This is a genomic window from Sediminibacterium sp., assembly GCF_019264485.1.
Taxonomy (GTDB): Bacteria; Bacteroidota; Bacteroidia; order Chitinophagales; family Chitinophagaceae; genus Sediminibacterium.
Genome location: NZ_JAHVAA010000013.1, coordinates 1 through 57671, shown reverse-complemented (window position 1 = coordinate 57671; position 57671 = coordinate 1). Strand labels below are relative to the sequence as shown.

Below are 57671 nucleotides of genomic sequence, written 5' to 3'. Positions count from 1 at the left end.
AGGAATCAAAAACGCTAAGCCGTGAACAACTGGAAGAAAAGATGGAATCTTTCCTGCGCGTAAAAGGAGAAGATTCTTTGAACCAGGTGCGGGATCGAGCCAGGGAGATTGCCCCGGTTTTGGGTATGGAAAAAGAGTGGGCAGCTTTGAATCAATTGGTTACTGATATGCTGGGAACCGGTCTATCCAAAAATCTCAAAAGCACCGTAGCAAAAGCAAGGGTGCTGGGAGAGCCTGTGGACCCGGACAGGATGCAGCTTTTTGAATCACTTTTCGAACAACTGGTGAGTAAGGATTACCCGGATTATCCAGACAGAAACAGTAACATTCAATCCTATCAGAATTTTGCATTTTTTGAAAGTTATTTCTCTAATTATATCGAAGGAACCGAATTTACAGTAGACGAAGCCAGACAAATCATCACTACTTCAACGCCGCTGCCTGCAAGAGATGAAGATTCACATGATGTATTGGGAACTTACCAGATTGTGTCTAACAGGAATGAAATGTCTTTGCAACCCCAGAACGCAGAAGATTTTTTACGATTGATTAAGGAACGACACGCTGTATTACTCAGCGCCTGGAAATCAAAGATGCCTGGCGAATTTAAGGACAGGAACAACAAGGCAGGTACGACTGAATTTGTGGACTGGCAACTCGTACCGGGAACTTTGAAAAAAGGATATGAATGGTACAGCCTATTGCAACATCCCTTTTCAAAAGCAGCTTATATAATGTTTATGATCAGTGAAGTTCACCCTTTCATAGACGGTAATGGAAGAATCGCGCGTATAATGATGAATGCAGAATTAGGTGCAAAGGGGTTATCGAAGATCATTATACCAACCGTGTACAGGGAAGATTACATGGGAACTCTAAAGAAACTGACCAAACAAAGGGATGGTGATGCCTACACCCGGATGCTTTTAAAAGCCTGGGAGTTCAGTAGTAATATTTATGATGAAAGCCTGGATAGAATGGAAGAATACCTTACAAAATGTAATGCTTTCCTGACGCATAAAGAAGGGTATTTAAAAATCATTCAGCGATAAAAGGGAAGTATGTTCGGTTATTGTTTTAAAATCAGCCTTTCTTCCGGGATATTAATTTCTTCTGGTTCTTCGCTATTGGCATATTTGAAATTAACTGTATACTGACCGGTATTCAGATTGAATATTTTTATAATGGCAGTCCCCGCAGGTTTATATTCTGTATCAAGTACAATTACTGGTTGGCCCGGTGTGAATTTCATAAAAAAATGTTTTTAATAAAACCCGGTTTTGGATTAGGATTCAGGAAAATCGGATTTTAATATTTCATCTGCACGTTTGGAAACATCGGCTCCGAATATCTCAGGATGTGAAATGATTTGCTTGAATTGAGGTTTTAATTGTCCTTTCTCTCCATCATTATTTTTCCCTTTTAAAACATGTTTGTACGAAAAATTTTTCAGCTTGGAAAGACGGCTGGACAGGTTGGTTGCCTGGAATGTTTGCTCCAGAAATTTTTTAAATGCTTGTGTATCCTGCATGAGGGTATAATACTGACTCTCATCATTATTGATTTCAAAATATAGATGTGTGGCGATAATATAGGTCCGGGTATGAAAAGATTCAACTTTGTTTTCACCAGCATCCGGGGTGGCTTCTTTTTTGCCTATTGTATGGGTTTGATCTGAGATCATAGTATTCAAAAAAACTTTTATGGCTTCATCTGAAACCTGAGCCGCTTCAAACAAGATGGTCATTTCTTTTTTGGTACCAGGGTTTTGCAGGATATTTTGTATGACCGAAAGGGTTAGGGATTTTTTATTGACCGATTTGTGTTTGGCCAATTCATTTTTTATTTCATCCAGAAGGCTGTTTAAATATAAGCCTGGGGAAATTGTCCTGTCCTCGTTCCTGCAAAAGACGAAATGATACCATTTGAATTTGATAAAGTTCTCAGGGGTGGGTTTGAGGTCGTATTTGATACTTTGCCAAAGCCAGTTCTTCATCGGTATTGTCAAATGGGGTTAAATTAAGACCAAAAAAATATTCAAATGTAAAATAAAAAAAAAGAATAAATAAAAAGGGGGAAAAATGGATGAAATGCAACACGAATGCAACACAAAAAAAGCAAAACCCGCGACCAGCGCGGGTTTCAGAGGTGCTAAAGTGATCCCGCTGGGACTCGAACCCAGGACCCATACATTAAAAGTGTATTGCTCTACCAACTGAGCTACGGAATCCTCCCTTTAATTCAACGATTTATATTGCTATATCTCGTTTTGGGAGTGCAAAAATAGGTGAAATAAAAAACCAGCCAAATTTTTATGCTTCTTTTTTATACGATTTACTCACATTCAATCCATTATACGTGTATCAAACTACTTATTTCCACCTGAATACAACCGTATTCCGTATTCCTCCCCAATAATTCATCTTTTTAAATTCAGCGAGTTTTTGCACTCGGGTGTCAGCTTCAAGGTCCTTTAACGGGATATGTCCCTCAACAACCGCAAACCAATCGTCCCAGATAATAAAATCACCCGGTCTGAATTCATTTTTTACAAAAGCATCCAGTAATCTTTTTCTTTTGTCTTTATTGAACCAGTCTATATCAAGCACTTCACTTATATAAACGGCTTCATAATAGAAAGTGTACTGATGATAGTCAGGATATGTTTTCTGGAGCCACTGCCCCAATTCCTGTTGTGCATACTGATCTGCTTTTAGCTGAAAATCGCGTTGCCAGCGATAGGCGAAAATATGTCCGCTGAATGGGTATAGAAAGATGAATATAGTGAGTACAGTAACTGTAACCCGTTTTATCTTTTCGTTCCCCATAAAATCTACTCCAAATAAAATACCCCGGTAAGCAATGATTGCCATCAATGGCATAATGGTAATCATTACCCGCAAAATGCCACCGCTGTTAAATATGCCTAATGCCCAAAATGCACTATGTGCAAGAAAGAATACTATACAACTGCCATATAGCAGAAAAAGTTCCGGTTCTTCTGTTTTTTCAGTTTGTTTACGGAAATAACGGATGAGCAAAACAAACCCATATAAAATACCCAGGGTTAAAAAAAGGGTAAGACAGGTACCTGTAATTTCTGGAAGGTTCCTCACAAAATGTAACCATTCACCACTTCCATATGCACTCGACCAGGTAGCATAGCTCAGTTTATTAAATACCCAGAAAACACTGTCGTTATAAAAAGATCCCAGTATACCATACACAATATGACCCGTTAACAACAATGGCAGGTATTTGTATTTCGATCTGATGAGCAGGTATAAAAATACCGTACCCAACATGAGCAGACCTTCTGATCTGACAAAGGGAAGAAAAGATAAAAGAATGGTTGAACTGATCCATTTTTCTTTCAGCATCAGGTAAAGTCCGGATATCAGCAAGCAGGCTCCCATGGGTTCTGTAAGACCGCTCAGACTAAGGTGATTAAACATGGGTATTGATACAAGGATAAGAGCAGGTATCCATGGACGCTTTATTTGCAGGTTTTCTGTGATCTTATAGGTATACCAGATGCTGATTGCATTTAATAATACATTCATGATCTTCACCCCTGTTAATCCAAATTGTGCAAAGGGAAAACTGATGAGCACATAAACAGGCTTAGCCCAATGATCAAAAAAATGCTGTTTGTATTGCCATGCCTGTTTCGCAAATAAATAATGCTGGATGCTGTCTCCTTCATCGCCGGTTCCTTTTGCAACAAAAGCGATGATAGTCATACAAATAACATATAAGATGATCCCAAACTTTATTTGCCTGTGGGTGATTTCACTCGAATAAAAATTGAACAATCTGTTTTTCAAAAGCAGCTTTTTTCGGGTTAAGCTAATTCAATATACAAACTATACGATTCTTATACCATCAGGAAATAATCATATGATAACCTTTAATACAGAGGCCGCATTTTCCCATCATCCCGTATCTTAGATTTAAATCATATCTGAGTAACTGCATTTTAATGAACCATCGCTATTTCATCCATATCCTCTTTTTACTCGTTTTATCCTGTTGTTCCATTTATACTGTTGCACAACAAACCATTCCTGTTAAACCCAATCAGCCTTTTAACCCGAATAATCCACCCTCTCCTATTCTTTGCAGCTTCGACCAACTGATGTCTGTACAACGTTCTTCCAGTACTTTCCGGGTACAGGAAATGAAGATGAATTATGATATACAGATCAAGAAATCGAATACGGTTGATACCATCATTATCCTTCCTGTTGTTTTTCATATCATCAACCAAAACCCCAACAGCATTACCAATACTACCATCCTGAATGCCATCAATGACCTGAATAATGCTTTTGGTAAAACAGGTGCTTATGCCGGCAGTACAGGCATTGACACCAAAATCCGATTCTGTCTGGCACAGAAAGCACCGGATGGCGGTATTACCAATGGCATTAACCGGGTAACTTCTACCTATGGCGACAACCTGAATATGTATACAGAGGATGATCGTTTGAAAAGACTGGCCCAGTGGGATCCCAAACGTTATATCAATGTATGGCTGGTGAATAATATTGTGGGAGAAATCAGCGCCGATTTTTCCTGCGACACCTGGACCCGTTTAAACGCCGGTGGTTATGCCACTTTGCCTCCCGGTGGCGGGTCATCAGATGGCATCGTAATCAGTGGATTTGGTTCTCTGTTTGCACATGAAATGGGACATTACCTGGGTCTATACCACACATTCGAAGGTTATTGCACCAATAATAATTGCGAAACCGATGGCGACAGGGTTTGCGATACCCCTCCAGATGGCTTTCCCAACTATACGCAGGCCTGTATCAATCCTATGGGCATGAACTCCTGCAGTACAGATACACTTTCCAGTTATTCCAATGGTTTCTTCCCAAGAGATACGGCTGATTTTTCACTGAACTTTATGGATTATGGAAATGGCAGTTGTGCCAACCAGTTTACACTCGGTCAGGCACTGCGTATGCGTGCGGCCATCAATACACAAAGAACAGGTTTACTGGAAAACAAATGCAGTAAACCCTGTGCAGACAATATTCTCGCCGGTTTTACCCGGAATATTTCCGTGCCTAAAACAGGCGATCTGGTTAGTTTTACCAATACTTCTTCAGGCACCAATACCTATCAGTGGTATGTAAATGATTCTCTCGTAGGTACCAGCACCGATCTTAGTTATACGTTTACCTCACAGGGGAAATTTGTTGTTACACTGCGCGCCTCTGCAGGAGGTACCTGTTTTGCTTCTTACCGCGATGAAGTAATCATTGGCTGTGGTGTGATTGCCCGTTTCTATACCGATAAAAAAACAGTTGCCTCAAAAGCCAATGTATTACTCGACAGCGTTTTGTATACCAACCAGTCTTTGAATGCTACCAGTTACAGGTGGCTTATGAGAAATGATAATAACCCCGCAGAACAGGAAGTATCCACCAACACCAACCTTCATTATGTATTCCAGGAATCGGTGCAACATTATACCAGACTGATTGCCACCAATGGCAGTTGTTCCGACACTACCAATGTACTTAGTGTAACAGTTTTTGATCCTACATCAGAAGCCTACCTCTTTGTGGCCAGGGCCAATTGTTTTCAGGAAACCAAAGTGCGGCTGGAACTCATTATTTGTAACAGTGGCTATAAACCCATTCCTCCCAAAACACCTGTAAGTTTTTACGACAGAAACCCTACACTGCCCGGTGCCAAAAAAATTGATACCACTTTCATTATCCCTGATGGCATCAGAGGACGTTGCTGTGGCGTGTATTACACACATATTATCGATATCGGTTATCGCCAGATTGATAGTCTATATGCAGTAGTGGGCGATTCAGGAACCACATTGCCCATCAGTTTACCCAATACTATTTTAAAAGAATTAAGTTATACCAACAATGTGTTGCGTGTAAATAATATTCGTTTCAGGGCTGTGGTATCTCCTGCCGATACCACACTGGAACCCGGCGACACATTAACCATCAATGGCGGCACTTTCCCCGACCCCAGTTTTACATCCACCTATACCTGGAGCGATGCAAAGCAATTGAGTTGCACCACCTGCCCCTCTCCTCTTTTTTATGCAGATTCTACCCGAACAAAAAGATTAGCCGTAAGAAGTCAGTACCAGTGTTTCGACACCACATTTGTGAGCATTAAAGTACCACCGGTAAATGATTATACTGTCATTATTAATAATGCAAACTGTTTGTCGAAAGATAGTCTATCAATCAACTTTACCATCAGCAATAGTTATGCAAAAGGTGTGTTGCCCAAAAATCTTACACTGACGTTCTACAAAGGCGATCCCAGAACGGATACAGCAGTTATACTCGGGCCATCATTTATTCTTGCTGATACTGTATTTGCATTATCGCAAACATTCACCCGGTCTATCAAACATATTGGTACGGGTATTATTTATGCGTCTGTCAACGATAATGGAAACAATATCAGGATCATCCCTTCCAACAGATCATTTTCAGAAAAAGATTCTTCCAATAATATTTCAACCTATAATTATCAGCCTCCGGCTACTACAGTAAATATTACCATCTGCGGCAATGAAAATTATATGGGGTATACCAGTACGGGTACCTACACAGATATTTTTACTGGTGCGAGCAGTTGCGACAGTGTACGCATACTGAACCTCACTGTTAACCCGGTGAAATTTTTAAACAGGAATCTTGCTATCTGTCGGGGCGATTCTGTTTTGCTCGGTGGTGCATGGCGTAGTACAAGAGGATTGTATACCGACTCATTAAAAACTTACCTGGGTTGCGATTCGGTAGTGGTTACCGATCTGTTTCTGATAGACACTCCTTATCAGTTTCTGCCCAATGATACCGTTATCTGCAGCACCGGCGTACTCATTATTGACCTGCCCAATTATATGAGTTATAACTGGAGCGATGGCAGTACACAAAATCCACATAGTCTTTCTCAACCAGGCACTTATAGTTTAGAAGTTCGCGATAGAAATGGTTGTTATGGAACTGACCTGATTACTATTTCAACAACATTCTGTGTAGAGATTATGGTACCCAATGCTTTTACACCCAATGCCGACGGTAAAAATGATGTCTTCAAACCACTCGTTCCCGTAACATTACCGGGGTACCGAATGCAGGTATGGAACCGTTGGGGTATGCTTGTTTTTGAAACAACTGTTTCTTCCAAGGGATGGGATGGCACTTTGGCGGGTCAGCCACAGCCCGCAGGAACCTATGTATACAAGATCACTTACAAAACACCGGCAGGTCAGGAAAAACAAAAAGCAGGAACCCTGGTGATGATAAGGTAATAGAGAACAGAGGAATATTGAATGTTGAATAATGAATTTCGAATTTCGAAGTTGGATATTCGATATTGTTTACTCGCTGCTTATTTTAAAATAGTAACAGGGCCAGAGAATACACCTTGTATTAATTTAGGGATAATGATATAATAATAAGTGGCCAATGGCAATGGCTTGCCTTCATATCTTCCATCCCATGGTGTTTTATATCCATTGGTGAAAAATACACGCCGGCCTGTACGGTCGAACACACTTACTTCTGCATCTGGATATTTATCCAGTTCGGGTATTACCCATGTATCATGTATACCATCTCCATTTGGCGAAAAAACATTGGGGATGGGAAAGGGTTTTAAAACAGTGATAAAGATTTCATCGGTCGACACACAGCCGTTGGTACTCACTACTGTTAATGTAAGTAACTGGTCTGCATTACCACGAAATACAGGATTACGCAGTAAAGCATTATTCAGGAAATTGGCAGGTGTCCACTGAAATGATTGAATGGCTCCGGTAATCAGTGGGTTAAGTGTATAGGGGGTATTTTCAAATACCAGTACATCTTTACCGGCATTCACAACCGGAACCAGCGCCAGGTTCACCACCATTTCATCTGTTACTGCAAGACATGAACCATTACCCGTTGTAGTAGCGCTGATCCTAAAACTGTTGGATGATTGATCCCTCGCTGAAAGCTGGTAACTGGTATTGGCTCCATTAATGCTCTGAAACGCACCTGTTCCTGTTGTGGACCATTGAATACCATTTGCATTCCTGAACTGTGCATTTACCGTCAGTAAAGAATCATTGGCACAAATGACAGGGTTATTACCTACATCCACAAAAGGCGCATCTGTAATCTGAACAAGCAATGAAGAAACAACAGCCCTGCATGCCCCATTATTGGTGGATGTAAGTGTAAGCTGAACCGAACCCGTCGCCGTATCCAGACTGCTGGGCAGATATGTATTGTTCAGACTCACCGTTCTTGTTCCAAAACGTCCGGTGCCACCGGTCGACCATACACCTGTTGATGTACCTCCATTGACAATACCTGCCAGGTTCACCAATGCATTATTGGCGCAAACAACCTGGTTATTTCCTGCATTAACCGTTGCCGGTCTGTCTACCGCAACCTGCACATAAGACGTATCACTTACACAACCATTCACAGTAACAGCAAGACCATATCTTCCTGTATCACTCAGGTTCGCAGCATTGATGACTGGCCCCTGAAGCGAAGAACTAAATCCATTCATTCCAGTCCATCTATAAGAAGCTCCTGTAATCGTATTCGATGTAAACCGCAACTGATCACTTACACAAACCGGACTATTACTACCTACTGTGGGTGCTGCCGGTTCTGGTACCACAGATATATTGACTGAACTGTTATTACTGATACAACCGTCTACAATAATATTTGCCGTATAAATTCCTGAACGGTTGAGCCGTACTGAATCAATCAACGGATTTTGTGCATTACTGGTAAATCCTAATGGCCCCGACCAATTATAGATAGCACCTGTTACAGTGTTTAAACGAAGTAATAAAGGTGCATTTTCACAAACAGGAGCAGTTGTATTAATCACAGGTGCAGCAGGTGTTGGCTTCAGCACCGTATTAATGGTATTTGCCGTACCCGGACATCCTGCCACAGCTACTGCAACCTGGTAAACACCTGCTGTTAGATTGTTCATCGATGCAAAAGCGACGGTACGTGTATTTGCGGTAAACCCATTTGGTCCAGACCAGCTATAAACACCTGCTGTTACGCTATCGGCAGTAAGTTGTAAGGGTCTTCCTTCACAAACCGCTCCACTGGTATTAATATTCACAGGACCGGGTAAAGGATTTACAATCGCGGTAACCGTACTTACCGGACCTGCACAACCATTTACACGAATAAAAGCAGTATAGGTTCCGGCATTTGTTAATGAGGTATTCGGTATCACAGGATTTTGAATGGCTGAACTAAATCCTGCCGGACCAGACCAATTATAACTTGCACCAGAAACTGTTGCTGCATTCAGTTGCAAAGTATTACCTACACATACAGCTCCCCCGCTACTCAGTACAGGTGCTGCAGGTAATGGATTTACCAGCACATTCACATTATTATTGGCACTTCTGCATCCATCTACAATAATATTCACCGCATAGGTTCCTGTCATAGCAGTAGTTACCGATGTGATGGCCGGACTTTGCGTATTACTTGTAAAGCCCAAGGGACCTGACCAGGAATAAGTAGCACCCGTTACCAATGCAGCATTCAGCACCAAAGTGCCGTTTTCACAAACCGGCGATACCGGATCAATAGCCGGAGCACTGGGTGTGGGTTTTAATGTGGCATTAACCAGATTGGGGGAACCACTGCATCCGGCAACAGAAACAATCAACTGATATGTTCCTACTGTGACACTGCTCATGGATGGAATAACAAACTCACGATTTGTTGATACAAATCCGTTTGGACCCGTCCATGCGTAAGAAGCTGAAGCAACCTGCGCTGCACTAACACTTAAGGGTTCTGCCACGCAAACAGGACCGCTGCTATTGATAGCAACAGGTCCGGGTAATGGATTCACCACTGCCGTAACCGTTGCCGTAGGGCCCGCACAACCGTTTACACTGACACTTGCTGTATATATACCTCCATTTGCCAAAGATACATTTGATACTACCGGATTTTGATTGGTTGAACTAAATCCGGAGGGGCCAAACCAATTGTAACTGGCACCTGAAACAGTGGCTGCGTTCAATTGGAGATTATTCCCTACACAGGCGGCCCCTCCTGTACTTAATACAGGTGCTGCAGGCAATGGATTTACCACCACATTCACATTATTATTGGCACTTCTGCATCCATCCACTACAATGTTCACAGCATAAGTTCCTGCCATGGCAGTGGTAATGGAAGTGATGGCCGGACTTTGTGTATTACTCACAAAACCTGATGGACCCGACCACGAATAGGAAGCACCTGTTACGAGTGCTGCATTGAGTATCAGCGTTCCGTTTTCACAAACAGGTGATACAGGATCAATATTGGGTGCACTCGGTGTGGGTTTTAATGTGGCGTCAACAGAATTTGCCAGACTCGGGCATCCTGCCACCGACACAACAACCTGATAGGTTCCTGTTGTTGTATTGGTCATGGATGGAATGATAAACTCCCGATCCGTAGATACAAATCCACCCGGACCTGTCCAATAATAAGTAGCTGAAGGAAGCGCATCTGCAGTAACCCTTAACTGATCCGATATACAAACAGGTCCTGTACTGCTGATGGCAACTGCCTGCGGTAAAGGATTCACCACAACAGCAGTACTGGCAGAAGGTCCGGTACAACCATCAACGGTGATGGCCAGCGAATAATTACCGGCATTTGCAAAACCGGCATTATTGATTAAGGGTTCTTGTGCTGTATTGGTAAAACCATTGGGGCCCGTCCATTGATAGCTGGCGCCTAAAACAATGGGGGTGTTTAACTGGATATTTTCTCCCACACAAACAGGAGAAGAATTCGATACAACCGGTGCCGCAGGTGTAGATTTAATAGTTTGTATTACAGAGCCTGTTGCACTCACACACGCATCTACTGTTATGCTTACTGAATAAGTGCCCCCATTGCCATTTGCTGCATTCGGTATCTGCGGTTCGCGCAAAGAGGAACTAAATGTTGACGGCCCCGACCAGTTATAAGATGCTCCCGATACCAATGGAGTTGATAGCTGAATAGTTCCGCCTTCGCATACCGGACCGGTTGTTGATGCAGTGGGTGTAGCAGGAATGGGTTTTACTGTAACGGTATAATTAAAAGGGGCACCCGCACAACCATTGGCTGTGGGTATAATCTGATAAACCACATCTACAGAACTGGTAACAATACTCTGTAGGGTTTCTGTAATCGATGTTCCTGCCTGACCGGATACAACAGAATTGGTAATATTTGCTACTGCAGCCCTGCTCCATGTAAAACTACTGCCGGTGATGGAGGAACTGAATGTATAATTTTGTGCAACACCAGAGCATACCATTCCTGTTGAAGCGCTGTTAACAGCAGGCAATGGATTTACGGTTGTCAATACCGCAGCCCGGGGGCCAACACAGTTATCTGCTGATGTTGCCGCTACATAATAAGTAGTCGATGAGGTTAATGTATTAGTAGTATAAGTGGGTCCTGTTTGTAAAGAAATTCCTCCAGATGATGATGCATACCAATTATAAGTTCCTCCGGGTGCAGATGCAATCAGCGTAGCAGTATTACCCGAACATATTGTTACTGCATTTACAGTTGGTGCAACGGGTGCAGATCTGATATCAATCACCATAATATCAGTTGCTACACCGCAAGGTGCCACAGGATTATTAGAAGTTAATTGTAAGCTTACTGTACTTTGTCCTGCTGTTGGGGTGAAACTGGTAGATAATTGTGTAGCATCCCCAAATGTTCCGGTACCGGCACCACTTACAATAGACCAGGAACCATTTGTAGCAGATCCACCAACTGATCCGTTGAGCGTTACCGGTTGACCATCGCAGGTAATAAGATTTGTTCCGGCATTAGCAGTTGTGTTTTGTCTGATGATCACATCTGAAGTTCTAATATCACCTGCACACCCAGCAGAGCCTGTAATGGTATTTGTAATTGTATATGTACCCGGCAAACTGGTTGCTAAATCTATTTCTCCTGAATTTTCATTCTTGAAAGACAAGCCTGCTGTGGAAGTAAAGACTCCACCACTTGATGAAGAAGTGAATACGGGGAATGGATTTGATTGCTGCACACAGAAGGGACCATTGTAAGAAAACGAAGCATCGGCATTTCCGGCAATAATGCGGATGTTTACGCTACTTGAATAAATACAGGAACCGCCAGTAGTAAATGTAATTGTATATAAACCAGGGGTACTGGTTGCCGCATTTATCTGCCCCGTTGATGCATCAATAAAAACAAGACCTGCCGGCGATGAATTAAATGTTCCGGTATTACCGCCCGGTATTGTTGGCGTAGGGTTTACACCACCCGTAGTGCAATAAGTTCCCGCAGAATATACAAATGCAGGATTTTGAATGGGTGTAACATTCACAGTGGCTGTGGTTCTTGTACCTGTGCAACCTGCAGCCGATGTTGCCGAAATATAGTAGCTGGTAGTTGCATTTAGCGCTGGAGTAGTGTAATTGGTACCAGTTGTCAAAAGATCACCCCCACTGGCTGCATTGTACCATCTGTAAGTATCTCCGGTTGAAGTGACCGACAATGAAGCTGTATTACCACCACAAATACTTGCCCCATTTACAACAGGCGCTGCAGGTGTTGGATTCACCGTAACGGTTACCGGAGTTCTTCCTGCACTCGCACAACCATTCACTGTTGTTTCTACATAATAAGTAGTAGTAGTGGTTAATGTTCCGGTATTATAAGCAATACCTGTATTAATACTTGTACCCAATGTTGGAGCATCCCACCACACATAAGTTCCACCTGGTGCGGTTGCAGTTAGCGTAGTACTGTTGCCACTACAAATAGCGGCCCCTGCAATAGTAGGATTGGCAGGTATTGGATTTACTGTAACAGTTACGGCTGTTCTGGGGCCCACACATCCGCTATTCAACGCCTGTACATAATAAGTGGTACTTGTGGTAAGCGCTGCTGTGGTATAAGCGGCGGTTGATACAAGTGGAGTACCTCCCGAAGCCACATCAAACCACTGAAAACTGCTGCCACCTGCACCGGTTGCCAATAAGGATGCTGTTTGTCCGGCACAGATAGTTGTACCCGACGCAGTAGGTGCTGTAGGTATGGCATTTACAGTAACTGTTACGGCTGTTCGCGTACTGGTGCAACCATTTACCGTTGTCTGAACATAATAAGTAGTATTCGCTGTTAGTGTACCAGTTGTATAACTATTGCCTGTTGCAATCGCTGTTCCTCCTGAAGCCACTGTAAACCATTCATGTACGCTTGATGGAGGTGGAGAAGATACTGTCAAAGTTGCCGGCGAACCCGAACAAACACTAACGGCCGGAACCGTTGGCACCGCTGGGGTGGCTGCAGCAATAACAGTAGCATTACCTACTTCATTCGGACAACCTACTGTATTATCAGCAACACTGACTGAATAATTACCAACAGTAGATACAGTGATTCCTGTAGCAGTTGATCCCGTGTTCCAGGTATATAAATAAGGTGGATTACCACCACTCACTGTTGCATTGAGTGTTACACTTGCACCATTACACAATGCTGGTGTGGCAGGGTTGATGGCAACAGTCATGGGTGAAACAGTATATACACGAATAGTATCTCTTCTTAATCCTGTACAGGCACCTGTTCCACTTACTTCATAATCAATAAATGAAGGCGCTCCTGTTAATGGCGTAACAGTTACTGTTGTAACATTTGAAGTGGCACTCAAATAACTATTGTACGCATTGGAAGCTCCCGGAAAAACTGACCGCCAGTTTACTGTTGAAGCAGTAACACCGGTAACACTCATCGTACCGGAACAATTTTGTCTTAGTACAAGATCAGCCGAACCTTTAATAATACTGGATGCAGTAACTGTATAATTTACTTTATTACCACCCGGCTTACAAAACGAAATACATACACTGGTTAAGCCCGTAATACATGCCGGTGTTCCAATCGGAATCAATGGGCCACAGTTAATGGAATAAAAACTCGCCCCTGTTAACTGATCGGCATCAAAATTCAGCAAGTCAGAACCTGGATTGAGTGATACATTAAAACGAATACACCTGTCGTCTTCACCTGATGTTCCTACACAGGCAGTTCCGTTTCTTGAAGCATTAAGCGTCCATGTTGTGTCTTTGGCAGCAGAAAAATCAATGGTGTAGATCGCAGAAGTACCTGTTCCGCATTGCCCTTTTACCTCCACTGAAAATAAAACCAGCAAAAAGAGAATACAAATCCCCAAGGCTTTTCTCAAAAAGCTTTTTTGACCAATGACCTTTACTGTGGGGTCATTTTTTTTTCGGGTATTGGAATTCAGCAAATTCAATACCCGAAAATACGGAAAATCAAGCTGACTGGATGTTTTAGCCCTCTTTGGCAGATTACCGCCCTTTCCGCAAATCGAGGTTTTGCAGGTAAGCCACCCTCAGCGCATTGATATTCCGGTACTGGTTACCGGCTGCCGTTTGAATAAAGGTATTCAGGTAGCCAAACTGAAGGTTATTACTGGCATCAAAAGCATAATTCAAGCCCAGAAACAAACGGTTCTGGTCGAAATAATTGTTAACGATTTGTTTACCGAAATTGATATGCAGTTCATCGTTGATGATGGCCGATAATTTTCCGGGTACAATGCCCTCCGGATGAAGTGGCACCTGGTAGAAAATATTATACCGCATCCTGAAATTGAAAGAATAGCTGTCGGCCAGCTCCGTATTACTCAGGTAACGTTTCCGGTATCTTTCTTCCAGACGTATATACTGCATCAGTCTGGTTCTTTTATTCCTGGTAAACCACTGCACCTGCTGCCAGGGTCTGTGTTCAGGCTGCGATACGGTAATATTATCATTGGCCGGGAAATTATTGATGAACCCATAACCCAGGGTCAGCCTTACATTATCATCCACCAAATAAGTAAGCCCCACCCTCGCAATACCGGTTGAAAAATCGCTCACCAGGTCTTCCCTGGTACGAATCTGGAAATCGCCCCACAATCCCCATTTATTACTCAGCCTGGTCTGGTTAAAATAAGCCAGCCATACCTGCGATGCATGCGATGTGTTCTTGGGTTGTGCCCATACACTTACGCTGCTCAACAATAAAAACATCCATACAAAACCATGCTTCCACTTCATGATCAGTTCTTTTAGTAAATTAATTTGCTGTAACTCGGGGTTGTTGCTGAAAAGGAAAATTATTTCAGCATCTCCAATGCCCTCAATACCGTTTTATCGGTTTTATTCTGCACTTCATAATAACCCTGTGTGCGCCAGATTTGACGGGCCATCATTAGTTGTACATGCTGCAATAAATAATTCCTGTCTTTAGCCGACGCTCCGGCTAAACGGATACTGTCTTTGGCAGCAAAAGCAACCAGTTGCTGCCACTCAGCTTCAGCAGGAATAAATTCCTTGTACAGAACATCCGGTGTTTTAAGGGCATTAAATTGCTGTTGCTGCCGGAGGTATAATCGATATACAAAATTGTTCATCGTATTCTTGTAATACATCGCTGTTAATGCAGAGTCGAGTTTGGTAGTGTCGTAAGCCACAAAAACATCGGGCGTAATACCACCACCTCCATACACCATTCTTCCACCAGGTGTTTTGTACGATTTACCTGCCGGTTTTACCGTATCGGCTTTTACCAGTTCGCCATTATGCCAGCGGCTCACCAGTTCCTCTTCATATTTGGATTTGCCATTGTTATAGGGCTTCTGAATATTACGACCCAACGGCGTAAAATAACGGGCAATGGTTAAACGAACCGCACTGCCATCAGACAACTGAAACTGTTGTTGTACCAACCCTTTACCAAAAGATCGACGGCCGATGATGGTGGCCCTGTCCCAATCCTGTAAAGCCCCACTCAATACCTCACTTGCAGAAGCAGAAGTTTCATCCACCAGTACCACTAATTTTCCTTTTTCAAATAAGCCATCACGTTTACAACGATATTCCATTTTAGGAACATGTTCTCCTTCAGTATAAACAATCAATTTATCGCCGTCCAGGAATTCATCGGCTATATCTGTGGCTTCTTTTAATAAACCTCCCCCATTCCCTCTCAGGTCAAGAATCAGTTGCTTCATACCCTGTGCCTGCAATTTTTCGAGTTGCTGCATAAACTCTTCATATGTAGGCTCACCAAAACGATTGATGCGGATGAAGCCGGTACCTGGCTCAATCATGTAAGAAACGTCTACCGTAGGAACAGGGATGGTGCCACGCTGAATGGTTATTTTCTTCTCAGCAGATCCCCTTAAAACCGTTACCTGTACTTTCGAATCGGCCGGGCCACGTAATACCGATCTTACTTTATCGGGTTTTATTTTCACCCCTGCTATCGCAATACTATCATCTACTTTTATAAACCTGTCGCCCACCTGTACACCTGCTTTTTCAGAAGGTCCGCCTTTCATCACCGTAACCACATGCACGGTATCACTGAATAATTGAAACTCCACACCAATACCCTGGAAATTACCCATCAGTTCTTCATTCACTTCCATCAGGTCTTTTGCAGGAATATAAACGGAATGGGGATCGAGCTTCGACAATAATTCATCTGCCGTTGCCTGCGTAATACTATCCGTTTTTACAGGATCAACATATTTGGTTCTGATGAGTTCAACCAGTTCCTGTAAGGAACTCTTTTTATTCAGGCTGAGAAAACGACCACCCTGTGTTTTATCCCTTAACTGGTAGCCAATCATCATACCCAATACCATCACTAAAGCAAAAAGAATAGGTAACCATACCTTTAACTTGTTATTTCCCATGTTGCAAATATCTGTATTTCGTAATGAAGTTCTTTTTTTGTTGAGGATGAATGGCTAACAGTCATTAGTAATGGAATGATTCGATAAAAGGGGCCGATTTCTCATTAAAATTTTCGTACTTCGTGGCTTCTCGTATTTTCCGGCTTTAAAATGATTCTATGCCTGTAAGATTAATCGCTGATAGTGGTGCCACCAAATGTGAATGGTGTGTACTCGACAATGGCAAAAAAGCCAAAACCATTATCACCCAGGGCATCAGTCCCTATTTTCTTACCGGCCCGCAGATCACCGAACTCCTGGAAAAAGAACTGATTCCCAAACTCAAAAAATTTCAGGTAAAAGAGGTTTTTTTTTATGGAACCGGTTTGGCCAATCCGAAAAATGTTACCATCGTAAAATCGGTACTCAAAAAATTATTTCCCACTGCCAAAACTGAGGTACAGAACGATTTACTGGCTGCCGCCCGTGCCCTCTGTGGCAAGAACAAAGGTGTTGCCTGCATATTGGGTACCGGTGCCAATTCCTGTTTTTATAACGGGAAAAAAATGGTGAAAAACAGTCCGGGATTGGGTTATGTACTGGGCGATGAAGGTAGTGGTGCCTATCTCGGCAAAAAAGTCATTCAATACTATCTCTATAATACCTATGATGAAGAACTGAGGGCCAGTTTCGAAAAAAAATTCCAGGTAACCACTATGGAAATACTGGAGAATGTATATAAAAAACCATTGGCCAACCGATACCTGGCCTCTTTTGCCATTTTTCTGGCAGAGAACCGGGGGCATTATATGATTGAGAACATTATTGAAGACGGATTAAACGATTTCTTTTTTACCCATCTGTACAAATACCGTGAAAGCTGGACCCACCCCATTCACTTTGTGGGCAGCATCGCATTTGGTTTCAAAGATGTATTAAAGGACCTTTGTAATACTTATGAACTGGAACTGGGTCGGGTACTGAAAGCACCCATGCAGGGACTTATTGAATATCACCGCTAAAAAAGCATTATGGCTGAGTTTATTAAAGTAACGGAACAACCTTCTACTTACAGACACCTGGAGAAAATGTCGATACAGGATCTGCTGATCAATATCAACAATGAAGATAAAATGGTGCCCAATGCTGTGGAAAAAGCCATTCCACAGATCGAAAAACTGGTAGCTGCCATCGCCGATAAAATGCTGGCTGGTGGCCGTTTGTTTTATATAGGCGCGGGTACCAGCGGCCGACTGGGTATAGTAGATGCCAGTGAATGTCCGCCAAGTTTTGGTGTGCCTTATGGATTGGTAATCGGTTTAATAGCCGGTGGCGATAAAGCCATTACTCAGGCTGTTGAATTTGCCGAAGACAGTACTGAACAGGGCTGGGCCGATTTACAAAGACATTTTGTAAGTGATAAAGATGTTGTGGTAGGTCTTGCGGCCAGCGGCACCACACCCTATGTAATCAGCGCACTCAAAGAATGCCGTAAACATGGCATTATTACAGGCAGTATCAGTTGTAACCCCAATACTCCCGTTTCAAGAGAAGCCGATTTTCCGGTGGAAGTAGTAGTGGGTCCTGAGTTTGTAACAGGCAGCACCCGTATGAAAAGTGGTACGGCTCAGAAACTGGTATTAAACATGGTTTCTACTTCTGTGATGATTCAGTTGGGACGTGTAGAAGACAATAAGATGGTAAACATGCAACTGAGCAATGTAAAACTTGTTGACAGAGGTGTGAAAATGGTGATGGACAAACTCAAAATCACAGAATACGAAGTAGCCAAAGACCTGTTGCTGAAACATGGCAGCGTAAAAAAAGCAGTAGAAGCCGCAGGCTGAGAAAACAGAGAAACAGAGAAATAAGGAATAAGAAATCAGGAAGTATTTTTTACTACTAATGCTTTCACGGTATCTCCTGCCTTCCTCTGTTCCTTATTTCTTATTCCTTATTTCTCATTTCTTATGCACGACATCGAACCATTTTATAACTGGCGGCATATATATGTTTCGGAAGAAGACCAGCGTTCACCTTTTTTCGGCCGTACTTATAGTGAATTTGAATTTTCACAAACGGTTTATAACTATTACATACATCCACAATGGGATGATTTTGGCAGCCGCACGCTTTACCTGAAAGTTATTTATGCAGACTATGAACTGAATTTTGCAGTGATAGAAATGATAGGTGAATGGAACGATGCCATTGAAAACGATATCATGGAACTCAAACGGGAAGTGATGGACCTTTTTTACAAACAGGGCATTACAAAATATATCCTCATCGCAGAAAACGTGATGAATTTTCACAGCAGCGATAAAGAGTATTACCAGGAATGGTATGAAGAACTCAGTGATGAAAATGGATGGGCAGTAGCACTGAACATGAGCGATGCCGCACAGTACGATTTCAAAAAGAAAAAACTCAATTACTATATTGAATTAATTGATCTTCCGGAATGGCGCACCTATAAACCTTACCATCTTTTTAAGAAGATAGATGATATGATAATGAAGCGTCTTGATTAATCAGCGTTCCATTTACTTACAGCCCCAAATGATTTTTTTCTAAAGTTTGTTTTGCTATTTCATATCCCGCATCTGCATGTCTTATCACACCCATACCCGGATCGTTCCTTAATACACGAGATAATCGTTTTGCTGCAGCATCGGTTCCGTCAGCAACAATAACCATTCCGGCATGAATGCTGTAACCCATGCCTACTCCTCCACCATGATGCAGACTCACCCAACTGGCTCCGCCTGCTGTGTTCACGAGTGCATTCAATATGGGCCAGTCGGCAACTGCATCACTGCCATCGAGCATGGCTTCTGTTTCGCGGTTGGGTGATGCTACTGATCCTGTATCCAGGTGATCGCGACCAATTACAATCGGCGCCTTTACTTTTCCGGTTCGCACCAGTTCATTAAATGCCAGTCCTGCTTTTTCACGCTCCCCTTGTCCGAGCCAGCAAATACGCGCGGGCAGCCCCTGAAAAACAATTCTTTCTTTGGCCATTTTCATCCAGCGCAGCATCGATTTATTTTCCGGGAAAAGTTGCATGATCAGTTCGTCGGTAACAGCTATATCTGCCGGATCGCCACTGAGTGCAGCCCACCTGAATGGTCCCTTCCCTTCGCAGAATAAAGGACGGATATAAGCAGGTACGAAACCGGGGAAATCGAATGCGTTCTTTAACCCATGTTCCTGTGCACGGGCACGGAGATTATTGCCATAATCGAAAGTGATGGCTCCTGTTTTCTGTAACGCAATCATCAGTTCCACATGCAGTTTCATACTGTCGTATGCCAGTGCGATATAAGCATCCGGATCTTTTTCTCTCAACACATTGGCTGCGTTATTATCGAGTGTATGAGGTATATAACCAATTAATGGATCATGCGCCGAAGTCTGATCGGTTAATACATCAACCTGTATTTTTCTCTCGATCAGTCTTTCCAATAACTGTACTGCATTACATAATACCCCAATGCTCAATCGCTCTCCATTTGTTTTTGCTTCTACTGCTCTGTCGATGGCTTCATCGATAGTGGTGAATTTCAGGTCGAGGTATTTTGTCTCCAATCTTTTATCAATACGCCATTCTTCTACTTCCGCACAAAGTGCCACACCATCGCACATGGTAACAGCCAGGGGCTGAGCACCACCCATGCCACCCAATCCTGCAGTAACACTCATGGTACCTTTTAAAGAACCGCCAAAATGTTTATCAGCTACGGCAGCAAAAGTTTCATAAGTGCCCTGAACAATACCCTGCGATCCTATATAGATCCAGGAACCTGCCGTCATTTGTCCATACATCATCAAACCCTTCTGTTCCAGCTCTGTAAAATGTTTCCAGTTGGCCCAGTTGGGTACCAGTTGCGAATTGGATAATAAAACCCTGGGCGCATCCACATGTGTTTTTAAAATACCTACTGGCTTACCGCTTTGTATTAACAGCGTTTCGTCGTTCTCCAGTTTTTTCAGTGACTGAATGATCAGATCAAGACATTCAATATTACGGGCGGCTTTTCCTCTTCCGCCATATACAATCAGGTCTTCGGGTCTTTCTGCCACTGCGGGGTCGAGGTTATTTAATAACATACGCAGTGCCGCTTCCTGGATCCATCCTTTACAATTGAGTACCGTTCCGGTAGGTGTTTTGTATTTGGCAAAATCATACGCTTTTGTAACAGACATAGCAATTCGTTTTACGGCGTCAAAGTACAATTTTATCCTGAACCTGCTGTAACAAAGGACTAATTTAAACAGTAACCGCTGATCTGTTTATCACATTGAACAGTCATTAATTTACATGCTTTTCTGTTGTATAAATTTTAATGACCCCCAAACCATCACCTTCATAGAAAAATAGTATAACAACCAATCGCATAAATATGTGATTCTGCTGAAACCCTTTATCAGCAAGCATTTCAACTAATCCTCCTTATTCACCATTCACCATTACCCATTCACCACTAAACACAGTTTACATTTTCACTGCAACGAAAGCAGACTTGCTTTGATCATTCAAAAAAAATCAACCATGAGCAAACAATTACTACTGATTTCATGTGCAACCCTGCTGATGATGAGTTGCAGTAAGAAAGAAACACCCGTACCACAGACATCTGTTGAATACCTGAACCTGAACAATACCGTTGTTACAGCCAATAATGTATTGGTCATCGATCTGGACAAAGACGGTACTGCAGATTTTACCGTTACCAAAGAATTAAGAGAAGGCGATACAGGTGAAAATGACCTGCTCGAATTCAGGGTAACCAGCAGTGGGCAGCACAGGATACTGATGCTGGATAACGACACCCCCGCACGCAAAGAAGAAGGTGTATTAATTAAAAACGAGGATGAGCTACCCTATCGTTGGGATCCTCTACTCGCTGCCGCCCTGGTAACCCGTGTACTTACACTGGATATTGCCAACAGCTACTGGCAGGGTGAGTGGATGAACCAATACAATAAATACCTGGCTGTGCAACTCATCAAAGACGGTAAAGCTTACCAGGGTTGGATACAAATATCATTCAGCCATATACTTCCCACACGTATCATTGTACATGATGCCGCTTACAACAAAATAGCCGGTCAGCCCATAAAGGCAGGACAAAAATAAAAGCGATATAACATCTGTTTTATACAAAGACCTTCTGGGATTTTTGATTTGATGATCTTTGATTTTTTGATATAAGTAACGCTATAAAATCAAAGCTCATCAAATCAGAAAAAAATAACCCTGTACCAATGCCTATCCCGGCAGCGGACTGTATTTCACTTTTGACTTTTGATTTTTGCCTTTTGACTTTTCACTATATTTGAGAAAACGAATCATATGGGATTACCTGTGAATAACAAGAAAGCCGGTAAGTCGGGCCCGGGAGGTCCAAAAAACGCTGGTCAGACCTCAAAATTCATCGCCAAACCCGGTGCCAAAGCCGTAGGCGTTACTAAAAAACCCATTAAAACGGGTGGATCGAGAGGCAGTTAGGAAAATGGCGGATGTCAGATGTCAGATATCGGATGTAAATTACTCCGCCTGATATCTGCCATCTGACTTCTGACATCAATAAATCAAATCATCATACGCTGCCCTTAACTCATTCAACGCATGGTTGTCTCCCGCTGTTTTTGCGGCTTCCATGCCTTTTTCATACCATTGAATGGCCATATCGGTTTCCTGCAATTGTTCCAGGAGTTTGGCCAGGTGGTAATAAGAACCTACATAATCAGGTGAATCGGTTAGTACCGCTTCAAATAATTGCCTCGCTTCGCCCAGTTTTCCTGCTTTAATATATTCCAGTGCCAGCGCATGACGCAGGAAATTATCTTTCGGATTCTGCTCCAGAAATGCCAGTATTCGCGCAATTCTTTCCATAGGGTAAAGATAACAGCTTATGCCTTATGCTTATAGCAAATAGTATCTAGCTAAGGGCTAAAGGCTAATAGCTAATAGCCTTTAGCCCTTAGCTTCTTAAAAAATTCTGCTGTTAAAAAAAATATCCGAACCTTTGCCGGAAACAAAAGCTTCCTATATTTGTTAAATAGTTGCATAAACAACTAATCATTGCATCAAAACCTAATAAAGACATATGAAAATTCTGGTTTGTGTAAGTAAGACACCTGATACCACTTCCAAAATTGCTTTTACGGATGGTAACAGCAAATTTGATGAGAGTGGTGTGCAGTGGATCATTAATCCCTACGATGAATGGTATTCGCTGGTAAGGGCCATTGAGTTGAAAGAAAAAGATCCTGCAACCGTTGTTCACCTGGTTACGGTAGGTGGTGCAGATGTAGAGCCGATTATCCGCAAGGCATTGGCATTGGGTGGCGATGAAGCCATTCGTATCAATACCGATGGCAGCGATCCTTATTTTATTGCTTCACAAATTGCAGCGATTGCAAAAGATGGGTACGACCTTGTTTTCACCGGTAAAGAAACCATCGATTATAATGGCTCCTCTATTGGCGGTATGGTGGCAGAACTGATTGATGCACCCTATATCTCTCTCGCCACCAAATTTGAATTGAATGGTAATACCGCCACTGTTTCACGCGAAATTGAAGGTGGTGAAGAAGTAGCAGAACTGGCTTTACCTGCCGTGGTGAGCTGTCAGAAAGGAGTAGCCGAACAACGTATCCCCAATATGAGAGGTATTATGGCTGCCCGTACCAAACCATTGAAAGTGGTGGAACCCGTTGCTGTAGATGCACTCACAACTGTAGTAAGTTTTGAATTGCCACCGGCCAAAGCAGGCGTAAAATTAGTGAGCCCGGATAATGTGGGCGAACTGGTAAGATTATTACACGAAGAAGCAAAAGCAATCTGATAAGTATTGCATTGAACCATCCTAAAAAAGAAAAAAATGTCTGTTTTAATATTTGTAGATCAATCAGAAGGCCATATCAAAAAGGCATCGTATGAAGTACTGACCTATGGTGCCAAATTAGCTGAACAATTGGGTACTGTTGCAGAAGCATTGGTATTGGGCAGTGTTAGTGACGACCTGACCGCGCTGGGAAAATATGGTGTGAAAAAAGTACACCAGGTTAACAACGATACGCTCAACCACCTCGATGCTCAGGTATACGCCAAAGTAATTGCAGAAGCAGTAACAGCAAGTGGTGCCAATGTGCTCGTATTTTCTCACAACCATACCGGTAAAGCAGTAGCTGCACGTGTAGCGGTTAGACTCAAAGCTGGTTTGGTTGCAGGCGCCTGTGCCCTGCCCGATACCACAAATGGTTTTGTGGTGAAGAAAACTGTTTTCTCCGGTAAGGCATTTGCCAATGTAAGTATTACATCTGCCATCAAAATAATTTCACTGAACCCAAATAGTTATACTACGATTGCGGGTGAGGGAAGTGCTGAAGTAAATCAACTTTCTGTTGCAGTAGACGCATCGAAAGTAAAAGTAACAGCCGTTAATAAAGTAAGTGGTGAAATACCATTAACAGAAGCTGAGATAGTTGTTAGCGGTGGTCGTGGATTAAAAGGGCCCGAGAACTGGGGCATCCTGCTCAACCTGGCCAAAGAACTGGGAGCCGCCACTGCCTGTAGCCGCCCGGTGGGTGATGCACACTGGAGACCTCACCATGAACATGTTGGACAAACAGGTGTACAGGTGGCACCGAATCTTTATATCGCCATTGGTATCTCCGGTGCCATTCAACACCTCGCTGGCGTAAACCGCAGTAAAGTAATTGTGGTGATTAATAAAGACCCCGAAGCACCTTTCTTTAAAGCCGCAGATTATGGCATAGTAGGCGATGCTTTTGAAGTAGTGCCGAAGCTGACAGAAGAGATTAAAAAGATGAAAGCGAAATAATGCTTAACTAACATTAAGGAAATAAAAAGACCGGCATAAGCCGGTCTTTTTATTTCCTGATATACCTGGGTGGTTAAAATGTAACAGAGATTATTATGCCGCTTAATATTTTGTATATTTAGTGTTGCCTGCGAGTCTTGTTTTTAAAAGCTCAGGCCTATTCTTTTTTAACTAAAATCCAAACTATGAATCCAAACAAAGCATTATGGGAAAAAGGTGATTTTACACGTATTGCCGAAACCATGCGAGAAAGCGGAGAAGAACTGGTGTCGAAACTTGGCATCACCAACAAAATGAAAATTCTCGATCTTGGTTGTGGTGATGGTACCACTGCAATTCCCGAAGCCCGATTGGGCGCCGATGTAATGGGCGTAGATATAGCCAAAAACCTCGTTGAAGCAGGAAATGCCAGGGCAACAGCCATGGGTCTTTCCAATTGTATTTTTCAGGAAGGAGATGCCTGTAACCTCAGTGAACTTTCCAATCATTCTTTTGATATGGTGGTGAGTATTTTCGGTGCCATGTTCGCCCCCAAACCTTTTGAAGTAGCCAAAGAAATGGTTCGTGTTACCAAACCCGGCGGAAAAATTGTAATGGGTAACTGGATACCCGGTGACCCCACTGTTGTTGCACAAATACTAAAAATCAGTTCTGCCTATACCCCACCACCCCCAGAAGGTTTTATCAGTCCAATGACATGGGGTCTGGAAGATCATATAATCGAACGCTTTGGTCAGGCAGGAATTCCAAAGGAAAATATAACCTGTACAAAAGATACTTTCACTTTCCGGGCATCCTGCTCACCGGAAGAATTTGTAAGCATCTTTAAACATTTCTACGGACCTACCATGAATGCTTTTGATGCTGCTGAAAAAAACGGAAAGACAGAAGCACTGGAACAAGAATTGATTGCATTATTCAATAGCCAGAATAAAGCAGTATCTGCTGATACCACTACTATTCCTGCAACTTATTTACATGTTACAGTGATTTGCTAAATCGTTTTTCTGATATTTTTTCTTGAGCATTGTATAAAGCCATGTTGATACTCTGATTAACATGGCTTTATTGGATCGACAGTCAACTAAAACTATAAAGTTCCTGTTCTGCCTCCATCTACCGGTAAATTAATTCCATTGATGTACGCTGCTGCCGGCGAACAAAGAAAAGCCACAGCCGCTGCAAACTCTTCAGGCTCCCCTAACCTGCCCGCAGGAATCATTGCAATGGTTTTATCTACAATTGCATCAACAGAACTATCTCCATCTGCTGCCTGTTTGCCAAACAAATAATTGAGGCGGTCTGTTTTTGTATAACCAGGTAATACATTGTTTACCGTAATACCATATTTACCTGTTTCATTGGCCAGTGTTTTGGCCCAGTTGGCCACAGCAGCACGTACCGTATTGGAAATGCCAAGTCCGTTAATCGGTTGCTTAACAGAAGTAGACACAATATTGATAATTCTTCCAAAGCCTTTTGTCTGCATACCTGGCACTACCAGTTGAGCGAGTGTATGTGCGGTAACCAGGTGCGACCGAAAACTTTTTTCAATATCCTCAGCAGCCGTATTTAATAAAGGACCCGAGGCAGGGCCGCCACTATTGTTCACCAATATATCAATGGTATGTCCCTTTGCAAGAAATTCACTGATCAATGATGCAATGGAAGATGGCTGACTGGTATCTGCCACAAAATAACCATGCTGTTGCAGCAATGCCGTATCGAGTGAATGAAGAACGGCTTTCAGGTTCTCTTCATTCCTGGCAAGTAAATAAACATGGGCACCCAATAAAGCCAGTTCATGCGCTACTGCGGCACCAAGTCCCTGTGAAGCTCCGCAAACCAAAGCTGTTTTTCCTGTAAGATCAAGATTCATGATTGCTGTTTTTATAATGCCCGGTAATCTTCTCTAACCGGAGAAAACACATCCAATAATTTACAATCGCTGATCGCCAATCCGGAATGCGGAACATTGGAAGGAATAACGATTACTTCACCCGGACCAAACTGAATGGGTTCACCTGCCAGTGTAAGCTGGAATGTTCCTTCCAGCACATGCGCTACCTGCTCGTGCGGATGCGAATGTTCTTTAAGTGCCGATCCGGCTTTTACATCGAGGTAAGAAAAAGTCATATGTTCTGTATGAATAAAGCGGGCGCTGTAACCGGGTACAATTTCTTTGGGGGCAATGCTGGTAAGATCAACTAAGGGCATATCAATATTTTTGATTTGCAAATTACTGATTCTGTAACCGATCCATGCATACCATCTTTGTTGTTTCTTTGCATAATGTCATCATCACTCCCACTCTTCAGAAAAATTGGTATCGCAGAAGGGATCTCCCTCCTGCTGCTGTTAGGAATAGCCATGCCCCTCAAATATTTTGCAGACTTACCAGAAGCGGTAAAGTTTACCGGATGGGTACATGGTATTCTGTTTATTGCCTATTGCTGGCTGGCCTATATGGTAAGAGAAGAAAAAAGCTGGCCCTTTAAAATGCTGGTCTGGGCATTCCTGGCTGCATTTCTGCCCTTTGGCACTTTTCTCTTCGATAAAAAACTCCGGTCAGACAAGCCATTCTAAGTGTATTCTTATATGCTATAACGACGGCAATTCTGTAACCTGTCATTCTTATAGTAAATTGATTTATTTTCGTGTGGTCTATGAAAAAGATAGAATTGGAAATAGTGGCCCTGTCGCACAGCATTACCCAAACACATTCCTATGCCGTTGTGCTGGGAGAAACCAATGGTTTAAGAAGACTTCCCATCGTTATTGGTGGTTTTGAGGCGCAGGCTATCGCCGTGGCATTGGAACATATGCAACCCAGCCGCCCCCTTACACACGACCTGATGAAAAATTTCATGAATGCCTTTAATGTAGAATTACAGGAAATCATCATCAGCGATCTGCAGGAAGGTATATTTTATTCAAAACTGGTTTGTTTTACAGAACATGATACCGTAGAAATCGACAGCCGTACCAGCGATGCACTTGCATTGGCAGTGCGGTTTGGCTGCCCCATCTATACCTATGAACATATACTCGAAAATGCAGGTATACTGATGGAAGATGGTGGTAAAAAACAGAAAGCAGAAGCCGTTGGCGCAGAAGACAATACCGGCGGCGGCCGTGAAGACCTCAGCAGTATGAGCCTCGAAGAACTGCAAACACTCCTCAATGATGTACTGGAACACGAAGATTATATAAGAGCCATTGCGATTAGGGATGAAATGAATAAGAGAAAGTAGCAAGATGTCGGATGTCGGATGTCGGATGTCGGATGTAAAAAAAACTTTTTTGCAATTTGCTTTATTGTATATCTCTGTTCTTTTTTGAATTTTTAATTTTTACTTTTTACTTATTTCTCCCTTCCTCACTCATCATTCATCATTCATCATTCATTATTCATTATTATCATCCCCATGATTTCCTTTCCAAACGCTAAGATTAACCTGGGTTTGAATATCATTCGGAAAAGAGCAGATGGGTATCATGACCTGGAAACGGTTTTCTATCCGGTTTTGGGATTGCGTGATGCTTTGGAAACCGTACATGGTAATACAGGCGATGGTGCATTGAGTTTTACATATAGCGGACTTGAAATTGCCGGTGATACCGGTCATAATCTTTGTAGCAAAGCCTACCACTTACTCAAAAAAGATTTTCCTGAACTACCTGCTTTACAGATGCACTTACATAAAGTAATTCCCATGGGTGCCGGTCTCGGAGGTGGTAGTGCTGATGGTGCTTTTACACTCAGAATGCTGAACCAGCAATTTGGTCTGGGTTTGAGTGAAACAGCACTCATCAGTTATGCATTGACATTGGGAAGCGATTGCCCTTTCTTTATCATCAACAAAGCCTGTTATGCAACCGGAAGAGGCGAACAACTGGAAAATATAACCGTCGACCTTTCAACTTACCGGTTTGTATTGATCAATCCGGGTATTCATGTACCCACTGGTTGGGCCTTCTCTCAAATACATCCTGATACACCTTTACAACATTGCAAAAACATTATTCAGCAACCTGTTGAAACATGGCCCGGTGTATTAACCAATGATTTTGAAAAGCCTGTTATGCAGGCTTTTCCAGACATTCAAGCCATCAAAGAACAATTATACCAACAGGGGGCATTATATGCTGCTATGACGGGCACTGGAAGTACTGTGTATGGTATCTTTTCAAAAAACACCAGTCTTTCATTCGACTTTCCTGATCATTATTATATTTACCAAGGCTAGATAGAAACAGAAGAACAGAGAAACAGAGGAATGTACAATTTTAAAGTCAGGTATTCCTTTTTCTTCTTTTTTCCTATTACATGCTCTCACTTTGCATTTCGCTGATTCCGGTTATTCAAAGGTTACGAACTCACCTGCTTACAGCATATCCTTCGTTGCAAACTCGACTTAAAACGAAGGATACATTATCATATCTTATTTGATTTTGTTCCGGACACTTGTTGTTACTGATCAATAATGACGAAAATGTAAAAAGAAACAAACGTTAGTTTTAGATTTGAACAATATTCGATAATTAGTGATTAAAATTGAATAATTATCAATCAATATTCACATTGATTGAATAACTTATTTTAAAATCTTCATTTTTTTGATTAATTTAGTACCGATTGCCTGCCATTCTATTTCCTGAACTTTAATTCGGTTGCAAATGCTTGTTTCAAAAAACAGCCAGGGTTTGTATGACCCGAGCTTTGAACATGATGCATGTGGCATTGGGTTCGTAGCAAATATCAAGGGTAGTAAATCGCACCAGCACATTACAGATGCATTAACCGTGCTGGAAAACATGGAACACCGTGGCGCCTGTGGCTGCGAAAGCAATACGGGCGACGGTGCCGGTATCATGATCCAGGTTCCGCATGAATTCTTTTTTGATGAATGTATTAAACAAGGTGTTCACCTCCCCTCTTTCGGAAAATATGGAGTGGGCGTTATTTTCTTTCCCAAGGAATTAAGACTGCGCGAAGAGTGCCGCGATATTTTCAATCGCTCCGCAGAAAAACTGGGTCTTGAAATTCTGTGTTATAGAAAAGTTCCCGTTAACACACATGATATCGGCAAAACAGCACTCTCTGTTGAGCCTGTTATGGAACAGGTTTTTATTGCCTGCCCCGATCATATTACACAGCCCGATGAATTTGAAAGAAAATTATTTGTGTTGCGCAATTATGCATCACATACAATTAATAATACCGTAAAGAAAGATGAGATTGGTTTTTACCTTGCTTCTCTTTCTTATAAAACCATCGTCTACAAGGGTCAACTTACAAGTACACAGGTAAGAGGATATTTCCTCGATCTGAGCGATAAAAGAGTGGTATCTGCATTCGGTCTTGTTCATTCCCGTTTCGCCACCAACACTTTCCCCTCCTGGAAACTGGCGCAACCTTTTCGCTATATCGCACACAATGGCGAGATCAATACTTTACAAGGTAACCTCAACTGGTTACGCACCAGTGAAAAAGGATTTACTTCTCCCTTCTTCAGCAAGGAAGAAATGGAAATGTTATTACCCATTGTTACCAACGGTCAGTCAGACTCTGCCTGTCTGGATAACATGATCGAACTGCTTACCCTTACCGGCCGCTCATTACCACATGTAATGATGATGCTGATACCTGAAGCATGGGATGGCAATGAAGATATGGACGCCGTTAAAAAAGCATTCTATGAATACCATGCCTGTATGATGGAACCCTGGGATGGCCCGGCTTCTATTTCATTTACAGATGGAAAAATAATTGGTGCCACCCTCGACAGAAATGGGTTACGCCCGTCGCGCTATTGCGTTACTGATGATGACCGTGTTATTATGGCATCAGAAACAGGTGTGTTACCAATTGATCCGGCCATCATCAAAGAAAAAGGAAGACTGCAGCCGGGTAAAATGTTTGTGGTAGATATGGAACAGGGACGTATCATCAGCGATGAAGAACTGAAACAACAGATTTGCTCACAAAAACCTTATGCCGAATGGCTCAATAAATACAAGATCAGACTCGAAGAATTACCCGAACCCCGTGTCATGTTCACACACCTCGAACACGATCAGGTATTCAAATATCAGAAAGCATTTGGTTATTCAACAGAAGATTTAGATACCATCATTGCCCCGATGGCTTTGGACGGAAAAGAACCGATTGGTTCCATGGGTACCGATACACCACTTGCCGTTCTCAGCGATCAGCCCCAACATATCAGCAGTTATTTCAAACAGTTGTTTGCACAGGTAACCAACCCTCCCATCGATCCCATTCGTGAACGGATGGTGATGTCGCTGGCCACTTTTGCAGGGAGCAATGGAAATTTACTGGTAGAAGATCCACTGGCCTGTCACAGCGTGGCCCTCAAACAACCGGTACTCAATAATCATGAGCTGGAAAAAATCCGCAGCATCGACACCGGTATCTTTCAGGCCAAAACACTGCAAACCTATTTCAGGTCTGATGGTAAACCCAGCTCACTAAAAGCAGGTCTCGACAGACTTTGCCGTTATGCAGTAGATGCGGTGGAAGATGGTTTTGAAGTCATTATCTTAACCGATCGGGCCATTGATTCCGATCACGCCCCCATGCCTTCCCTGCTGGCCACTGCTGCAGTGCATCATCACCTCATCAGAAAAGGTTATCGCGGACAGGTAGGTATTATTATTGAAGCGGGTGATGTATGGGAAGTACATCATTTTGCCTGTTTAATTGCATTTGGTGCCACTGCTATCAATCCATACCTGGCATTATCATCCATCCGCGATATGAAGCTGACAGGTAAACTGAAAACAGAGCTGGATGTTGATTACCTGAAAAAGAATTATATCAAAGCAGTGAATGAAGGTTTACTGAAAGTGTTTTCGAAAATGGGTATCTCCACTTTACAATCATACCAGGGTGCGCAGATATTTGAGATCATCGGACTGAATAAAAAAGTAGTTGACCTTTATTTCACCGGTGCCACTTCAAGAATTGAAGGGATGGGTCTGGATGAAATTGCAAAAGAAACTTTAGCCAAACATTATTTTGCTTTTGGTAAAAAAGATATACCCGTTGATCGCTTACCTGTTGGTGGTGTGTACCAGTGGAAAAGAAAAGGAGAATTTCATCTCTTCAATCCTCAAACCATTCATTTGTTACAACACGCTACCAAAACAAATGACTACAGTACTTTCAAAAAATATTCAAAACTCATCAACGACCAGTCTGAAAAAGCCTGCACATTACGGAGCCTCTTTCAGTTCAAAAGAAACCGGCCTTCTGTTTCTATTGATGAGGTAGAACCTGCAGAAGCTATTTATAAAAGGTTTGCCACCGGTGCCATGTCATTCGGTTCTATTTCATGGGAAGCACATACCACGCTGGCCATCGCCATGAACCGGCTTGGTGGTAAAAGCAATACTGGTGAAGGTGGTGAAGATGAAATAAGATATACCCCTCTCGCCAATGGTGATTCTATGCGTTCATCTATTAAACAGGTAGCATCGGCAAGATTCGGTGTTACCAGTTTATACCTCACTGAAGCAGATGAATTACAGATTAAAATGGCACAGGGTGCAAAGCCCGGTGAAGGCGGACAATTACCCGGACATAAAGTAGATGAGTGGATTGGTAAAACAAGACATGCTACACCGGGTGTTGGTTTAATTTCTCCACCTCCTCACCATGATATTTATTCCATCGAAGACCTTGCACAACTGATCTTCGATTTAAAGAATGCCAATCGTGCTGCACGTATCAATGTAAAACTGGTATCAAAAGCAGGTGTGGGTACTATTGCAGCAGGTGTGGCAAAAGCGAAAGCCGATGTGGTACTGATCTCAGGCCATGATGGCGGCACCGGTGCCTCTCCGATCAGTTCTATTAAACACGCCGGCTTACCCTGGGAACTGGGGCTCGCAGAAACACATCAGACACTGGTTAAAAATAAACTGAGAAGCAGAATTGTGGTACAGGCCGACGGACAAATGAAAACCGGTCGCGATATTGCCATTGCAACTTTATTAGGGGCAGAAGAATGGGGTGTGGCAACCGCTGCGCTGATTGTGGAAGGATGTATCATGATGCGCAAATGCCACCTGAACACTTGTCCTGTTGGCGTAGCCACACAGGATCCTGAACTGAGAAAAAGATTTGCAGGCGATCCTGATCATGTGGTGAATTTTTTCAAATTCATTACACAGGAACTCAGGGAGATCATGGCAGAACTCGGTTACAGAACCATTCATGAAATGATTGGTCAGGTTGATGCTTTGGAAATGAGGGATAATATTTCACACTGGAAATATGAAAAACTCGATCTCTCTGCTGTATTGTACAAAGAACCCGAATCATTGTACACAGGATTGTACAAACAGGAAGAGCAGGATCATGGATTGAATGATGTACTCGACTGGCAGTTATTAAAAGCTGCTGCACCTGCACTGGAAAGAAAAGAACGCGTAAGTGCTTCCCTGCCTATTAAAAATACAGACCGTACTGCTGGCACTATATTATCGAATGAGATTACCAAACGTTATCGGGCTGAAGGACTGCCGGATGATACGATTCATTTCAATTTTACAGGTACTGCGGGACAAAGTTTTGGTGCCTTCAACACAAAGGGTATTACACTTGAGCTGGAAGGCGATGCCAATGATTATTTCGGTAAGGGATTGAGTGGTGCAAGATTAATAGTGTATCCACATAAACAGGCCAGTTTTGTGCCGGAAGAAAATATCATCATTGGTAATGTAGCATTGTATGGCGCCACATCGGGAGAAGCTTTTATTCGTGGGAAAGCGGGCGAACGTTTCGCCGTAAGAAACTCAGGTGCCAATGTAGTCGTAGAAGGTGTGGGCGATCATGGCTGCGAATACATGACTGGTGGCAGGGCCATCATACTGGGTGATACCGGAAGAAATTTCGCGGCAGGCATGAGTGGTGGTATTGCTTATATATACAATGGAGGCGGATTGTTTGCAGAAAGATGTAACACAGAAATGGTAGAACTCGATCCGCTGGAAACAAATGATATCAGTTTCCTGCATGAGATGATCAGCAAACATTATGCTTATACAGGCAGCACGGTAGCAAAATTCATACTCGATGATTTTGAAAACCAGACAAAGAATTTTATCAAAGTATTCCCAAGCGATTACAAAAAAGTTTTAAAGCAGAAGGAGCAAATGGTTCATAGTCAATAGTCCATAGACCATGGAACATTAACTATGGACTAAAACAAATGATAGCAACAACAAAATAATTATCATGGGCAAACCAACCGGATTCCTTGAATTTACCCGCAGCCTTCCCGGAAAGAGAAAACCTGAGGAACGCCTCCAGGATTATAAAGAATTTGTGGATCGTCTGCCAGACGAATCCCTCAACCAGCAGGCGGCACGCTGCATGAACTGCGGTGTTCCATTTTGTCATAATGGATGTCCACTGGGCAATATCATTCCCGAATTCAATGATGCGGTTTATCGTCAGAACTGGGAGGAAGCCTATGAGTTATTAAGTGCCACCAACAATTTTCCGGAGTTTACCGGAAGAATATGCCCTGCCCCCTGTGAAAGTGCCTGTGTATTGGGTATCAACCAGCCGCCCGTTACCATTGAAGAAATTGAAAAACACATTATTGAGATTGCTTTTGACAAGGGCTTTGTTCAACCCAGGGTTCCCAACCTGCGTTCGGGCAAAAAGATTGCTGTAGTGGGTTCAGGACCGGCCGGTTTAGCTGCCGCCGCTCAGTTAAATTATGCTGGGCACCAGGTAACAGTATTTGAAAGAGATGCTTCGCCGGGTGGTTTATTAAGATATGGCATTCCTGATTTCAAACTGGAAAAATGGGTGGTAGAAAGAAGGGTCCAGTTGATGGAGAAAGAAGGTGTAGTATTTAAATGCAATGCCCATGTGGGCGTAAACATAAGTATCAACGACCTGCTGAGGGAATTTCAGGCCATAGTACTGGCGGGAGGGTCCACCATCCCACGTAACCTCAATATACCGGGTAGAGAACTAAAAGGGGTTCATTTTGCGATGGACTTTTTGAAACAGCAAAACCAGCGGGTATCGAATGAACCTGTAACGGGAGAGGATATTTTTGCCACAGCTAAAAATGTAGTAGTAATTGGTGGCGGCGATACGGGAAGCGATTGTGTGGGCACATCGAACAGACAGGGTGCTTTCTCGGTAACCCAACTTGAGTTATTACCCAAACCTCCTGAACAAAGAACCATGCAGATGCCCTGGCCTACTTATCCAATGACACTTAAAACAACCTCTTCGCATGAAGAAGGTGCAGACAGGCAATGGGCAGTGGCTACCAAAGCATTTCTGGGTGATGAGGAAGGGTATTTAAAGGGCATACAGTTGGTTGACCTGAAATGGAAAGCCTCTACTGCTGAGAAAGCGGCAGGTTTTGAGGAGATCCCCGGTTCTGAAAGAGCGGTTTCCTGCGAACTGGCTTTACTGGCTATGGGATTTCTGCATCCGCAGCATGAGGGGCTCATCAATGAATTGGGAGTAGAACTGGATGAAAGAGGTAATATCAGGGCCGATGACAAGAAGTTTCAGACCAATATCCCTAAAATATTTACGGCTGGTGATATGAGAAGGGGGCAGTCGCTCGTGGTTTGGGCTATCAGTGAAGGCAGGGAATGTGCGAGAAAAGTAGATCAGTACCTGATGGGGTCATCTGTTCTGGAATCGAAGGACCAAAGCTATTTAGTAAATACATAGTATTTTTTATAATTTATTATTTTCAAAAGCCCATTCATTTACTTGGATGGGCTTTTTAGTACTGATAATCATATCATTAGTGCAGTTAAACCTCATTTTATTCAACTAAATAAAATGAATTACAAAATATAAAATGTTAATAAATGTTTAGATTTTAATAAAATATTTTAGTATTATTGAATTATAAATATTTATTAAAATATTTTTTAACATTAATCAAAAACCCTCGCATGAAAAAATTGACATTCCAGCAGGCGGCTCCTTTTATTGCCTTGTTAGCAGTTGCCGTTGCTGCCCTGTTCGTTCCTTCCCTCCCCAATTTTGCAGATGACGCGGGCGCTTACAGCGCAGCCGATATTACCTGGATCCTCGTGGCCACCGCCCTGGTATTCTTAATGACACCGGGACTGGCTTTCTTTTATGGTGGTATGGTTCATCGCAAAAACGTAATCTCTACCATGATTAAAAGTGTGGTAGCAACGGGTGTAGTGAGCATTCTATGGGTTTTTGTAGGGTATAGTCTCTGTTTTGGAGAATCAATCGGCGGATTTATTGGTAACCCTACTACCCATCTGTTTTTCAAGGGCATCAATTCCGGCGCTCCATGGAGTCTGGCACCCACCATCCCTATCACTTTATTCGCACTGTTTCAGCTCATGTTTGCCATCATTACGCCGGGTCTGGTTGTAGGCGCCGTGGCAGAACGTATTAAATTCACTTCTTACATTCTTTTTATAGCCCTGTTCAGCTTACTGGTTTACGCTCCAATAGCACACTGGACCTGGCATCCCGAAGGTTTCCTGTTTAAAATGGGCGCGCTCGATTTTGCCGGCGGTACCGTAGTTCACATTTCTGCCGGTTGTGCTGCATTGGCAGGTGCATTGGTTTTAAAACGCAGACAGACACATATGGAGCAAAAAGAAATTCCACCGGCCAATATCCCTTATGTTTTAATTGGTACAGGCTTGCTGTGGTTTGGCTGGTTTGGTTTCAATGCCGGCTCGGCTGTAGGCGCAGGTTCACTGGCTGTTTCTGCTTTTGCCACTACCAATACCGCTGCTGCCGCTGCCGGTTTATCCTGGATGTTCTTTGATGTACTCAGGGGCAAAAAACCATCTGTATTAGGTTTTTGTATCGGTGCTGTAGTGGGTCTTGTAGCCATTACCCCTGCCGCAGGTTTTGTAGCCATCCCTCAATCTATTTTCGTAGGTGTAATTGCCGCCATCGTTTCCAATATTGCTGTGTATTACAAATCAAAATCAAAGCTCGACGATACACTGGATGTATTCCCCTGTCATGGTATCGGTGGTATGGTGGGTATGTTACTCACGGGTATTTTTGCTACCAAAACCGTTAACAGCGCGGGTGCTGATGGTTTGTTCTACGGTAACTCTGCTTTCTTCTTTACGCAGTTGAAAGCGCTCGCCATCGTGGTAGCTTACAGTTTTGTGGTTTCTTTTGGCATTTTTAAATTCATCAATTTCATCCTGCCCATGCGCGTAAGCTCTGAAGATGAGCTGCTCGGTCTGGATGCTACCCAGCACAATGAAAAATATGTTCAGGGTACATTATTGGTAGAAAACAGTGGCGTTTTAAAAGAAAGCACCATCGCCGACTAATTGTTTAAGAAACAGGCTTCAGGACGCAAGACTCAAGAAAATCGATCCTGAACCCTGATTCTTGAACCCTGAAACTTGAACCCTGAATCTTGAATCTTGATCTCTTATTTCTTGCTTCTTATTAAAAAAGAAGGTACAGCCATATGATAAACCTCTGACCAGGTTTACCGGCTGTACCTATTTGTTAATCATAAAACCTTCTGCAATGTTAAAGAAAATTTCAGCCTTTTCATGCCTGCTTTTCAGCTTTCTTTTGCTGAATGCGCAATCTGATTCCACCAAAAAACCAACCACTACCTTTTCAGGATCCGTTGATGCTTATTATCGTTATGGTTTTTCTGATGCACCTGGTAAAACCAATAATTTCACCAGTTTTACCAATTCACAGAACTCTTTTGAACTGGGTATGGCTTCATTTAAAGTTGACCACACCATTGGTAAAGTAACGGCCACTGCCGATATCGGTTTTGGCCGCAGGGCACAGGAATTTTCCTACAATGATGTGGGTTCTCTGGCAGCCGTAAAACAGATGTACCTTACCTATGCAGCATCCGACAAGGTAAAATTCACCATGGGTAAATGGGCCACCCATGTGGGCTACGAACTGGTAGATGCACCGGGCAACAGAAACTACAGCATGTCTTACGGATTTTCTTATGGCCCTTTCTTTCATACCGGTATCAAAGCCGATATTTCACTGGGTGGCAAAAGTGCCATGATGGTAGGCGTTTCTAACCCAACCGATTATTCTACCACTACTTCTTCTGCCAAATTTTTCCTGGCACAGTTCAGCACAGCCAGCAATAATGATAAAGTAAAAGCTTACCTCAATTTTCAGGGCGGCTCCGGTATCACACAATATAACCTGGTGGTAATGGGCGCACTGGCCGACAAATGGGGTATAAACTATGATGGTAGTTTACAATCGTACAAAACAGGCGGCAGCTCTTCCAGCTGGAAAAGTCATGCCCTTTACCTCAATTACGATCCTACTCCTGCTGTTGGTTTTACACTCAGACAGGATTATTTCGACGATCGTAAACTTACGCCCATTGGTGTGGGCGGTAAAATATTTGCCACTACTTTATCAGCCAACCTGAAAGCCGATAACCTGACCATCATTCCGGAGTTCAGGATCGACAACTCTCAGCAGGCTGTATTCTTTAAAGGAGCTTCTTCTACCGGTACCAAAAGCTCAGCAGCTTTTATACTGGCAGCAGTTTATAAGTTTTAATGGTTGATTGATATTACATGAGGAAATCAAAGCCGGTGCTGATGCATCGGCTTTTTTCTTTAAGTTCGGTTTATGAATCTTCTGCTGAAAGCTGTTCAACTGCTGTATTGTGCCTATGCTTTTCTTTTGTTTGTGTTGATCATGCTTATCGTCTTTCCCTTTGTACTACTCGCCTTATCATTTGGTAAAATAACCGGAGGCAATATCATCTATAAAATATGCATGTTCTGGGCGAGCTGCTGGTACCGCCTTATTGGCATAAGACATGAAGAAATTTTCGAGTCGCCCCACGACAGCACCAGGCAATACATTTTTGTAGCCAACCATATTTCTTATATGGATATTCCCCCACTGGTACTGATTGCCCACCAGCCCATCCGCATACTGGGGAAATATGAAATGGTAAAGATTCCTGTCTTTGGCTGGATATACCGTGCAGCAGTTGTACTGGTTGACAGAAAAAATGCAGAAACCAGGTCTAAAAGTGTTCGTGCCCTCAAAGCAGCGCTCAAACAAGGCATCTCTATTTTTATTTTCCCCGAAGGAACATTCAATATCACCCCTGCCCCACTCAAAGATTTTTTCGACGGCGCTTTCCGTATTGCCATAGAAACAGAAACACCCATTAAACCTGTTTTACTGATCGACACTCTGGATCGTTTGCATTATAAAAGCATATTTTCATTAACACCCGGCAAGAACAGGGTCGTATATCTTGATGAAATACCTGTTACCGGTTTATCCGTAAAAGATATTCCGGCATTGAAACAACAGGTTTATAACACAATGGATGCCGGTCTGCGACGCTATCGCAACTATTCCGTGGCCTAAGCCGTATTTTTGATCAAATTGCCGAATCATTTGTTTGCAGAAATTATTATACCGCTTGCTTTACCCAAAAATTATACATGGGCGATACCCGAATCTTTTCGCGATGCGGTACAGCCGGGTATTCGTGTAGAAGTAATGCTGGGGGGAAGAAAAAAATATGCCGGCATCATCAAAAGAATTTTCGCAGAAAAACCGGAAGCATTCCATCCCAGAGATATCATCAATGTACTCGACCAGGAACCTATTCTGCATCCGGCACAATTAAAATTATGGGAGTGGGTGGCTGGTTATTATATGTGTAGTGAAGGAGAAGTAATGCAGGCTGCAGTACCCGCCAACCTCAAATTATCGAGCGAAAGTATTTTAATCTGGAACGAAGAAAGGTCTGTTAATTTCAGCGACCTATCCGACAATGAATACATCGTAGCAGAAGCACTGGAACTCAAAAAAGAACTACGCATCAGCGAAGTACAGGAGCTGCTCGATGTGATACAAGTGTACCCCGTTGTTAAAAAATTGATTGAAAAAGAAGTCTGTTATGTATGGGAAGAACTGAAAGAAAAATATACAGAGAAAAAACAAACTTATATAACATTACATCCCTCCTATAAAAATGAGGATCAGTTGGCTGACCTGTTAAACAACTGGGGCAAAGCACCTAAACAAATGGAACTCCTGCTGGCATTCTTACACCTGCAGAAAACAGAGGGTACTGTTATTCAACCCGAATTACTCAAAAAAGCCAATGCCAGTGCAGCCCAACTAAAAGGACTGCTCGATAAAAATATACTGATTGCGGAAAAAAGAAGTACCGATCGTATTCAACTCGGACAAAAAAGCAGTAACCTCAGTTTTACCCTCTCGCCTGCCCAGGAAACTGCTTTACAAGCTGTTCAAACTGTTTTTCAAAACCGGCAGGTTTGCCTCTTACACGGTGTAACGGCCAGTGGTAAAACACAGATTTATACCCAGCTCATTCAAGAGCAGTTAAACAAAGGCCAACAGGTATTATACATGTTACCTGAAATTGCGCTTACCGCACAGATCATTCGCAGGTTGCAGGAATATTTCGGCGGGCATATTGCCATTTATCATTCCAAATTCAATGCCAATGAGAGGGTGGAAATATGGAACAAGGTAAAGACAGGAGAAATAAAAATTGTATTGGGTGCGAGGTCGGCTTTATTCCTGCCTTTTAAAAACCTCTCGCTGATTATAGCCGATGAAGAACACGACAATTCTTACAAACAACAGGACCCCGCCCCCCGCTATCATGCAAGAGATGCGGCTGTTTATTATGCCGGTCTCTTTCAGGCTAAAGTTTTACTGGGCAGTGCTACACCCTCAATAGAAAGTTATTTTAACTGTGAGCAGGAAAAATATGGATTGGTTCGTTTAACAGAACGATACGGTAATGCGCAATTACCTTCCATTGAACTGGTTGACGTAAAAAAATACCAGCAAAAAGGAAAAATTGCTTTTACAGAACCTTTACTGGAAGCCATCAAACAATCACTGGAACAACAAAAGCAGGTTATTCTATTTCAGAACAGAAGAGGTTATGCACCTTACCAGGTATGCAATACCTGTGGCTGGATTCCTGAGTGCCAGAACTGCGACGTTACACTCACTTACCATAAATTCAAAAATAAACTCACCTGTCATTACTGTGGCACCCAATACCCTGTAATCAATACCTGTGCCGCCTGTGGCAGTCATGATTTTACCCAGAAGAATTTCGGAACAGAACAGATCGAAGAAATCCTGAATGAATATTTCCCCGATGCCAGGATTGCCCGAATGGATTATGATAGCGTGAAGGGTAAAAATGACCATGACGCACTGATCAAATTATTTGAACAAAAAAGACTGGATATACTGGTAGGTACACAAATGGTGGTAAAAGGACTCGATTTTGAGCATGTAAACCTCGTAGGTATTATTGATGCCGATGGTATATTGGGGTTTACAGATTTCCGTGTAAATGAGAAAGCATTTCAGCTCATGGAACAGGTGAGTGGCAGGGCCGGAAGAAAAGACGATCTGGGAAAAGTGCTGATACAGGTAAGCAATACCCTGCATCCTGTACTATCCTTCGTACAAAATCATGCGTATGATGCATTGTACCGGTATGAAATGGCAAACAGAAAAGAATTTGGCTACCCTCCTTTTACAAGAATCATTCAACTGGTATTCAGGCATAAGGAAAAGCATATTGCTGAAGAAGCGGCACATATTATGATGGGCGGGCTTTCTCCACATTTTGCTAAGGAAATCAGTGGACCTGCCCAACCTGTGATCGATAGAATCAGAAACCAATACCTTTGGGAACTATTGATTAAGTTGCCCAAAGACAGGCAACGTATTGGTCACTGTAAACACATGATCATGCAACAAACAGCCATTATTCATTCGAACAAACGATACAGTTCAGTCAGGGTTATTGTAAATGTTGATCCACTTTAAGGTTACGGAGAATAGATATGTATCATGCGACGCATTTTTTACCGGATTATTCATTAAAAGCTTATAACAGCTTTCAGTTTGATGTACGCGCCCGATTCTTTGCCGCTTTCCAGACAACTGAAATGATGCAGGAATTACTGGAGCAATACCAGTGGCTTCCTTATATGCCCATTCATATACTCGGTGGCGGAAGTAATATTTTATTTACAAGGGATGTAGACGGACTTGTACTTCGCAATGAACTCAATGGAATAGAGCTGGTAAATGAAGATGCAGATCATTATTACGTGAAAGCCATGGCTGGTGAAAACTGGCACCGGTTTGTTTGTTATTGTATTGAACAGGGTTATGCCGGTCTGGAGAACCTTAGTCTTATTCCGGGCAGCGTAGGTGCTTCCCCCATGCAAAATATCGGCGCTTATGGCGTAGAAATAAAAGATGTGTTTCATTCGCTGGAAGCCTGGCATATCAATGAAAAACACAAAGAAACTTTCTACCTCAAAGACTGTGAATTTGGTTACAGGGAAAGTGTTTTTAAAGAGAAATACAGAAATCGTTTTATCATTACCAGTGTTACCTACCGGCTCCGAAAACAACCCGTCTTCCAAACATCGTATGGAGCCATTACACAGGAGCTCGAGAAAATGGGAGTGACAGAACTGAGTAGTGCTGCCATTGCAAAAGCAGTAATAAATATCAGAAGATCAAAATTACCCGATCCCGAAGAATTGGGAAATGCCGGCAGCTTTTTTAAAAATCCCAGCATATCCATCAGTCATTTCGAAAGACTACATGAAGCATTTCCGGATATTGTAGGTTATCCGCTGAATGAATCAAAAATAAAACTGGCAGCCGGCTGGCTTATAGAACAATGTGGCTGGAAAGGATACCGCAAAGGTGATGCAGGCTGTCATGAAAAACAGGCGCTTGTATTGGTTAATTATGGCAATGCAACGGGTGGAGATATTTTTAGGCTGTCTACCGAAATCATTGAATCTGTTTACAAGAAATTTGGCGTCAGGTTAGACCGAGAAGTGAATCTTATCTGATCCTTTAAACAAACCCAAAAAATAAACCCCGGATGAAATCATCCGGGGTTTATTATAACTATTCGTTTCTATTAATAGTATTTCAGTTTCATCTCTACCCTTCTGTTCTGGGTACGTCCGGCAGCTGTTTTATTATCAGCAACAGGCTTAGAAGAACCAAAACCTTCTGATGTAAGTCTTCCTGCATCAATTCCTTTACTAACAATATAATCATGTACAGACTTGGCACGGTTTTGACTCAGTGGAATGTTTACTTTATCGGTTCCTGTATTATCTGTATGACCTTCAATATCGAGTTTAAGTGCAACATCTTCTTTCAGGATAGCTACCACTTCATCAAGTGCTTTGAATGATTTGGTCTGCAGTTTAGCACTTCCGGTTACAAAGAATACATTCTTCGCACTGGCCGCTACTTTCTTCACTACTTCTTCCTTCACGGCAGGACAACCATTGTTTTCTCTAACGCCTGGTACAGTAGGACATTTATCTTCTTCATCATTCACACCATCTTTATCTGTATCGGGAACAGGACAACCCTGGTAACGGGCCACGCCTGCTACGGTAGGACATTTGTCTTCTTCGTCATTGATACCATCTTTATCAGTATCAGGAACAGGGCAACCATCGTATTTAGATAAGCCTTTTACAGTTGGGCATTTGTCATTGTCGTCATTGATACCGTCACCATCTGTATCTGGAACAGGGCATCCATCGTATTTGGCAGTACCGGCAACAGTAGGACATTTGTCTTTGCTATCGAGTATACCATCACCATCTGTATCTTTTTCAACCACCACAACAGGAGCCGGTGGAGGCGTAACGATTACTGGCTCTTTTTTGTCTTTCAGTGGTGAAGCCAGACCAATAGAATAAGTAAGGTGATTTACAGCCAGGTTTGAAATAGCTGATCTGTGTACAAACTGTGTATGCAGAAAAGTTTCCTGACCGAGGTTAAACTGAAGACCCATACCTGCAGGTGCATACGCAGCAAAATAGGTACCGGTGTACATAGAAGCGCCCAACCCGAAACTCAGGTAAGGAACAACCACGTATTTATCACTCAACAATTTAATATTGGCAGCAGCATCCAGTTCCACCAAAAACTTGGCTGTAGTAGGTGCGGTTACACCGCTTCTGCGATAGAATGGATATTTTACATAAGAACCTGTAAGGGTTGCCTGAAAATCAACATACTCAGTCAAACCCTGAAAATACTGAACACTCAATCCTGGATCAAGTTGACTGAATGGGGTCCACTGTTTGTTTGAAATAACCGAAGAAATAGAACTCCTGCTGATGGCATCAGAGGTGTACATGTCTTTTAAAACAAAGTTGATACCAAGCGAGGGTCTTTTTTTATAGCTAACTGGCGCGTTTTGAGCGAATGCAGTCAAAACCAAACCACTGGCTATTAAAGAAAAAAGAAGTTTCTTCATAAACAGGTTTTTATTAATTGTCACAAAAATACAGGGTGAAACTGATTTTCCGAAAATTAAGATAACTTTAAGTTATTACGAACTTATACCCATCTATTTTTTTGTATATGGACTAAGCGGTTGTACCACTACTTTGGTCAACCCACTTTTTACAAAATCGAGCTCAATAGCCGCGGTTTTAGTGAGGTCTACTACTCTTCCCTTCTTCTTCATTTTATTGTGCATGCGGTCATTAATCAGCACTATTACGCTTTTGTTATTTCTCAGATTGGTTACCCTCACCAAGGTATTTAATTTGAAATGATTACTGGCAGCTGTCATTTTTGAATGACGGAAGATGGCACCTGTTGCTGTTTTACGACCTTCAAATTTTTTGCTGTAATAACTTGCCGTTCCCCTGATGGCTTTACCAATCATGGTAAAAGAATCAACCGAACTAAGGGTATCACCAATAATGATGAGGCTATCTTCTATAAGCCGGCTACTGTCGGTTTTAAGTAGAGGAATCGTATCGGCAGGGATCGTATCCCTGTATATGGGCATACCCATAGGTTCCAGCCTTGCCCCAGAGGGTAGCAGGAAAACGAGTAAGACGATCAGGTATACAATAGTTTTCATATTCTTCCTTTATCGCTGTCCCCAACACCTGAGGTAAAATAACTCATCTGTATCCTCAAATACAAATAAGAATATGCACAGCTTCTTATGCCCCCATTAACCAAACACCATGCCAAAAAGGGAAGAAAGTATAAACTACTGGTTTAAGTAATTGTTATAAACTATTGTTTACCAATAATTTAGAAACAAAACAAAACTAAGCTTAAAAAGAGGTTAGATCACCAGAAAGGCAAAAATTATCAGAGAAAGGGGCTTTTTAGTTGAGATGTTTATCCACTTTCTCTGAAGAAGTGATATCTGAACCCGAACGTACCTGAATTTGAACATTCAAAAGCCATTCAGTACAGTTTTTGGATAAAAGATATTGATTAATTTTATCAATAACATTCATAACTGACTTATAATCAGCATCTATACTGGTTGAGAATGGACCGACCTGGTATGACAAACCGGCCGATTTGATAATCTCAATTACTTCATCAATCCATTCATAAGGATGACGGCTCCCGGTCTGAATCGGTACCAGTTGAATGGCTGCACTGACAATAAAGGGGTGGTTCATGACAAAACAGGGTTTATCTCCACTACTGCATCCAGGTTAAGCGGACCATGAATATGCGGGAATACTTCATTAATTGAACCGGCAAGTTCAAAAATCAGGGGACGCTCTACTTTGCTTCTCTCTATTGTAAGCTTTACAAGACCTGTTTGACCTTTGTAATAACGATCCAACACCCCCGGCACTTGGTCCTCGGTACTACAATGTATAAACCCTTCTGTAGCCAGACTATCTGCCTCATAAGCCCCCAATTCTCTGGCTTTTTCCCACTGATCTTTTGTAGTAATATGATATATAAATTCTGATTGATTATTCATTCTAATTGTTTGTAAATTAAATATTTTATAAAGTTTTATTTATTTTTTGCTCCAATAGCATAAAGTCTGCAAGAACCATTGCTGTCACCGCTTCCAATACCACCGGAACACGTAAGGCAATACATAAATCATGTCGGCCTTTTACAGAGAAAGATTCAACCTGGCCACTGTCCCAATTCCAGGTTTGCTGTTCTTTAGGTGTAGATGAAGTGGGTTTTACCACCACCCTAAAAACAAGCTCATTCCCGTTTGTGATACCCCCAATAATACCGCCGGCATGATTGGTAGAAGTTTTACCCCCTGCATCTACCATCGGGTCATTGTGTTCTGTTCCAAACATCCTGGCTCCGGCAAAACCGGCACCAAACTCAATTCCCTTGATTGCCGGTATGGAAAACACAGCATGCGCCAGTACCGATTCAACAGAATCAAAAAAATGCTCCCCCAGCCCAACCGGCAACCCGCTGGTCCGGCATTCTACTATTCCACCAATACTGTCTTTCTGATCGATGGCTTTCTGTAAACCGGCTTCCAGGTCTTGCTCACCTCCTATTTCCAATATAGTAGATTGAACCTGAACCTGCGTTAATAGTTTCTTCGCTATTACACCCGCTGCAACAAGACAAACAGTAAGCCTGCCACTGAAATGGCCACCACCCCTGAAGTCTTCATAGCCGCCATATTTAGCATGCGCAGTAAAATCGGCATGGCCCGGGCGGGGTACCGATCTTTGTTTTTCATAATCACTGCTACGGGTATTCTTATTCTCAAAAAGGATGGTCAATGGTGCTCCGGTTGTTTTACCATTAAAAAGACCGGTTTTAAATATCGGTATATCATCCTCTTTTCTGGGTGTGGTTCCTTTCTGAACACCTCCCTTTCTTCTTTCCAGATCGGGCATAAATTCTTCAACAGCCAGTGGAAGTCCGGCCGGACAGCCATCAATCACCAGTCCAACACAATCGCCATGCGACTCGCCGAAGATATGTATCCTGAGTATGCGTCCGAATGAGTTCAAAATTGTAGATTTTAGGGGTTATGTGTTAGCTTTTAGCCATTAGGTTTGGGTTGATAGAAAGACTGGTACCCAATTGTTCGAGGTGCTTATAAAAATCGGGGTACGATTTATTAATGGCATCTGCCTCTTCAATCAGCACTTCGCCTTCTGCTTTTAATGCGGCAACAGCACAAGCCATGGCAATACGGTGGTCGTGTCGGGAATGAACGGTTGCTCCATTCACACCTGTTCCACCTTTTACCAGCATCAGGTCGCCCTGCAGCACTATTTCAATCCCCAATTTAGCAAACTCCTCCTGTAAAGTGAGTCCGCGGTCACTTTCCTTGTGCGATAAGCGGCTTACGCCCTCTATTACCGTAGTGCCCTCACAATAAGCTGCCAGCGCCACTAATGGCGGAAAGAGATCCGGACAGTCGGTCGCGTTAAAATGAAATGCTTTTAGGGGTAAGGGGGCTATTTCAATTTGTTTTTCCTGTACCGATAACCTGCATCCACAATCCATCAATGCCTGTAAAATGGCTTTATCGGCCTGGGTTGAAAACACATCAAGCCCTGTTACCGTAATACCTCCCGCAATGGCACCTGTTACCAGTAAAAATGCTGCTCCACTCCAGTCGCCTTCTACTGCATAGGTTAAAACCCCATTGTCTTGCGGCGACTTTCCGTGGAAATGAAATACGGCATAATTATCATGCGATACTTTCCAGCCAAAATCCTCCAATACTTTTAAAGTAAGATCAATATAGGGTTTACTTTTCAGGTCCTTCACACTGATCGATACATTATTGGCGCCTGCTGCTGCAAATGCCATCAGTAAGCCGGTTAAAAACTGTGAACTCAGGGAGCCGTCTACTTCAATATTGGCTGGTTGTAAGGGCCCCTGTATCTGCAAGGGTACTTTACCCGCATTAGATTGAACAGATACACCCAATTGCGGCAGTATTTCATCAAAGAAATGCATGGGGCGGGTTAGCAGGCTACCTGAACCATTAATGGTAAGGGCTTCTGCGCTTAAAGCTACAATCGGCGTAAACATTCTTATGCCCAAACCACTTTCACCACAGTTTATTTCTTTGTTCGCGGGTTGTATTCCATTTGATTGGATGAGCAGATCGCCATTCTCTTCAAAACGAATTGTTGCACCCAGTTTCTGTATCACATCCAATGCCGCAAGGTCATCATTGCTTTTACCGGGGTTTACAATACGGGTTTCTCCTTTACGCAATAAAGCACCTGCGCAGGCGCGCTGCATACTGCTTTTCCCGGCTGCTGCCCTGATGGTTCCACTAATGGCTGATGGCTGTATCCTTACCTGCATAACAAAACAATCTAAACTGCTGCTACTGCAGCAAAGAATTCATTAAAACTGTTTAAAAATTTCCTGAAGCTGTACAAACAGCAATGGCTGTACCACCCCCTTTCCTGTTTTCTCCAGCAGGATATAATGAATGCTCACACTGTCTTTTTTCTTATCCTTCTGTAATACTTTAAATGCTTTCTTCTTATCAAAATCAGCCAGCGTGGGTAAGCCATAACGACTCAACAAAGCCATTACTTCATCCGCTTCTTTAAAACCTTTCAGCTGTTCCGATATGATGGCTGCATAAGTCATCCCAACACTTATGGCCTGACCATGACTTAACTCGTACATATTTTCAATGGCATGTCCGAGTGTATGTCCGAAATTGAGCAGTTTGCGTTCACCCTGTTCAAATTCATCTTCCAGTACTACTTTGGTTTTAATCATGGCATTTCTCTCTACCAGTGCCGCCAGCAGTTTTTTATCTTTCTGATACTGCTTTATGGTGTGTTGCTGCAAGTTTTTAAACATGGCGGCATCTTTAATACAGGCATGTTTAATGATTTCTGCAAAACCGTTTTGCCATTCTGCCAAAGGCAGCGTCGAAAGCAAACTATAATCATAGAGTAGAAAAGAAGGTTGACGAATAAGGCCCACCATATTCTTATACACACCTACATCAATTCCGTTCTTTCCGCCAATCGATGCGTCCACCATTGCGAGTAAGCTGGTGGGAACAAATCCGAAATCAATACCACGCATATAAATACCGGCCACATACCCGGTGATGTCTGTAACCACACCTCCCCCAACACCTACCAGCACCGTTTTTCTGTCGGCTCCCAATGCTATCAACTGGTCAATCAGTACATCCACCGTCTGCTGCACTTTATAGGCTTCTCCGGGTTTCAATACAATGGTGTTCCAGCCTTTAAATTTCTTTTTATGGGCCGAAAAAACATGCTCGTCTGTAACCAGCACTGCTTTTTCTCTGCCTGCAATTTTTTCTAACTGATCAAATGAGGCATCGAAATAATATTGAACCGTTTTCGAAGAAAACTGAAAGCTTCTTTTTTTCATACACTATTGAATTCACTCAGGAATTCATGATCTTATTCTGGTGATTGATACTTTCCATATGCACCGCATCAAAATACTTGGTAATGAACTCGCGGCTCAGTCCCAGTTTATCGCCTTTGGCAAATGCCCTGTCGAGAATAGCGTTCCAGCGATTGGTTTGAAGGATGGTAATATTATTGTCTTTTTTGTACTGACCAATCTTATCTGCCACTTTCATTCTTTGTCCGAGCAATTGCAACAGTTCATCATCCAGTTGATTAATCTGTTGACGCATTTTCTCCATGGCTGCATGCAGTTCTTCTGAACTGATGTCTTCTTTCCGCCAGATGATGGAGCCAATCATTTCACCCAGTCTTTCCGGTGTTACCTGCTGCTTGGCATCACTCCATGCATTATCGGGGTCAATATGACTTTCAATAATCAAACCATCAAAATCGAGGTCAATGGCTTTTTGTGCCACGTCCATTAATATATCTCTTCGGCCACAGATATGTGAAGGGTCATTGATGAGCAACATACCCGGATTACGTCTTTTCATTTCAATGGCCAAGTGCCACATCGGTGCATTACGGTATTCGGTATTGCCATATGAGCTAAAGCCACGGTGAATTAACCCGATATCTTCAATACCTGCTTTGGCCACACGTTCTACGGCACCAATCCATAATTCGAGATCGGGGTTAATAGGGTTTTTAATCAGTACCGGTACTTTTACACCTTTCAGTGCATCGGCTACTTCCTGTACACTAAATGGGTTAACGGTTGTACGCGCACCGAGCCACAACACATCTACATCAAAATGCAAAGCATCTTCAACCTGTTTTCCGGTGGCTACTTCTACCGCAACCGGCAAACCCGATGCTTTCCTGGCTTGTTGCAACCAGGGCAAGCCCTTGGTGCCAATACCTTCAAAACTACCCGGTCTGGTACGCGGTTTCCAGATACCTGCACGCAGTATATCTACTTTACCTGTGGCTGCCAGCCTGGTGGCAGTCTGAATAACCTGTTCCTCAGTTTCTGCACTGCATGGACCTGAGATAATCAGCGGACGCTTCTGCAACAAAGCTTCCACCCCTGTTTTTTGTTCGATTGCTTGCTCCATAATATTAGATATATAATGTCAGATATCAGATGTCAGATGTATTGTTTGATCAAAATCAAATCTGACATCTGCCATCTGACATCTTAAAATTTACTGCTATTCTTCTCCTCTCCTCGGTTTTCTCCCTCCACCACTGTCTGCATCATTCATCCTGATTCTTCTGCCTTTGTAGTTCTTTCCATCTAATGCGCGGATCATCTGGTTGGCGGCTCCTTTTTCTATTTCAACCCAGCTATTCATATCCTTCATATCAATCTTACCCAGCACATCTTTTTTCAGATCGCTCATGTCTAATATGAACTGCAGAAAACTGGCTTTATAGAAACCATCTTTGGTACCAAGGTTTACAAATAAACGGCTGTATCCACCACCACGTTTATAGTCTTTACGGTTATCGCCTTTACCCACATCCCTGCGACGACCCTGATCGGCTGAATCGCTTTGTTCTCTTCTGTTTCTGTCACGGAAATTCAGGTCCTCCGCATTTTCATAATACTTGAGGAAGCGGTCAAATTCCATGGCTGCAACACGTTTCAATACATCTTCTTTGCTCACATCGGCAAATTTCTCAGCCAGCATCGGCACATAGGTTTCATAGTCGCCATGACTGATATCGGCCGACAGTAATTTCTCCATAAAATGGAAAAACTGTTTGCGGCATACATCTTTACCACTTGGTATATCGAGTTTATGAAACTTGGAATTATTGATTCTTTCGATCTGTTTAAACTTGTACATTTCTTTACTGTGTACAATAGAAATACAGATACCCACATTCCCCGCTCTTCCTGTTCTTCCGCTTCTGTGTGTGTAAACTTCCACATCATCGGGTAATTCGTAGTTAATTACGTGTGTTATGCCCTGCACATCAATACCACGCGCCGCCACATCGGTAGCAATCAGCAGTTGCAGGCTTTTATCCCTGAACTGACCCATTACTTTATCACGCTGCCCCTGTGTAAGGTCGCCATGTAAGGCATCAATATCATATCCTTCACGGGTAAGACGTTCGGAAATTTCCTGTGCATCGATTTTTGTTCTGGTAAAAATGATACCATAGATACCGGGATTAAAGTCGATGATTCTTTTCAGGGTTTCATACCTGTGTTGTGAACTGGTAACATAATATTGGTGATCAATACTTTTATTAGCCGTGTTCACTTTGCCCACCGTTACCTCAGCAGGCTCTTTCATGTAACGCTTGCTCACTTTCCTGATCTCCGGTGGCATGGTGGCACTGAATAACCAGGTGCTTTCGCGTTGTGGTGTGTTTTTCAGGATGAATTCAATATCGTCCTGAAAACCCATGTTCAGCATTTCATCTGCTTCATCGAGTACCACATACTTTATTTCTTCGAGGTTAATCGCTTTTCTTTCGATCAGATCGATTAATCGGCCCGGTGTGGCCACTACAATCTGTGTACCTCTTTTCAGGTCACGGATCTGTAATCCAATAGATGCCCCTCCATAAACTGCTACTACCGAAACACCGGTCATATATTTTTTAAACAGTTCAATCTCTTTTACGATCTGTAAACAGAGTTCACGGGTTGGACATACCACCAATGCCTGGGGATGTTTTGCTTTTGCGTCGATCACATGTAAGAGTGGTAAACCAAAAGCAGCCGTTTTACCTGTTCCAGTTTGAGCCAGACCAATAAAGTCTTTTGTACCACTCAACAGAATGGGTATTGCCTGTTCCTGAATCTCGGTTGGGTTCACATATCCCAACTCATCGGTTGCCTGTACCAGTCTCGCATCAATTCCTAACGCGTCAAATGTCGTCATGTATAAAAATTTTTGCAAAGTTACCCATTATCAGGGGCTTTGCGGGTTTTATTTGGGGGTTACTGGTCCATAGTCAATAGTCAATAGCCCGTGGAAAAATACAAACCTCTACCATAGACTATGTACCATGAACTACCCCTTATTTCAATATTCTCTTAATCCCGTTCGCATGCTCAATCAGTTCCTGCAGATAGTCGTAATTCTCTTTCTCCAGACAGGCTTTAAACTTGCGGAGCTGGGCAATATGTTCATTGAGCACATCCAGCACATTATCCCGGTTTTGCATGAAAATAGGTACCCACATGGCCGGGTTACTCTTGGCCAGCCTTACCGTACTTTCAAAACCACCACTGGCCAGTTCAAAAATGGCGTCTTCTTCTCTTTCTTTCTCCAATACCGTATTGGCCAGGGCAAATGATGTGATATGTGAAATATGACTCACATACGCCACATGCACATCATGGTCATCGGCCCGCATATACAGCAGGTGCATACCTAATGTTTTGTAGATATTTTCAACCAGCTCCACTGCATCAGCATCGCTCTCCTCCTTTGAACAGATCACCGTTGCCTTATCAGCAAAAGCTGTTTTTACTGCTGCATCCGGACCACTGTATTCAGTACCCCACATGGGGTGTGTGGCTACAAATCTCCCACGTTTAGGGTGTTGGGCCACAGATTCACAGATTACTTTTTTAGTAGAGCCTACATCCATGACTACCTGTTTATCAACCTGATCGAGAATGGCAGGCAACATAGCTTCAGCAGCATTGATGGGTATGGCCAATACAATCAAATCCGATTGCTGCACTGCTTCCGGCAATGAAGTAATCTCATCCACCAAACCCAGTTCCAGTGCACGCCTGGCATGGGCTTCATTTTGTTCCACGCCGGTTACATGAGTCACTAAGCCCCTGGCTCGCAAAGTGAGCGATAATGATCCACCGATTAATCCCGTTCCTATAATGGCAACTCTCATGTTGTAAGGCTTGTTTTGATACGACGAATGGCTTCTTCAAATTTCTCCACGCTTCCGCAAAGACTCACCCTGATATATTCTTTTCCTGCATCACCAAAAATACCGCCGGGTGTAATAAATACAGATGCCCCGTATAATATTTCATCACTCAATGCAAAACCATCGGCATAGTTTCCGGGTATTTTGGCCCATACAAACATGCCTACCTGATCTTTAGAAAAATTACAGTTGAGTAATTGCAAGAGTTCAAATACTTTTTCTCTTCTTCTGGCATATACACTATTCACACTGTCGTACCATTCTTTACCCAGTTCCAGCGCTTTTGCAGCTGCCAGTTGTACGGGCAGAAACATACCACTGTCCATATTACTTTTAAAACGTAACACCTCATCAATACGTTCTTTCGATGCGCTTAACATGCCTACTCTCCATCCTGCCATATTCGAACTTTTACTCAATGAGTTCAGTTCCAGCACCACTTCTTTGGCACCAGCCACACTTAATAAACTCACCGGCTTTTCATTGAGAATAAAACTGTATGGATTGTCGTGACAGATTAATATGTTATGTGCTTTTGCAAATGCAATCAGTGCTGCAAAAAATGAAGTAGAAGGCAATTGTCCGGTTGGCATATGCGGATAATTCACCCACATGAGTTTTACTTTAGAAAGGTCTGTTTTTGCCAATGCTTCCAGATCGGGTTGCCAGTTATTGTCGGCACTCAATGTATAACTCACCGGTGTGCCACCCGCTAATTTCACCGCACTGCTGTAAGTAGGATAACCCGGATTGGGTATCAATGCCTGATCTCCTTCATCGAGATAAGTCATACAGATATGCATGATGCCTTCCTTACTTCCTATCAACGGCAGTATTTCTGTTTCGGGATCCAGTTCAACCGAATACCATTGTTTATACCAGTTGCTCACCGCTTTACGCAATACAGGCGATCCTTTATAAGACTGATAAGCATGTACATTGGGTTGCGCCGCTGTTTCCTGCAATACGCGAATCACATCGGGATGTGGTGGCAGGTCGGGACTACCAATACCTAAATTGATGATATCTTTTCCCTGTTTATTGAGTGCATCTATTTCACGCAGTTTCTGAGAGAAATAGTATTCTCCAATGCCTTCCAGTCTTGCTGCTGTTTTAATCTGCATAGCTTATCCTTTTACAATTTTTCCACGCTGGTATATCCCGAATATTTTTACGTTATTGGTCAGTGTTGAAAGTGAGGCAAGTACCTGCTCCAGTTGCTTTCGCTGTTCAAATTCCATATCGGCATAAAATCCATATTTGAAATGACTACCGGGTATGGGCATACTCTGTAGTTTACTCAGGTTAATACCGCCTGCTGCAATGGTGGTGAGTGCCTGCGACAAAGCCCCTTTTGCATGATTGGTCTGAAAATAAACAGATGCTTTATTGGCTTTGGTATCTTCTTTTGCATCGGTACTGCGTTTCAATACCAGGAAACGGGTAACATTGTTTTTCATGGTATGTATATCCGGACCAATAATATCCAGTTTAAATAATTCTGCTGCCAGTTTGCTGGCGATGGCTGCCGTATGTTTACTTCTGTGCTGGTGAAGCAGCTTGGCACTGAGTGCGGTGTCTTCTGTTTCCACCAGTTTCCATGGGTATTTCTCCAGGTAATCGAGACATTGTAAAATAGCCATGGGGTGACTATGTACTTCCCTGATATCTTCCAGTTTTACGCCCGGATTCACCAAGAGGTTCTGGCTGATAGAGAGGTATACTTCCCCTACTACTTTGAGTCTGCTTTTCTGCAGGAGGTTATAATTAGGGAGGATGCTTCCTGCAATAGAATTTTCTATTGCCATAATACCACCTGCCGATTGTTGTGCATCACCCGCAATCTGAATCAGGTCGCGGAAATTGGCGCAGGGAATTACTTTTACCTGTTTCCCAAAAAAAGACCGCGCCGCCACCTGGTGAAAACTCCCTTCATACCCCTGAATGGCAATGCCTCCGGCTGTAAGCTTGCTTACTTGCTCCCTTGCTTCTTGTTTATTTTTTTCTTTCCCCATCATTTTCTTATTTCTTATTTTTCTTGTCCCTTGTCTCCTGTCTCCTGTTTCTTGCTCCTTGTTTCTTGTCTCCTGTTTCTTGTCTCCTGCTTCTTGCTCCTTGTTTCTTGTCTCCTGTTTCTTCTTCCTTGCTCCTTCTTTCTTCCTGTCACGCAAAAAAAATCCCGACCAATTGGGCCGGGACTGTATGTTTAGTATTTTCTATCAGTTAAGCTTTAGCAAATACAACCCGGCTTCTTTGGTTAAAGAAGTAATAAAAGAAAAAATAAAATCGGGTATTGTTTGTAAATGCGTTCATTGGATCAAATATAGAACAGTAAAAGACATCAACCATCAATCCATTAAAAAAAATTATACTAACAAACCTTAGTTTCCTCCTCGCACCCCTCAAATAAAGGCCACTTCGTAACAAATCAGTAACCCATCTTTCGGACCCCGGACTTTCTGACTTCTATGTAGAGGGACTTCCGATCTGGAGATCGGAATGTGACAAAAAAAAGCCCCTCCGTGGAAACGGAGCGGCCTCTAACGATTGCTTGCCATATGAAAAACTCTTTCGGAACCACTTCTGCCGGCAAGCAGGCCATCTCAATATCAATCAGACCCGGCGGTTCCGCTTTTAATTACTTAGCAGCAGCTGTAGTATCAGCAGCAGCAGCAGTTGTATCTGCAGCAGGAGCAGCAGTTGTGTCGGTAGTTACAGTAGCAGCGGCAGTATCAGCAGCAGCTTCTTTGTTTTCACCTGAATTACAAGCAGCAAATGCGCCCAGCGCCAGAACGAATAATAATTTTTTCATTGTGTGGTTTTTTTGAGTGATTTTAAGGTTAATACCCACTTATAATAAAAGGTAACCCGACCCACCCGGTTTTTTTTTGAAAAAAGTTTTCGCTGTATTTTGGGTTACTTTTATCACCCACAACGTATTAAAAGAGCATTAGTGAAAGCCGATAGCAACGAACAAGCATTATTGAAAGGACTGGCTAACAACGATTCCAGGGCTATTGAAACCATCTACAAGGATAATTTCAATACCATACAGGCTTTTATAGTAAACAACAATGGCTCTTACGACGACGCCAGGGATATTTTTCAGGAAGCCATGATTGCGCTATATGAAAAAGCACAAAGCGAATCATTTGTCTTAACCTGTCAAATTAAAACCTATGTATATTCCATATGCAGGCGTTTATGGCTTAAAAGATTACAACAGCTGGGAAAGTATACTAATCAGGTGGACAGCCTGGAAGAGACTATCCCGGTGGAGGAAGACCTCGACAACCATGAAAAGCGCAATGCCGCTTTCGCCATCATGGACCGGGCAATGAATAGTCTGGGTGAACCCTGTAAAAGTTTACTCGAAGGCTATTACCTCAAAAAACTGGGAATGCAGGAACTGGCAGACGAATTTGGTTATACCAATGCCGATAATGCCAAGAACCAAAAATATAAATGTTTGATGCGCCTGAAGAAACTATTCTTTGCGCAATATAATATCGGAGAGTAAGTACCATGGATGATATTTTATTACTAGAAGCCATCGAAAGATACCTCAGCGACGACATGAGCGCTGAAGAGCGTACCTATTTTGAGAACCTTCGCAAGAATACGCCTGAAATAGACCAGATGGTAGTGGAGCATAATATGTTTCTGCACCAGATAGGTATGTATGCGGCTCACCGCAACCTGCGTCATGGTTTACATGAGGCACACCAGCATTTACTCGAGAAAGGCGATATTAATGAAGGCGCTGAAATAAGCACCCGTGGCCGTGTTATACAATTATGGCATAAATACAAACGTGTAACAGCTATTGCAGCGGGTGTGGGTGGTGTTATTGCCCTCTTCATCAGTGGAATGGTCATGTATTTTGCCCCGGTTGTAAATGGCAGTCAGTTACAGCAACTGAGTAATGATATTGCTGCTATTAAAAAGAAACAGCAGGTACAGGGCAACCTCCTCAATGAAGTAAAAAGCAAATTACCCGAAGGCGTTCGTTTTATCAGTGGTGGTTCAGGATTTCTGATCGATCCAAAAGGATTTATCATCACCAACGCCCACGTATTAAAAGGTTCAGGTGCCATTGTAGTCAATAATAAAGGACAGGAATTCAAAGCCGATATCGTTCATATAGATCAGGAAAAAGATCTGGCCATCCTTAAAATAACCGACGAAGAATTTATTCCCCGTAAAAACCTGCCCTACGGTATCCGTAAAACAGGTTCCGATCTGGGTGAAGAAATTTATACCCTTGGTTATCCACGTAATGAAATTGTGTATGGTATGGGTTACCTGAGCGCCAGAAGTGGTTTCGACGGCGACTCACTTTCCTACCAGTTACAAATGAGTGCCAACCCCGGTAATTCAGGCGCACCTGTATTAAATAATAATGGAGAGATCATCGGCGTACTCAGTACCCGTCAGTCTTCTGCAGAAGGTGTGGTATTTGCGGTGAAATCAAGAAATATCTTCCGTCTGGTAGATGCCTTTAAAAAAGCAGATACCGCAGCAGAAAAAATTAAACTGCCCTCCAAATCAAATCTCAGAGGCACACAACGCAAGCAACAGATTGCGGAAGTAGAGGATTGTGTGTTTTATGTAAAAGCATTTGCGAAGTAGATTTTTTGATGGCAGATGTCAGATTTTTTGCAGTAGTCCTTCTATTCAAATCTGACATCTGCCATCTGACATCAAAAAATTCCCTCTACAGTTGGTTTGGTTTGAATCGTCCGTAAATAAGTTGACAGATTAAAAAATAGTCCCGGTTGCCTCAGGTAGCCGGGATTTTTGTTTGATAGACCTGCTCTGGTGTTTTCATATTTAGCGCCAAGTGAGGTCGTTTATGATTGTATAAAAATATAG

The 57671-nt window shown here is 42.6% G+C and carries 45 protein-coding genes and 1 tRNA gene (1 of these 46 running past the window's edge); 22 read left to right on the top strand and 24 right to left on the bottom strand.

Annotated elements, in window-relative coordinates:
- Nucleotides 1-1052, top strand: partial view of a Fic family protein gene (locus KXJ59_RS11095; protein ID WP_295204582.1) — the 3' portion only. 409 nt of this gene lie to the left of the window's left edge; 1052 of the gene's 1461 nt are visible here — the last part of the coding sequence; its start codon lies beyond the left edge, outside the window; the stop codon is at nucleotides 1050-1052.
- Nucleotides 1053-1069: 17 nt separating this feature from the next.
- On the opposite strand, the gene KXJ59_RS11090 is transcribed toward KXJ59_RS11095, so the two are convergent.
- From KXJ59_RS11090 to KXJ59_RS11075, 4 genes are all read right to left on the bottom strand, one after another.
- The gene (locus KXJ59_RS11090; protein WP_295204581.1) at nucleotides 1070-1252 is read right to left on the bottom strand and encodes a hypothetical protein; all 183 of its coding nucleotides are present in this window, start codon (nucleotides 1250-1252) and stop codon (nucleotides 1070-1072) included.
- 33 nt (nucleotides 1253-1285) lie between these two features.
- Entirely contained in the window at nucleotides 1286-1996 is a 711-nt protein-coding gene (locus KXJ59_RS11085) for a hypothetical protein (RefSeq protein WP_295204579.1), read from the bottom strand.
- Nucleotides 1997-2157: 161 nt separating this feature from the next.
- A tRNA-Lys gene (locus KXJ59_RS11080) sits at nucleotides 2158-2230 on the bottom strand.
- Nucleotides 2231-2372: 142 nt separating this feature from the next.
- Nucleotides 2373-3743 carry a hypothetical protein gene (locus KXJ59_RS11075; protein WP_295204577.1) on the bottom strand — a complete coding sequence of 457 codons (1371 nt, stop codon included), beginning with the start codon at nucleotides 3741-3743 and terminating at the stop codon, nucleotides 2373-2375.
- A 239-nt stretch (nucleotides 3744-3982) separates the two neighbouring features.
- Between KXJ59_RS11075 and KXJ59_RS11070 the strand changes: the two genes are divergently transcribed.
- Entirely contained in the window at nucleotides 3983-7309 is a 3327-nt protein-coding gene (locus KXJ59_RS11070; RefSeq protein WP_295204575.1) for a gliding motility-associated C-terminal domain-containing protein, read from the top strand.
- Between the two features lie 80 nt (nucleotides 7310-7389).
- Here KXJ59_RS11070 and KXJ59_RS11065 read toward each other — a convergent pair whose 3' ends face one another.
- The 3 genes from KXJ59_RS11065 to KXJ59_RS11055 form a co-directional block, all read right to left on the bottom strand.
- Nucleotides 7390-14259, bottom strand: coding sequence for a gliding motility-associated C-terminal domain-containing protein (locus KXJ59_RS11065; RefSeq protein WP_295204573.1), 6870 nt, complete (start codon nucleotides 14257-14259; stop codon nucleotides 7390-7392).
- A gap of 127 nt (nucleotides 14260-14386) precedes the next feature.
- Nucleotides 14387-15139 carry a DUF2490 domain-containing protein gene (locus tag KXJ59_RS11060; RefSeq protein ID WP_295204571.1) on the bottom strand — a complete coding sequence of 251 codons (753 nt, stop codon included), beginning with the start codon at nucleotides 15137-15139 and terminating at the stop codon, nucleotides 14387-14389.
- Nucleotides 15140-15198: 59 nt separating this feature from the next.
- Nucleotides 15199-16785, bottom strand: a complete 1587-nt coding sequence (locus tag KXJ59_RS11055) for a S41 family peptidase (RefSeq protein ID WP_295204570.1) — start codon at nucleotides 16783-16785, stop codon at nucleotides 15199-15201.
- Between the two features lie 158 nt (nucleotides 16786-16943).
- Here KXJ59_RS11055 and KXJ59_RS11050 point away from each other — a divergent pair, with 158 nt between their 5' ends.
- From KXJ59_RS11050 to KXJ59_RS11040, 3 genes are all read left to right on the top strand, one after another.
- Nucleotides 16944-17786 carry an N-acetylglucosamine kinase gene (locus KXJ59_RS11050; RefSeq protein ID WP_295204568.1) on the top strand — a complete coding sequence of 281 codons (843 nt, stop codon included), beginning with the start codon at nucleotides 16944-16946 and terminating at the stop codon, nucleotides 17784-17786.
- A gap of 9 nt (nucleotides 17787-17795) precedes the next feature.
- On the top strand, nucleotides 17796-18611 hold the full coding sequence (gene murQ / locus KXJ59_RS11045) for an N-acetylmuramic acid 6-phosphate etherase (RefSeq protein ID WP_295204566.1): 816 nt from the start codon (nucleotides 17796-17798) through the stop codon (nucleotides 18609-18611).
- A gap of 123 nt (nucleotides 18612-18734) precedes the next feature.
- Complete coding sequence (locus tag KXJ59_RS11040; protein WP_295204564.1) at nucleotides 18735-19298, top strand: hypothetical protein; 564 nt, start codon at nucleotides 18735-18737, stop codon at nucleotides 19296-19298.
- Between the two features lie 16 nt (nucleotides 19299-19314).
- Here the strand turns inward: KXJ59_RS11040 and hutU are convergent, their stop codons facing one another.
- The gene (hutU, locus tag KXJ59_RS11035; RefSeq protein ID WP_295204562.1) at nucleotides 19315-20973 is read right to left on the bottom strand and encodes a urocanate hydratase; all 1659 of its coding nucleotides are present in this window, start codon (nucleotides 20971-20973) and stop codon (nucleotides 19315-19317) included.
- 346 nt (nucleotides 20974-21319) lie between these two features.
- On the opposite strand from hutU, the gene KXJ59_RS11030 reads away from it, so the two are divergent.
- Both KXJ59_RS11030 and KXJ59_RS11025 read left to right on the top strand, forming a co-directional pair.
- Complete coding sequence (locus KXJ59_RS11030; RefSeq protein WP_295204560.1) at nucleotides 21320-21907, top strand: hypothetical protein; 588 nt, start codon at nucleotides 21320-21322, stop codon at nucleotides 21905-21907.
- Nucleotides 21908-22123: 216 nt separating this feature from the next.
- Complete coding sequence (locus KXJ59_RS11025; protein ID WP_295204558.1) at nucleotides 22124-22279, top strand: hypothetical protein; 156 nt, start codon at nucleotides 22124-22126, stop codon at nucleotides 22277-22279.
- A gap of 75 nt (nucleotides 22280-22354) precedes the next feature.
- Here KXJ59_RS11025 and KXJ59_RS11020 read toward each other — a convergent pair whose 3' ends face one another.
- On the bottom strand, nucleotides 22355-22666 hold the full coding sequence (locus KXJ59_RS11020; protein WP_295204556.1) for a tetratricopeptide repeat protein: 312 nt from the start codon (nucleotides 22664-22666) through the stop codon (nucleotides 22355-22357).
- Nucleotides 22667-22880: 214 nt separating this feature from the next.
- Here KXJ59_RS11020 and KXJ59_RS11015 point away from each other — a divergent pair, with 214 nt between their 5' ends.
- The 3 genes from KXJ59_RS11015 to KXJ59_RS11005 all read left to right on the top strand — a co-directional run bounded on the left by KXJ59_RS11015 (nucleotide 22881) and on the right by KXJ59_RS11005 (nucleotide 25618).
- Nucleotides 22881-23621, top strand: a complete 741-nt coding sequence (locus KXJ59_RS11015) for an electron transfer flavoprotein subunit beta/FixA family protein (protein WP_295204554.1) — start codon at nucleotides 22881-22883, stop codon at nucleotides 23619-23621.
- 36 nt (nucleotides 23622-23657) lie between these two features.
- Nucleotides 23658-24620, top strand: coding sequence for an electron transfer flavoprotein subunit alpha/FixB family protein (locus KXJ59_RS11010; RefSeq protein ID WP_295204552.1), 963 nt, complete (start codon nucleotides 23658-23660; stop codon nucleotides 24618-24620).
- Between the two features lie 185 nt (nucleotides 24621-24805).
- Complete coding sequence (locus tag KXJ59_RS11005; protein WP_295204550.1) at nucleotides 24806-25618, top strand: class I SAM-dependent methyltransferase; 813 nt, start codon at nucleotides 24806-24808, stop codon at nucleotides 25616-25618.
- A 92-nt stretch (nucleotides 25619-25710) separates the two neighbouring features.
- Here the strand turns inward: KXJ59_RS11005 and KXJ59_RS11000 are convergent, their stop codons facing one another.
- Together KXJ59_RS11000 and KXJ59_RS10995 are read right to left on the bottom strand one after the other, a co-directional pair.
- A complete protein-coding gene (locus KXJ59_RS11000; RefSeq protein ID WP_295204548.1) occupies nucleotides 25711-26499 on the bottom strand; it encodes an SDR family oxidoreductase in 789 nt (262 codons plus the stop codon).
- An 11-nt stretch (nucleotides 26500-26510) separates the two neighbouring features.
- Entirely contained in the window at nucleotides 26511-26837 is a 327-nt protein-coding gene (locus KXJ59_RS10995; RefSeq protein ID WP_295204546.1) for a cupin domain-containing protein, read from the bottom strand.
- Between the two features lie 75 nt (nucleotides 26838-26912).
- On the opposite strand from KXJ59_RS10995, the gene KXJ59_RS10990 reads away from it, so the two are divergent.
- The 10 genes from KXJ59_RS10990 (at nucleotide 26913) to murB (ending at nucleotide 42560) form a co-directional block, all read left to right on the top strand.
- On the top strand, nucleotides 26913-27206 hold the full coding sequence (locus tag KXJ59_RS10990) for a DUF3817 domain-containing protein (protein WP_295204544.1): 294 nt from the start codon (nucleotides 26913-26915) through the stop codon (nucleotides 27204-27206).
- Between the two features lie 80 nt (nucleotides 27207-27286).
- Nucleotides 27287-27874, top strand: coding sequence for a bifunctional nuclease family protein (locus KXJ59_RS10985; protein WP_295204542.1), 588 nt, complete (start codon nucleotides 27287-27289; stop codon nucleotides 27872-27874).
- Between the two features lie 174 nt (nucleotides 27875-28048).
- Nucleotides 28049-28870 carry a 4-(cytidine 5'-diphospho)-2-C-methyl-D-erythritol kinase gene (ispE, locus tag KXJ59_RS10980; RefSeq protein WP_295204540.1) on the top strand — a complete coding sequence of 274 codons (822 nt, stop codon included), beginning with the start codon at nucleotides 28049-28051 and terminating at the stop codon, nucleotides 28868-28870.
- A gap of 430 nt (nucleotides 28871-29300) precedes the next feature.
- Nucleotides 29301-33824, top strand: coding sequence for a glutamate synthase large subunit (gene gltB, locus KXJ59_RS10975; protein WP_295204539.1), 4524 nt, complete (start codon nucleotides 29301-29303; stop codon nucleotides 33822-33824).
- 64 nt (nucleotides 33825-33888) lie between these two features.
- Complete coding sequence (locus tag KXJ59_RS10970) at nucleotides 33889-35361, top strand: glutamate synthase subunit beta (RefSeq protein WP_295204537.1); 1473 nt, start codon at nucleotides 33889-33891, stop codon at nucleotides 35359-35361.
- Nucleotides 35362-35591: 230 nt separating this feature from the next.
- A complete protein-coding gene (locus KXJ59_RS10965; protein ID WP_295204535.1) occupies nucleotides 35592-36980 on the top strand; it encodes an ammonium transporter in 1389 nt (462 codons plus the stop codon).
- Nucleotides 36981-37185: 205 nt separating this feature from the next.
- Nucleotides 37186-38214 carry an outer membrane beta-barrel protein gene (locus KXJ59_RS10960; protein ID WP_295204534.1) on the top strand — a complete coding sequence of 343 codons (1029 nt, stop codon included), beginning with the start codon at nucleotides 37186-37188 and terminating at the stop codon, nucleotides 38212-38214.
- A gap of 72 nt (nucleotides 38215-38286) precedes the next feature.
- A complete protein-coding gene (locus KXJ59_RS10955) occupies nucleotides 38287-39045 on the top strand; it encodes a lysophospholipid acyltransferase family protein (RefSeq protein WP_295204532.1) in 759 nt (252 codons plus the stop codon).
- A gap of 9 nt (nucleotides 39046-39054) precedes the next feature.
- The gene (gene priA, locus KXJ59_RS10950; protein WP_295204530.1) at nucleotides 39055-41511 is read left to right on the top strand and encodes a primosomal protein N'; all 2457 of its coding nucleotides are present in this window, start codon (nucleotides 39055-39057) and stop codon (nucleotides 41509-41511) included.
- 17 nt (nucleotides 41512-41528) lie between these two features.
- The gene (murB, locus tag KXJ59_RS10945; RefSeq protein ID WP_295204528.1) at nucleotides 41529-42560 is read left to right on the top strand and encodes a UDP-N-acetylmuramate dehydrogenase; all 1032 of its coding nucleotides are present in this window, start codon (nucleotides 41529-41531) and stop codon (nucleotides 42558-42560) included.
- Between the two features lie 71 nt (nucleotides 42561-42631).
- Here the strand turns inward: murB and KXJ59_RS10940 are convergent, their stop codons facing one another.
- The 13 genes from KXJ59_RS10940 to KXJ59_RS10880 form a co-directional block, all read right to left on the bottom strand.
- Nucleotides 42632-43996 (bottom strand): OmpA family protein, encoded by a 1365-nt coding sequence (locus KXJ59_RS10940; RefSeq protein WP_295204526.1) that lies wholly within the window; start codon nucleotides 43994-43996, stop codon nucleotides 42632-42634.
- Nucleotides 43997-44089: 93 nt separating this feature from the next.
- Nucleotides 44090-44614 carry a septal ring lytic transglycosylase RlpA family protein gene (locus tag KXJ59_RS10935; RefSeq protein WP_295204524.1) on the bottom strand — a complete coding sequence of 175 codons (525 nt, stop codon included), beginning with the start codon at nucleotides 44612-44614 and terminating at the stop codon, nucleotides 44090-44092.
- Between the two features lie 256 nt (nucleotides 44615-44870).
- Complete coding sequence (locus KXJ59_RS10930; RefSeq protein WP_295204522.1) at nucleotides 44871-45176, bottom strand: thiamine-binding protein; 306 nt, start codon at nucleotides 45174-45176, stop codon at nucleotides 44871-44873.
- Entirely contained in the window at nucleotides 45173-45490 is a 318-nt protein-coding gene (locus tag KXJ59_RS10925) for a DUF952 domain-containing protein (RefSeq protein WP_295204520.1), read from the bottom strand. Before KXJ59_RS10925 ends, KXJ59_RS10930 begins: the two co-directional genes overlap by 4 nt.
- Before the next feature lie 25 nt (nucleotides 45491-45515).
- Nucleotides 45516-46508: a chorismate synthase gene (locus tag KXJ59_RS10920; protein ID WP_295204518.1), complete on the bottom strand. Its 993-nt coding sequence runs from the start codon at nucleotides 46506-46508 to the stop codon at nucleotides 45516-45518.
- A gap of 25 nt (nucleotides 46509-46533) precedes the next feature.
- Complete coding sequence (gene aroA, locus KXJ59_RS10915; RefSeq protein WP_295204516.1) at nucleotides 46534-47826, bottom strand: 3-phosphoshikimate 1-carboxyvinyltransferase; 1293 nt, start codon at nucleotides 47824-47826, stop codon at nucleotides 46534-46536.
- A gap of 42 nt (nucleotides 47827-47868) precedes the next feature.
- A complete protein-coding gene (aroB, locus tag KXJ59_RS10910; protein ID WP_295204514.1) occupies nucleotides 47869-48888 on the bottom strand; it encodes a 3-dehydroquinate synthase in 1020 nt (339 codons plus the stop codon).
- Between the two features lie 16 nt (nucleotides 48889-48904).
- Entirely contained in the window at nucleotides 48905-49990 is a 1086-nt protein-coding gene (locus KXJ59_RS10905; protein ID WP_295204512.1) for a chorismate mutase, read from the bottom strand.
- A 96-nt stretch (nucleotides 49991-50086) separates the two neighbouring features.
- A complete protein-coding gene (locus KXJ59_RS10900; protein ID WP_295204510.1) occupies nucleotides 50087-51778 on the bottom strand; it encodes a DEAD/DEAH box helicase in 1692 nt (563 codons plus the stop codon).
- 139 nt (nucleotides 51779-51917) lie between these two features.
- Nucleotides 51918-52757, bottom strand: coding sequence for a prephenate dehydrogenase (locus KXJ59_RS10895; protein ID WP_295204508.1), 840 nt, complete (start codon nucleotides 52755-52757; stop codon nucleotides 51918-51920).
- Nucleotides 52754-53920 carry an aminotransferase class I/II-fold pyridoxal phosphate-dependent enzyme gene (locus tag KXJ59_RS10890; RefSeq protein ID WP_295204506.1) on the bottom strand — a complete coding sequence of 389 codons (1167 nt, stop codon included), beginning with the start codon at nucleotides 53918-53920 and terminating at the stop codon, nucleotides 52754-52756. Before KXJ59_RS10890 ends, KXJ59_RS10895 begins: the two co-directional genes overlap by 4 nt.
- Nucleotides 53921-53923: 3 nt before the next feature.
- Nucleotides 53924-54967 (bottom strand): prephenate dehydratase, encoded by a 1044-nt coding sequence (locus KXJ59_RS10885; RefSeq protein ID WP_295204505.1) that lies wholly within the window; start codon nucleotides 54965-54967, stop codon nucleotides 53924-53926.
- A 467-nt stretch (nucleotides 54968-55434) separates the two neighbouring features.
- A complete protein-coding gene (locus KXJ59_RS10880; protein WP_295204503.1) occupies nucleotides 55435-55608 on the bottom strand; it encodes a hypothetical protein in 174 nt (57 codons plus the stop codon).
- Between the two features lie 141 nt (nucleotides 55609-55749).
- Between KXJ59_RS10880 and KXJ59_RS10875 the strand changes: the two genes are divergently transcribed.
- Together KXJ59_RS10875 and KXJ59_RS10870 are read left to right on the top strand one after the other, a co-directional pair.
- A complete protein-coding gene (locus KXJ59_RS10875) occupies nucleotides 55750-56316 on the top strand; it encodes a sigma-70 family RNA polymerase sigma factor (protein ID WP_295204500.1) in 567 nt (188 codons plus the stop codon).
- Between the two features lie 5 nt (nucleotides 56317-56321).
- A complete protein-coding gene (locus tag KXJ59_RS10870) occupies nucleotides 56322-57428 on the top strand; it encodes a serine protease (protein ID WP_295204498.1) in 1107 nt (368 codons plus the stop codon).
- Nucleotides 57429-57671: the final 243 nt, after the last annotated feature.

Coding starts and splice junctions, on each gene's coding strand:
- KXJ59_RS11025 (WP_295204558.1), top strand. CDS start 22,124: ATGGGATTACCTGTGAATAACAAGAAAGCCGGTAAGTCGGGCCCGGGA.
- KXJ59_RS11085 (WP_295204579.1), bottom strand. CDS start 1,996: ATGAAGAACTGGCTTTGGCAAAGTATCAAATACGACCTCAAACCCACC.
- KXJ59_RS11055 (WP_295204570.1), bottom strand. CDS start 16,785: ATGGGAAATAACAAGTTAAAGGTATGGTTACCTATTCTTTTTGCTTTA.
- KXJ59_RS10965 (WP_295204535.1), top strand. CDS start 35,592: ATGAAAAAATTGACATTCCAGCAGGCGGCTCCTTTTATTGCCTTGTTA.
- KXJ59_RS11015 (WP_295204554.1), top strand. CDS start 22,881: ATGAAAATTCTGGTTTGTGTAAGTAAGACACCTGATACCACTTCCAAA.
- hutU (WP_295204562.1), bottom strand. CDS start 20,973: ATGTCTGTTACAAAAGCGTATGATTTTGCCAAATACAAAACACCTACC.
- KXJ59_RS10900 (WP_295204510.1), bottom strand. CDS start 51,778: ATGACGACATTTGACGCGTTAGGAATTGATGCGAGACTGGTACAGGCA.
- KXJ59_RS10890 (WP_295204506.1), bottom strand. CDS start 53,920: ATGCAGATTAAAACAGCAGCAAGACTGGAAGGCATTGGAGAATACTAT.
- KXJ59_RS10955 (WP_295204532.1), top strand. CDS start 38,287: ATGAATCTTCTGCTGAAAGCTGTTCAACTGCTGTATTGTGCCTATGCT.
- KXJ59_RS10905 (WP_295204512.1), bottom strand. CDS start 49,990: ATGGAGCAAGCAATCGAACAAAAAACAGGGGTGGAAGCTTTGTTGCAG.
- KXJ59_RS11040 (WP_295204564.1), top strand. CDS start 18,735: ATGCACGACATCGAACCATTTTATAACTGGCGGCATATATATGTTTCG.
- KXJ59_RS11000 (WP_295204548.1), bottom strand. CDS start 26,499: ATGAATCTTGATCTTACAGGAAAAACAGCTTTGGTTTGCGGAGCTTCA.
- KXJ59_RS10985 (WP_295204542.1), top strand. CDS start 27,287: ATGAAAAAGATAGAATTGGAAATAGTGGCCCTGTCGCACAGCATTACC.
- KXJ59_RS10935 (WP_295204524.1), bottom strand. CDS start 44,614: ATGAAAACTATTGTATACCTGATCGTCTTACTCGTTTTCCTGCTACCC.
- KXJ59_RS11060 (WP_295204571.1), bottom strand. CDS start 15,139: ATGAAGTGGAAGCATGGTTTTGTATGGATGTTTTTATTGTTGAGCAGC.
- KXJ59_RS11005 (WP_295204550.1), top strand. CDS start 24,806: ATGAATCCAAACAAAGCATTATGGGAAAAAGGTGATTTTACACGTATT.
- KXJ59_RS10960 (WP_295204534.1), top strand. CDS start 37,186: ATGTTAAAGAAAATTTCAGCCTTTTCATGCCTGCTTTTCAGCTTTCTT.
- KXJ59_RS10995 (WP_295204546.1), bottom strand. CDS start 26,837: ATGCCCTTAGTTGATCTTACCAGCATTGCCCCCAAAGAAATTGTACCC.
- KXJ59_RS11090 (WP_295204581.1), bottom strand. CDS start 1,252: ATGAAATTCACACCGGGCCAACCAGTAATTGTACTTGATACAGAATAT.
- aroA (WP_295204516.1), bottom strand. CDS start 47,826: ATGCAGGTAAGGATACAGCCATCAGCCATTAGTGGAACCATCAGGGCA.
- ispE (WP_295204540.1), top strand. CDS start 28,049: ATGATTTCCTTTCCAAACGCTAAGATTAACCTGGGTTTGAATATCATT.
- KXJ59_RS10870 (WP_295204498.1), top strand. CDS start 56,322: ATGGATGATATTTTATTACTAGAAGCCATCGAAAGATACCTCAGCGAC.
- KXJ59_RS10940 (WP_295204526.1), bottom strand. CDS start 43,996: ATGAAGAAACTTCTTTTTTCTTTAATAGCCAGTGGTTTGGTTTTGACT.
- KXJ59_RS11020 (WP_295204556.1), bottom strand. CDS start 22,666: ATGGAAAGAATTGCGCGAATACTGGCATTTCTGGAGCAGAATCCGAAA.
- murQ (WP_295204566.1), top strand. CDS start 17,796: ATGGCTGAGTTTATTAAAGTAACGGAACAACCTTCTACTTACAGACAC.
- murB (WP_295204528.1), top strand. CDS start 41,529: ATGTATCATGCGACGCATTTTTTACCGGATTATTCATTAAAAGCTTAT.
- KXJ59_RS10990 (WP_295204544.1), top strand. CDS start 26,913: ATGTCATCATCACTCCCACTCTTCAGAAAAATTGGTATCGCAGAAGGG.
- KXJ59_RS11075 (WP_295204577.1), bottom strand. CDS start 3,743: ATGACTATCATCGCTTTTGTTGCAAAAGGAACCGGCGATGAAGGAGAC.
- KXJ59_RS11030 (WP_295204560.1), top strand. CDS start 21,320: ATGAGCAAACAATTACTACTGATTTCATGTGCAACCCTGCTGATGATG.
- aroB (WP_295204514.1), bottom strand. CDS start 48,888: ATGAAAAAAAGAAGCTTTCAGTTTTCTTCGAAAACGGTTCAATATTAT.
- gltB (WP_295204539.1), top strand. CDS start 29,301: ATGCTTGTTTCAAAAAACAGCCAGGGTTTGTATGACCCGAGCTTTGAA.
- KXJ59_RS10970 (WP_295204537.1), top strand. CDS start 33,889: ATGGGCAAACCAACCGGATTCCTTGAATTTACCCGCAGCCTTCCCGGA.
- KXJ59_RS11010 (WP_295204552.1), top strand. CDS start 23,658: ATGTCTGTTTTAATATTTGTAGATCAATCAGAAGGCCATATCAAAAAG.
- KXJ59_RS11070 (WP_295204575.1), top strand. CDS start 3,983: ATGAACCATCGCTATTTCATCCATATCCTCTTTTTACTCGTTTTATCC.
- KXJ59_RS10925 (WP_295204520.1), bottom strand. CDS start 45,490: ATGAATAATCAATCAGAATTTATATATCATATTACTACAAAAGATCAG.
- KXJ59_RS10880 (WP_295204503.1), bottom strand. CDS start 55,608: ATGAAAAAATTATTATTCGTTCTGGCGCTGGGCGCATTTGCTGCTTGT.
- KXJ59_RS11050 (WP_295204568.1), top strand. CDS start 16,944: ATGCCTGTAAGATTAATCGCTGATAGTGGTGCCACCAAATGTGAATGG.
- KXJ59_RS10895 (WP_295204508.1), bottom strand. CDS start 52,757: ATGAGAGTTGCCATTATAGGAACGGGATTAATCGGTGGATCATTATCG.
- KXJ59_RS10930 (WP_295204522.1), bottom strand. CDS start 45,176: ATGAACCACCCCTTTATTGTCAGTGCAGCCATTCAACTGGTACCGATT.